The organism is Priestia sp. J2 (assembly GCF_020790095.1).
In the GTDB taxonomy this organism is placed as follows: Bacteria; Bacillota; Bacilli; order Bacillales; family Bacillaceae_H; genus Priestia; species Priestia zanthoxyli.
Genome location: NZ_CP086208.1, coordinates 452501 through 510171, shown reverse-complemented (window position 1 = coordinate 510171; position 57671 = coordinate 452501). Strand labels below are relative to the sequence as shown.

General features: G+C 37.1%; 58 protein-coding genes and 2 riboswitches (1 of these 60 cut by a window edge). Of the genes, 17 read left to right on the top strand and 41 right to left on the bottom strand.

Translation table 11 applies throughout. The features are described from left to right. From LJY09_RS02705 to LJY09_RS02680, 6 genes are all read right to left on the bottom strand, one after another. Positions 1 to 1493 carry the 5' portion of a carbon-nitrogen hydrolase family protein gene (locus LJY09_RS02705; RefSeq protein WP_013055260.1) on the bottom strand. Its footprint begins 46 nt before the window's first position, so the window shows 1493 of its 1539 coding nt (coding positions 1-1493); its start codon is at positions 1491 to 1493; the stop codon falls past the left edge of the window. Between the two features lie 360 nt (positions 1494 to 1853). Next, entirely contained in the window at positions 1854 to 2624 is a 771-nt protein-coding gene (locus LJY09_RS02700; RefSeq protein ID WP_154974273.1) for a L,D-transpeptidase, read from the bottom strand. Between the two features lie 189 nt (positions 2625 to 2813). Then, positions 2814 to 3608, bottom strand: a complete 795-nt coding sequence (locus tag LJY09_RS02695) for a SurA N-terminal domain-containing protein (protein WP_033580669.1) — start codon at positions 3606 to 3608, stop codon at positions 2814 to 2816. Between the two features lie 259 nt (positions 3609 to 3867). Continuing rightward, on the bottom strand, positions 3868 to 4860 hold the full coding sequence (locus LJY09_RS02690; RefSeq protein WP_154974271.1) for a Gfo/Idh/MocA family protein: 993 nt from the start codon (positions 4858 to 4860) through the stop codon (positions 3868 to 3870). A 168-nt stretch (positions 4861 to 5028) separates the two neighbouring features. Then, positions 5029 to 5193 carry a hypothetical protein gene (locus LJY09_RS02685; RefSeq protein ID WP_224980780.1) on the bottom strand — a complete coding sequence of 55 codons (165 nt, stop codon included), beginning with the start codon at positions 5191 to 5193 and terminating at the stop codon, positions 5029 to 5031. 30 nt (positions 5194 to 5223) lie between these two features. Further along, on the bottom strand, positions 5224 to 5616 hold the full coding sequence (locus tag LJY09_RS02680; RefSeq protein ID WP_013081630.1) for a YhcU family protein: 393 nt from the start codon (positions 5614 to 5616) through the stop codon (positions 5224 to 5226). Between the two features lie 155 nt (positions 5617 to 5771). Between LJY09_RS02680 and LJY09_RS02675 the strand changes: the two genes are divergently transcribed. Then, the gene (locus tag LJY09_RS02675) at positions 5772 to 6683 is read left to right on the top strand and encodes an RluA family pseudouridine synthase (RefSeq protein ID WP_154974269.1); all 912 of its coding nucleotides are present in this window, start codon (positions 5772 to 5774) and stop codon (positions 6681 to 6683) included. A gap of 37 nt (positions 6684 to 6720) precedes the next feature. Here LJY09_RS02675 and LJY09_RS02670 read toward each other — a convergent pair whose 3' ends face one another. Continuing rightward, positions 6721 to 8739 (bottom strand): methyl-accepting chemotaxis protein, encoded by a 2019-nt coding sequence (locus tag LJY09_RS02670; RefSeq protein ID WP_154974267.1) that lies wholly within the window; start codon positions 8737 to 8739, stop codon positions 6721 to 6723. Between the two features lie 141 nt (positions 8740 to 8880). Continuing rightward, complete coding sequence (locus LJY09_RS02665) at positions 8881 to 9756, bottom strand: cation diffusion facilitator family transporter (RefSeq protein WP_028414323.1); 876 nt, start codon at positions 9754 to 9756, stop codon at positions 8881 to 8883. A gap of 332 nt (positions 9757 to 10088) precedes the next feature. Here LJY09_RS02665 and LJY09_RS02660 point away from each other — a divergent pair, with 332 nt between their 5' ends. Together LJY09_RS02660 and LJY09_RS02655 are read left to right on the top strand one after the other, a co-directional pair. Beyond that, on the top strand, positions 10089 to 11045 hold the full coding sequence (locus tag LJY09_RS02660) for an L-lactate dehydrogenase (RefSeq protein WP_013081626.1): 957 nt from the start codon (positions 10089 to 10091) through the stop codon (positions 11043 to 11045). Positions 11046 to 11107: 62 nt separating this feature from the next. Beyond that, positions 11108 to 12688, top strand: coding sequence for a lactate permease LctP family transporter (locus LJY09_RS02655; RefSeq protein WP_028414325.1), 1581 nt, complete (start codon positions 11108 to 11110; stop codon positions 12686 to 12688). Between the two features lie 97 nt (positions 12689 to 12785). On the opposite strand, the gene LJY09_RS02650 is transcribed toward LJY09_RS02655, so the two are convergent. Continuing rightward, positions 12786 to 13778: a zinc-binding dehydrogenase gene (locus LJY09_RS02650; protein WP_154974264.1), complete on the bottom strand. Its 993-nt coding sequence runs from the start codon at positions 13776 to 13778 to the stop codon at positions 12786 to 12788. A 413-nt stretch (positions 13779 to 14191) separates the two neighbouring features. Between LJY09_RS02650 and LJY09_RS02645 the strand changes: the two genes are divergently transcribed. Continuing rightward, a complete protein-coding gene (locus tag LJY09_RS02645; protein ID WP_033580675.1) occupies positions 14192 to 14722 on the top strand; it encodes an IseA DL-endopeptidase inhibitor family protein in 531 nt (176 codons plus the stop codon). 340 nt (positions 14723 to 15062) lie between these two features. On the opposite strand, the gene LJY09_RS02640 is transcribed toward LJY09_RS02645, so the two are convergent. Next, positions 15063 to 15332, bottom strand: a complete 270-nt coding sequence (locus tag LJY09_RS02640) for a hypothetical protein (protein WP_028414328.1) — start codon at positions 15330 to 15332, stop codon at positions 15063 to 15065. Positions 15333 to 15459: 127 nt separating this feature from the next. Here LJY09_RS02640 and LJY09_RS02635 point away from each other — a divergent pair, with 127 nt between their 5' ends. After that, on the top strand, positions 15460 to 16602 hold the full coding sequence (locus LJY09_RS02635) for an AI-2E family transporter (RefSeq protein WP_013081622.1): 1143 nt from the start codon (positions 15460 to 15462) through the stop codon (positions 16600 to 16602). Positions 16603 to 16637: 35 nt separating this feature from the next. Here the strand turns inward: LJY09_RS02635 and LJY09_RS02630 are convergent, their stop codons facing one another. After that, the gene (locus tag LJY09_RS02630) at positions 16638 to 17033 is read right to left on the bottom strand and encodes an SET domain-containing protein (RefSeq protein WP_028414329.1); all 396 of its coding nucleotides are present in this window, start codon (positions 17031 to 17033) and stop codon (positions 16638 to 16640) included. Between the two features lie 335 nt (positions 17034 to 17368). On the opposite strand from LJY09_RS02630, the gene rarD reads away from it, so the two are divergent. Both rarD and LJY09_RS02620 read left to right on the top strand, forming a co-directional pair. After that, positions 17369 to 18289, top strand: coding sequence for an EamA family transporter RarD (gene rarD, locus LJY09_RS02625; protein WP_028414330.1), 921 nt, complete (start codon positions 17369 to 17371; stop codon positions 18287 to 18289). A gap of 62 nt (positions 18290 to 18351) precedes the next feature. Then, the gene (locus LJY09_RS02620) at positions 18352 to 19122 is read left to right on the top strand and encodes a TatD family hydrolase (protein WP_028414331.1); all 771 of its coding nucleotides are present in this window, start codon (positions 18352 to 18354) and stop codon (positions 19120 to 19122) included. Positions 19123 to 19154: 32 nt separating this feature from the next. Here the strand turns inward: LJY09_RS02620 and LJY09_RS02615 are convergent, their stop codons facing one another. Then, positions 19155 to 19292 carry a lmo0937 family membrane protein gene (locus LJY09_RS02615; RefSeq protein WP_013055244.1) on the bottom strand — a complete coding sequence of 46 codons (138 nt, stop codon included), beginning with the start codon at positions 19290 to 19292 and terminating at the stop codon, positions 19155 to 19157. A 187-nt stretch (positions 19293 to 19479) separates the two neighbouring features. Here LJY09_RS02615 and LJY09_RS02610 point away from each other — a divergent pair, with 187 nt between their 5' ends. Then, the gene (locus tag LJY09_RS02610; RefSeq protein WP_028414332.1) at positions 19480 to 19923 is read left to right on the top strand and encodes a YfmQ family protein; all 444 of its coding nucleotides are present in this window, start codon (positions 19480 to 19482) and stop codon (positions 19921 to 19923) included. A gap of 575 nt (positions 19924 to 20498) precedes the next feature. On the opposite strand, the gene LJY09_RS02605 is transcribed toward LJY09_RS02610, so the two are convergent. The 5 genes from LJY09_RS02605 to LJY09_RS02585 form a co-directional block, all read right to left on the bottom strand. After that, positions 20499 to 21026: a GNAT family N-acetyltransferase gene (locus tag LJY09_RS02605; protein ID WP_028414333.1), complete on the bottom strand. Its 528-nt coding sequence runs from the start codon at positions 21024 to 21026 to the stop codon at positions 20499 to 20501. A 69-nt stretch (positions 21027 to 21095) separates the two neighbouring features. Then, complete coding sequence (nikA, locus tag LJY09_RS02600; protein WP_028414334.1) at positions 21096 to 22637, bottom strand: nickel ABC transporter substrate-binding protein; 1542 nt, start codon at positions 22635 to 22637, stop codon at positions 21096 to 21098. Between the two features lie 143 nt (positions 22638 to 22780). Beyond that, a riboswitch (cobalamin riboswitch) is annotated at positions 22781 to 22971 on the bottom strand. A gap of 2 nt (positions 22972 to 22973) precedes the next feature. Continuing rightward, complete coding sequence (ftsZ, locus tag LJY09_RS02595; protein WP_028414335.1) at positions 22974 to 23978, bottom strand: cell division protein FtsZ; 1005 nt, start codon at positions 23976 to 23978, stop codon at positions 22974 to 22976. A gap of 359 nt (positions 23979 to 24337) precedes the next feature. Next, complete coding sequence (locus tag LJY09_RS02590) at positions 24338 to 24727, bottom strand: tautomerase family protein (protein WP_028414336.1); 390 nt, start codon at positions 24725 to 24727, stop codon at positions 24338 to 24340. 167 nt (positions 24728 to 24894) lie between these two features. Further along, positions 24895 to 25053 (bottom strand): hypothetical protein, encoded by a 159-nt coding sequence (locus LJY09_RS02585; RefSeq protein ID WP_165635927.1) that lies wholly within the window; start codon positions 25051 to 25053, stop codon positions 24895 to 24897. Positions 25054 to 25313: 260 nt separating this feature from the next. Between LJY09_RS02585 and LJY09_RS02580 the strand changes: the two genes are divergently transcribed. After that, positions 25314 to 26267, top strand: coding sequence for a TRM11 family SAM-dependent methyltransferase (locus LJY09_RS02580; protein WP_028414337.1), 954 nt, complete (start codon positions 25314 to 25316; stop codon positions 26265 to 26267). A gap of 37 nt (positions 26268 to 26304) precedes the next feature. Here the strand turns inward: LJY09_RS02580 and rluF are convergent, their stop codons facing one another. Next, positions 26305 to 27021 (bottom strand): 23S rRNA pseudouridine(2604) synthase RluF, encoded by a 717-nt coding sequence (gene rluF / locus LJY09_RS02575; RefSeq protein WP_014461744.1) that lies wholly within the window; start codon positions 27019 to 27021, stop codon positions 26305 to 26307. A 276-nt stretch (positions 27022 to 27297) separates the two neighbouring features. Here rluF and LJY09_RS02570 point away from each other — a divergent pair, with 276 nt between their 5' ends. Then, positions 27298 to 27831 (top strand): MFS transporter, encoded by a 534-nt coding sequence (locus LJY09_RS02570; RefSeq protein WP_223546309.1) that lies wholly within the window; start codon positions 27298 to 27300, stop codon positions 27829 to 27831. A 56-nt stretch (positions 27832 to 27887) separates the two neighbouring features. On the opposite strand, the gene LJY09_RS02565 is transcribed toward LJY09_RS02570, so the two are convergent. The 4 genes from LJY09_RS02565 to LJY09_RS02550 form a co-directional block, all read right to left on the bottom strand. After that, a complete protein-coding gene (locus tag LJY09_RS02565) occupies positions 27888 to 28235 on the bottom strand; it encodes a hypothetical protein (protein ID WP_099330600.1) in 348 nt (115 codons plus the stop codon). 27 nt (positions 28236 to 28262) lie between these two features. Further along, positions 28263 to 28508, bottom strand: coding sequence for a hypothetical protein (locus LJY09_RS02560; RefSeq protein ID WP_028414340.1), 246 nt, complete (start codon positions 28506 to 28508; stop codon positions 28263 to 28265). 69 nt (positions 28509 to 28577) lie between these two features. Further along, entirely contained in the window at positions 28578 to 29027 is a 450-nt protein-coding gene (locus LJY09_RS02555) for a hypothetical protein (RefSeq protein WP_028414341.1), read from the bottom strand. A gap of 435 nt (positions 29028 to 29462) precedes the next feature. Beyond that, complete coding sequence (locus LJY09_RS02550) at positions 29463 to 29951, bottom strand: QueT transporter family protein (protein WP_028414342.1); 489 nt, start codon at positions 29949 to 29951, stop codon at positions 29463 to 29465. Between the two features lie 9 nt (positions 29952 to 29960). Further along, a riboswitch (PreQ1 riboswitch) is annotated at positions 29961 to 30005 on the bottom strand. Positions 30006 to 30200: 195 nt separating this feature from the next. Here LJY09_RS02550 and LJY09_RS02545 point away from each other — a divergent pair. From LJY09_RS02545 to LJY09_RS02535, 3 genes are all read left to right on the top strand, one after another. After that, positions 30201 to 30611, top strand: coding sequence for an Lrp/AsnC family transcriptional regulator (locus LJY09_RS02545; protein WP_028414343.1), 411 nt, complete (start codon positions 30201 to 30203; stop codon positions 30609 to 30611). A gap of 383 nt (positions 30612 to 30994) precedes the next feature. Beyond that, entirely contained in the window at positions 30995 to 31861 is an 867-nt protein-coding gene (locus tag LJY09_RS02540; protein WP_028414344.1) for a YitT family protein, read from the top strand. Between the two features lie 349 nt (positions 31862 to 32210). After that, entirely contained in the window at positions 32211 to 32429 is a 219-nt protein-coding gene (locus LJY09_RS02535) for a hypothetical protein (RefSeq protein ID WP_013055227.1), read from the top strand. Between the two features lie 244 nt (positions 32430 to 32673). On the opposite strand, the gene LJY09_RS02530 is transcribed toward LJY09_RS02535, so the two are convergent. The 7 genes from LJY09_RS02530 to iolG all read right to left on the bottom strand — a co-directional run bounded on the left by LJY09_RS02530 (position 32674) and on the right by iolG (position 41352). Continuing rightward, positions 32674 to 33462 carry a 5-deoxy-glucuronate isomerase gene (locus tag LJY09_RS02530; protein ID WP_028414345.1) on the bottom strand — a complete coding sequence of 263 codons (789 nt, stop codon included), beginning with the start codon at positions 33460 to 33462 and terminating at the stop codon, positions 32674 to 32676. A 134-nt stretch (positions 33463 to 33596) separates the two neighbouring features. Further along, the gene (locus LJY09_RS02525) at positions 33597 to 34622 is read right to left on the bottom strand and encodes a LacI family DNA-binding transcriptional regulator (protein ID WP_028414346.1); all 1026 of its coding nucleotides are present in this window, start codon (positions 34620 to 34622) and stop codon (positions 33597 to 33599) included. A gap of 60 nt (positions 34623 to 34682) precedes the next feature. Then, on the bottom strand, positions 34683 to 35579 hold the full coding sequence (iolE, locus tag LJY09_RS02520; protein WP_028414347.1) for a myo-inosose-2 dehydratase: 897 nt from the start codon (positions 35577 to 35579) through the stop codon (positions 34683 to 34685). A gap of 85 nt (positions 35580 to 35664) precedes the next feature. Beyond that, positions 35665 to 37599, bottom strand: a complete 1935-nt coding sequence (iolD, locus tag LJY09_RS02515; protein ID WP_028414348.1) for a 3D-(3,5/4)-trihydroxycyclohexane-1,2-dione acylhydrolase (decyclizing) — start codon at positions 37597 to 37599, stop codon at positions 35665 to 35667. Positions 37600 to 37711: 112 nt separating this feature from the next. Continuing rightward, entirely contained in the window at positions 37712 to 39169 is a 1458-nt protein-coding gene (locus LJY09_RS02510; protein WP_028414349.1) for a CoA-acylating methylmalonate-semialdehyde dehydrogenase, read from the bottom strand. 73 nt (positions 39170 to 39242) lie between these two features. Then, positions 39243 to 40250: a 5-dehydro-2-deoxygluconokinase gene (iolC, locus tag LJY09_RS02505; protein ID WP_033580687.1), complete on the bottom strand. Its 1008-nt coding sequence runs from the start codon at positions 40248 to 40250 to the stop codon at positions 39243 to 39245. Positions 40251 to 40329: 79 nt separating this feature from the next. After that, positions 40330 to 41352 carry an inositol 2-dehydrogenase gene (gene iolG / locus LJY09_RS02500; RefSeq protein WP_155010638.1) on the bottom strand — a complete coding sequence of 341 codons (1023 nt, stop codon included), beginning with the start codon at positions 41350 to 41352 and terminating at the stop codon, positions 40330 to 40332. Positions 41353 to 41776: 424 nt separating this feature from the next. Here iolG and LJY09_RS02495 point away from each other — a divergent pair, with 424 nt between their 5' ends. Then, the gene (locus tag LJY09_RS02495; protein ID WP_033580688.1) at positions 41777 to 43057 is read left to right on the top strand and encodes an MFS transporter; all 1281 of its coding nucleotides are present in this window, start codon (positions 41777 to 41779) and stop codon (positions 43055 to 43057) included. A gap of 61 nt (positions 43058 to 43118) precedes the next feature. Here the strand turns inward: LJY09_RS02495 and LJY09_RS02490 are convergent, their stop codons facing one another. Then, on the bottom strand, positions 43119 to 44117 hold the full coding sequence (locus LJY09_RS02490) for a LacI family DNA-binding transcriptional regulator (RefSeq protein ID WP_028414353.1): 999 nt from the start codon (positions 44115 to 44117) through the stop codon (positions 43119 to 43121). Between the two features lie 137 nt (positions 44118 to 44254). Beyond that, positions 44255 to 45589 carry a prolyl oligopeptidase family serine peptidase gene (locus LJY09_RS02485; RefSeq protein WP_155010637.1) on the bottom strand — a complete coding sequence of 445 codons (1335 nt, stop codon included), beginning with the start codon at positions 45587 to 45589 and terminating at the stop codon, positions 44255 to 44257. 269 nt (positions 45590 to 45858) lie between these two features. On the opposite strand from LJY09_RS02485, the gene LJY09_RS02480 reads away from it, so the two are divergent. Further along, the gene (locus LJY09_RS02480; RefSeq protein ID WP_016762907.1) at positions 45859 to 46068 is read left to right on the top strand and encodes an alpha/beta-type small acid-soluble spore protein; all 210 of its coding nucleotides are present in this window, start codon (positions 45859 to 45861) and stop codon (positions 46066 to 46068) included. 232 nt (positions 46069 to 46300) lie between these two features. On the opposite strand, the gene LJY09_RS02475 is transcribed toward LJY09_RS02480, so the two are convergent. The 4 genes from LJY09_RS02475 to LJY09_RS02460 all read right to left on the bottom strand — a co-directional run bounded on the left by LJY09_RS02475 (position 46301) and on the right by LJY09_RS02460 (position 50029). Then, positions 46301 to 46528 (bottom strand): hypothetical protein, encoded by a 228-nt coding sequence (locus LJY09_RS02475; protein WP_155010636.1) that lies wholly within the window; start codon positions 46526 to 46528, stop codon positions 46301 to 46303. Between the two features lie 75 nt (positions 46529 to 46603). Next, positions 46604 to 47095 carry a YflT domain-containing protein gene (locus LJY09_RS02470; protein ID WP_047751706.1) on the bottom strand — a complete coding sequence of 164 codons (492 nt, stop codon included), beginning with the start codon at positions 47093 to 47095 and terminating at the stop codon, positions 46604 to 46606. 174 nt (positions 47096 to 47269) lie between these two features. Then, positions 47270 to 48721, bottom strand: a complete 1452-nt coding sequence (cls, locus tag LJY09_RS02465; protein ID WP_155010635.1) for a cardiolipin synthase — start codon at positions 48719 to 48721, stop codon at positions 47270 to 47272. A 477-nt stretch (positions 48722 to 49198) separates the two neighbouring features. Then, positions 49199 to 50029: a GNAT family N-acetyltransferase gene (locus LJY09_RS02460; protein WP_228307473.1), complete on the bottom strand. Its 831-nt coding sequence runs from the start codon at positions 50027 to 50029 to the stop codon at positions 49199 to 49201. Between the two features lie 147 nt (positions 50030 to 50176). Here LJY09_RS02460 and LJY09_RS02455 point away from each other — a divergent pair, with 147 nt between their 5' ends. Together LJY09_RS02455 and LJY09_RS02450 are read left to right on the top strand one after the other, a co-directional pair. Then, positions 50177 to 50350: a hypothetical protein gene (locus LJY09_RS02455; RefSeq protein ID WP_165573906.1), complete on the top strand. Its 174-nt coding sequence runs from the start codon at positions 50177 to 50179 to the stop codon at positions 50348 to 50350. 161 nt (positions 50351 to 50511) lie between these two features. Further along, a complete protein-coding gene (locus LJY09_RS02450; protein ID WP_028414359.1) occupies positions 50512 to 51048 on the top strand; it encodes an SH3 domain-containing protein in 537 nt (178 codons plus the stop codon). A 53-nt stretch (positions 51049 to 51101) separates the two neighbouring features. Here the strand turns inward: LJY09_RS02450 and LJY09_RS02445 are convergent, their stop codons facing one another. The 6 genes from LJY09_RS02445 to LJY09_RS02415 all read right to left on the bottom strand — a co-directional run bounded on the left by LJY09_RS02445 (position 51102) and on the right by LJY09_RS02415 (position 57609). After that, positions 51102 to 51218, bottom strand: a complete 117-nt coding sequence (locus LJY09_RS02445; protein ID WP_155010634.1) for a YjcZ family sporulation protein — start codon at positions 51216 to 51218, stop codon at positions 51102 to 51104. A gap of 229 nt (positions 51219 to 51447) precedes the next feature. After that, a complete protein-coding gene (locus LJY09_RS02440) occupies positions 51448 to 52209 on the bottom strand; it encodes a M15 family metallopeptidase (protein WP_028414360.1) in 762 nt (253 codons plus the stop codon). A 208-nt stretch (positions 52210 to 52417) separates the two neighbouring features. Next, the gene (locus LJY09_RS27765) at positions 52418 to 53620 is read right to left on the bottom strand and encodes a 3D domain-containing protein (RefSeq protein ID WP_275953741.1); all 1203 of its coding nucleotides are present in this window, start codon (positions 53618 to 53620) and stop codon (positions 52418 to 52420) included. Positions 53621 to 53900: 280 nt separating this feature from the next. Then, positions 53901 to 55673, bottom strand: a complete 1773-nt coding sequence (locus LJY09_RS02425) for an extracellular catalytic domain type 1 short-chain-length polyhydroxyalkanoate depolymerase (protein ID WP_028412729.1) — start codon at positions 55671 to 55673, stop codon at positions 53901 to 53903. Positions 55674 to 55921: 248 nt separating this feature from the next. Continuing rightward, positions 55922 to 56419, bottom strand: a complete 498-nt coding sequence (locus LJY09_RS02420; RefSeq protein ID WP_013055206.1) for a GNAT family N-acetyltransferase — start codon at positions 56417 to 56419, stop codon at positions 55922 to 55924. 584 nt (positions 56420 to 57003) lie between these two features. After that, a complete protein-coding gene (locus LJY09_RS02415) occupies positions 57004 to 57609 on the bottom strand; it encodes a hypothetical protein (protein WP_028412728.1) in 606 nt (201 codons plus the stop codon). Between the last annotated feature and the right edge of the window lie 62 nt (positions 57610 to 57671).

Below are 57671 nucleotides of genomic sequence, written 5' to 3'. Positions count from 1 at the left end.
AATTGACGAACCGTTCCTGATTGACGCTGGCGACGAAGAATTTCTAAATCTACATCTCCAATAACCACCATTTCAATATTAGGGTTACATTCTCCTACAATACCGTCTCGTGCAAATTCAAAGTCAGACGGTGCAAAAATAGCAGACTGAGCGTACTGAATATCCATATTTTCTGTTTCAGGCAGGTTTCCAACCGTACCTGCGATAACCGTATAAATTTGGTTTTCGATCGCACGAGCCTGAGAGCAGTATCTTACGCGCAGATAGCCTTGACGATCTTCCGTACAGAATGGTGTAAAAATAATATTTGCACCTTTATCTGTAGCAATACGAGCAAGCTCCGGAAATTCAATGTCATAGCAAATTTGGATCGCAATTTTCCCGCAATCTGTATCAAACACTTCAACTTTATCTCCTGGGCTAATTCCCCACCATTTTCTTTCATTAGGTGTAATATGCACTTTGTACTGCTTTTCAATTGTTCCATCTCGGCGGAATAGATAGGCAATATTAAAGATATCTCCATTATCTTCTTCGACGAAGTGGGATCCTCCAATAATATTTACGTTATATTTAACCGCTAAGTTAGTAAATAACTCAATGTACTCTTCCGTATATTCTGCTACGCGCTGAACCGCTTTGCTTGGAATTTTTTCATTCAAGAAAGACATGAGCTGAGTTGTGAAAATTTCCGGGAATACGCAGAAGTCGGCTTTTGCATCATAAGCAACATCTGTATAATATTCTACCTGTGTTGCAAACTCTTCAAATGAATTGATCTGTTTCATCATATACTGAACAACACAAATACGCACTGGGAATGATGTTTTAAAATGGCGTTTTGAACGGCGAACATAATCTACGTTGTTCCATTCCATCAGCGTTGCATACTTATTAGAAGCTAGGTCATCAGGAAGATAACCAGGGTTTATACGCATAAGCGTAAATCCGTTCATTAGCTGAAAAGATAGTACTGGATCATAAATTTTATGATGAATAACTTGCTCTACATACTCTCTAGGCGACATTTCAGCTGAATGCTTATGGTAATTAGGAATTCTTCCTCCGATGATGATACTTTTAAGGTTCAATTCACGTGCTAAATCTTTACGCGCTTCATATAAGCGGCGTCCTATTTTCATGCCGCGATACTTTGGATGAACCATTACTTCAATTCCATACAGATTGTAGCCTTCTGGGTTATGATTTGTAATGTATCCTTCGTCTGTAATATCGTCCCACGTATGCTGATCATCGTACTCATCAAAGTTCACAATCAAGCTGGAACAAGATCCGATAATTTCCCCGTCGTACTCTGCACATATTTGTCCTTCTGGAAAAATGGCCAGATGACTTTCAAGCTGTTCTTTTTTCCACGGATCCATTCCGGGGAATGATAGCTTTTGAAGTGCTAAAATTTCATCTATATCGTCCGGTTTGATGTTACGAATAATCATTTTTTTCTCGAATTTTGATAAGTCTATTGTAGACATACGCTCAAACAACCCTTTCTCTCTCTTCATTAGGCAATTAGTTTCCCTGTTTTTTATTATAATAAACATTATTAAAAATTCAAAAAATGAGGGTGAGACATAACGAAATAAATCCAATCGAAAGACGCACAAATGGATTAGCTCGTATGGATAGCTTGTGACACCGCTGTTGACTTCCGTGCAAGACTTCGCTTTCCGCGGGCGGCCGCAGGAGTCTTCACCCTCCCATCAACTGCTAGAAGGAACGAAACAGATGAAATCTGCGTTCACCATAATAAAAAAAACGAACCAAGAATCAAAATTCTGATCAATGGTTCGTTTTTCACTTAGGCTAAAATACTTTTGTCCCAGCCTCATTTTCTATTTGCAAATATCTAATTTTATGGATGTTTTTTTATTAGGATAATTTTCAATAAATCCTGGTCCTAAAGAGACTTTAATGCCATTTATTTTATATACATTATAGCGTTCACCGCGATTTAACGTGCGAATCTTTACCCATTTTCCTTTTTCTTCTTTTAACAAAACCATCGGTGATTGAATCGTTACAAAACCAATTTGGCCTTTTGAGAGCTTTTTCGTTTTACAAAGATTCTGGGCAACTGGAGTACTGCTTATTTTGTATTTGTTTTTAATAGCGATTGAATCAAAACTTTGAGAATGAAATTGACCAATAACCACTTTTGTACCGGTTTGAACGCGGTCAAACAGCCAGCGTACCTCTTCATCATACATACGAATGCACCCTGAACTTGCGTAGGTTCCGATAGAACTTGGATTATTATTTCCATGAATAGCGTACGTGGTACCATACGTTCCGCGCGCATTTAATCCTAGCCAGCGATCACCTAGTGGATTCCTAGGATCTCCTCCGCGAATGTTGTCTTTATAATAAGGCCGGTTTTTAATTTTATTCACAATGCTAAAAGTACCCTCTGGTGTATAACTCATCTGCCTCCCTGTCGCAACTTTGAACGTCTTTACTAATTTTCCTCCATTATAAAAAGCAAGGGTGTTAGTAGATTTATTAATGATAATAAGTTGATTTGACGCCGCAGAAGCATTGCCTGTCAGACCCATCCCTGCGAGTAAAAAAACAAGCCCAACAAAAAAAACAGCCACCTTTTTCATTTATCGACTCCCCCAATTTCTCTTATATCTATATAAGAAAAGTATAGGATGAAAGGCAAACTATCAGAACACTTTTTACCTTATAAGTCAAAATACATTAAAATCTTTCACGCACCCCTTTTTACTGACAAGAAGCAATAAATGTACATAACAAAAAAACGGCCCTTTAAAGGGCCGTTTCATTTGTATTTAAAGCTTCACTTCAACTTTTGCATTTTTCTTAAGTTCTTCAACTTTTTTCTGTAATGCTTCTTGTTTCTTTTGTTGTTCAAGCTGCTGCTTAATTTGAGGCTTTACGTCTTCAAGCTTTGGCATTTGAGATTGTTCTTTACTGCCGCTTGCTTGACTTTGGCTTTGTTTTGCAAATTGATCGTAATAATCTTGAATTTCCTTATCTGTTACTTCAGGTGTTTGGATATCTTTATCTACGTACTGCTGATATTTAATGCTGTCAGCCAGCTCAGACTTTAATTGTGATTGAGTGATTCCTGCATCTTTTAAAGCCGCTTTGAACTGTTTATCTGTTTTGAACTGCTTTTTCGTTTCTTTTAACTTTTTATTTACTTCTTCATCAGTTGCTTTATAGCCTTTGTTTTCAGCTTCTTGCAATAGCAGCGTTTGACCTACTAAATTGTCAATTGTTTGCTGCTTTACTTGTTTAGCTGCTTCTTTAGAAGTTGGGTCTTGTCCCATTTGTTGGTACTGATTTTGTGATGTAGCCAGGGCTGCATTATATTCTTCACCCGAAACTTTTTTACCGTTTACAACTGCTACGGTTTTCTTTTCATCTACTTTTTGTTTATCTAATTTCTTCTGCATTTCTTTTGCTTGCTTTTCCTGCTTTTCCTGAGCCTCTTTTTGCTTCTCAGTTTGTGCAGTTTTTTGATCATCGTTCTTTGATTGCTTTGCATCATCGTTTGAACCACAAGCTGTTAAAGCTGCAGCAATTAACCCAATGAGCAATGTATACATCAGTTTTCTCATGATTAATCTCCTTTCATAATCCCAAACGATTATTAGCTATTCGAAAAAATCATCTAGGGGGCATTGTATATGATATAGGCGTAAAAAGAAACCATTTAGGCTAATTTTAAACATATGTAATAAGATTGAAACGTTTTGTAATCTTATGAAAGGTAAATGCTTTCGTTTATACGACCTGTCTAATCATAACATTATTTAGTATTATTTACATAATTTACAGTAAGCTATTCATCGTACATTCTTTTCTTTAAAGCTTTCTTTACATTAAAGATGACAGTATTTGATCACATAATCTCATCGTTTTTACATTGTCGCTCCCACTGGAAAGAGGTTCTTGGTCATTTGTACAACACTCAATAAAATGAGCCATCTCTCCAACAAAACCACGAAGGTAAAGATCTCGGTAAGCTCCCGACATCGGTGAAGCAGAAGGTGTAAACACACGATCGTTTTCTTTTAATGATTTCCACGGTAATTCATCAAAAGTCTGGGATTCGTGAATAGTTAATGAATTTATTTCGTCAACAAAAGCAAAGCCATCGTCAAATGTCACTAATAAGTTTTCACTTTCTCGAGACCATGCTGTCATGCCAGTAAAATACAGGCTCCCTACAGTGCCATTGTCAAACTTCAGCGAAATACTATTTGAAATATATTCACCATGATTATTTCTGAACCCTGTCACGTGAACGACTTCGCCGAACAAGTGACGGACGAGATCAACAATATGTATGGCAGCAAGCTTCATAAACTGCTCTTCATCTTTACAAAAAGGGGTACTGTCTACAGCAAATCTTGCTTGAAATGAACGGACACTTCCTAGGCTACCTTCTTCAATTAATTCTTTTAACTTCATATAACAAGGCGCATAGCGCTTCATAAAACCTACCATAACTTTTACGCCAGCTTGCTTAGCAGCATCTGAAATCTCTTTTGCTTCTCTTTTATTCATCCCCAAAGGCTTGTCCACATAAACATTTTGTCCTGCTCGAATGCAATCCAGCACCAAAGCAGGATGATCTTCAGGCTGTGCCACAACCACTACTCCATCGCACTTTTCTTGCTTTAGCATTTTCTTATAATCATCGTACGGCGTACCGCTGCTCCCAAATCGTTGAAGAGCAGTTTTTGATCTTTCGATACTGCGTGTGGAAATTGCTTTAATTTCTGCTCCCGCTTCAATAACAGAGGGGTAAATGTTCGTTGATGCGTGAAAGCCTGCACCAATAAAACATAATTTTGCTTTTGTCATGTTTTCGCTCCTATTTATTTTTTGATGGATTTATACAAGTTTGACCATATCACAAGCTCTTTTTGAATGTCCAATAGAAGTCTGAAATATATGATTAAAAAGAGGCCGGTACAGAACTAAATGAATCCAACCTAAAGACGAACAAATGAGATACATGAACTGAACCGCTTATGACACCGCCGTTGATTTCCATGCAAGGCTTCGCTTTCCGCGGGAGTCTTCGCCTTGCCCTTCAATCAACTGCTGGAAGGACGAAACAGATGAAGTTGTATTCACCATAAAAAAAAAAACGAACCACTCATCAAACTTGCTGATCAATAGTTCGTTTTTCACTTAGGCTAAAATACTTTTCTCCCAGCCTCTTTAATTTATGTATGAATTATAAAACGATTCATACGAATACGTAATCAAATTGTTTTCTTTTGCAAAACACTCAATGGAAACAGGAAATAAAAACCCGTATTTTTTTAAAATTGCAATATTTTTTTCGAATTGCTCGCAGTCGCTTTCTTCAATCGGCCGATGTTGAATCGCTTCAATTACGGCAATTATTGTCTGAAGGCTACTAATGACTTGCAATGCTTCATCGAGTAAGCCATTATATAAATGGTCTGTACAATAATCTGGATTTAATAATTCATCAGGATTAAGCTTATCTACAGATACATACCGAGGTAACAAGTCATAGCGAAGCTGTTCAGTCAACTCTTCTATGTAATTCTCCATTTCTGGCGGAGCTGCTTGGGCAATTTTCATGGTTACCCCCCCTTTTTTCTCTTAACTTATGTCTCTTTATTTAGCATAACATAAACATAAAACGAGAACTTCAGGTAGTTATTTCCTCCTAATTATTTACAAGTTCTTTTTAAAGATTAAAGGATATTTACTAGTATGTAAGGAAGGGATTAAATATGAGTATACACGGCCAATGGCTAGAAGATAAAATCGCAAAAAATGATGCAGGGCAAACAATTGAAGATTATTTAAAAACGAAATGGCGTATTCCTAAAAAAACGCTGCATCAGTTTCGGATGAATAAAAATGTGCTTATAAACGGTGAACCTTTACCATGGAGGAACACTCTTAAGGAAAATGATAGAGTGTCACTCCCTTTTTTTGAAGCAGAACCTGATGAAATAACACCTTACAATGTTAATATAGAGATTTTGTTTGAAGATGAACACGTGCTAATTGTAAACAAACCAATAAACCTAAATACTCATCCTTCATCAGAGCAGGACCAAAAAACTCTTTTAAATGCTGTAGCTGCTTATTTTCAAAAAATAGGCCTCAAAACAAAGCCTAGACACGTTCACCGTTTGGACAGCGATACATCAGGTGCTATCTTATTCACGAAGCATTTTGTAGCAAGCTCTGTGTTTGACCAGCTGCTGGCTGAACGTAAAATTAACCGGACTTATGTTGCTCTTGTCCAAGGACTCATGAAACAAGAGCAAGGAATCGTTAATGAACCTATTGGACGCGATCGCCATCACGCTACGAGAAGAAGAGTATCTAGAACGGGACAAGCTGCCAAAACATCTTATCGCGTGTTAAAGCGCAATATGGCAAAAAATGAAACGCTTATTGAACTTTCGCTCGAGACCGGACGCACTCACCAAATACGTGTTCATATGAGTCACATCGGCCATCCATTACTTGGTGATACGCTTTATGGCGGAAAGAGATTAAAAGATCAGCAGCAAGCTTTACATGCCATTAAGCTTTCTTTTATACACCCGTTTACACATCAGCGCGTGTCAGCTGTTGCACCTCTAGATCAGCAGGTTTTTTTACCGTACAGCAACTTGTTTTCCTATTAAATAAAAAAGAGCGCCAATATGTTATTGGCGCTCTTTTTTATTTAATTTTAAATTGACGAATCAAGTTCGCCAATTCTTCACTAATCTCTTGCAAATGTTCAGCCGATTGAGAAACAGTAGAAATAGCTCTAATTTGTTCTTCTGTAGAAGCCGTAATTTCTTCCGTTCCTGCTGCTGATTGCTGTGCAATAGCTGCTATACTTTGAATGGCCGCTACCACGTCTTCCTTATGCTCATCAATGCTGTCCATGCTGCTTGTTACATGTTCGACAGCCGCTGCCACCTGCTCAATGGTAGTAGCAATTTCACGAAAAGCTTGTTCTGTGTCTCCTACCACAAAGTCTTGAGATTTTGAAAGTTCTTCTGTCCGGTTGCATTCTTCACGAGCAGCCGCGACTTCCCCTTGAATCGCTGCAATCGTGTGGCGAACTTGTTCAGTAGCCTGAGAGGACTGTTCAGCAAGTTTTCGTACCTCTTCAGCTACTACCGCAAATCCTTTGCCATGTTCTCCTGCACGAGCTGCTTCAATACTAGCATTTAGTGCAAGTAAATTTGTCTGATCTGAAATGCTATTAATTGTAAAAATAATAGATTCAATTTCTTTCATCTTACTTGTTAACTCTTCCATTACCGTTTGAACACCGTGAATCGTCTGAGATGATTCGGTAGTTTGGTTGCGAAGCAGCTGCATTTGTTTTAAGCCTTTTTCATTGATGGTTACAGCTTCAATCGTCATTTTATTAATCTGGGCGTTTTGTTCAATGACTTCTTCAATTTGTGAAGATAAACTCATCGTTTTGTGATTAGTAGAGTCAGCGTCAGAAGCCTGCTGCGTGGCGCCGCTGGCAATCTCATGGATAGCCCGGCCAATTTCTTCACTGGATGCAGTTGCTTCTTCAGATACAGCACTCAAGTCTTCAACAGACGTTTTTACTGTCTCAACAGACGTCTGAACCGTGCCAATCAATGTTTTCATTTTAGCTACCATATCGTTAAATAAATGAGTAAGTTCACCAATTTCATCTTTTGACTTCGTCTGAACCTGAACTGTTAAATCGCCAGCTGTTACTTTGGCTACTTCGTTTTTCAAGCGGCGAAGTGGATTCGTAATGATTCTTGAGAAAAAGATGGTTAACACCACTGATAATAAGATGCCAATTAACGCAATCCAGACAATCACATTCAGTAAATGATGAGCGCTTGAGAGCATTTCATTATAAATAAAGGCGTTTCCTATCTTCCAATTCGTTCCTTCGAGAGTATCATATGCCATCACTCTCTCTTCACCTTGAAAGGTATACTTCATGAAATCTTTATTCCGGTCTGCTTCGTACATTTTTTTCATAAATGGCTGATTCATTAAATTTTTTCCAGCTTCTGTTGGATGAACGAGCGCTGTGCCATTTTGATCAAATAAAAATGCATATCCACCGTGATTTACTTCTGCTTTACCTACAATGTTTTTTAATGCATCTAAGTCTAAATCAGTAGCTATAACGCCCAGCACATTTTTAGTATCTGGATCTAAAATAGCCTTTGCAATCGTCACAACCGTCTTTTTCGTTGCTGCATCTTCATATGGATCCGTGTAAACAACCTCATCAGGTGATTCTACTGCTTGTTTGTACCACACCCTGGAAGTCGGATCATAGTTTGAACCAAACTCTTGCTTAGGAACAGAATACATTCCTTTATTTTTTGTGCCTATGTATTCAAGTACTAAGTTAGGATACTTTTCTTTAAACTGTGTAAACTCTTTTTGAACTGTGTTCCATGTAAAATACGGATTTTTCTCTTGGTTTGTTTGATTTCCTTCCTGCTTAACAAAATTAACGATTACATCATTTTCACTATACGTCAGCAAAGAACGACTATACATGTCTAAGTACGTATGAATCGTTTCTTTTAACTCTTTCACTTGACTTTGAGACTGAATCTCTACATCTTTTTCTATTTGTGTTTTGGTAAATTGATAAACAGCCCCTGAAACAACTAATAATAAAATAGCTATAAAAATACTAAAAAATACTACGAGCTTTGCACTTAACCTCTTCATTCCCTCACCCTTCTACAAAAATCTTTATATTACTAATAACGGCTTTTCATTTTCATTTTTGAAGAAGTTTTTGTGATTTATTTCAAATTTCTCCAAAAATAAAACCAGCCCATCCTTTCATAACGAAAGAACGTGCTGGTTTTATTTTTGCTTTTCGTATGCATCAGGTTCAATATGAACAAGCGTATCTTTAATCTGATGCTCATCGTTCATCATATGTTCAATTTGATCAGCAATTTCATGGCTTTTAATAACATTTAAATGGGGATCTACTTTAACAGTTACATCAATCACGACTTGATTACCAAGCTTGCGCGCTTTCACATCTTCTACTTCTTTTACACCTTCTACAAGCCCAATGCTTTCTTTGTAGTGCCCTAACTTTTCTTCATCAAATCCGTCCGTTAAGGAGTGAGCCGCTTCTTTAAAAATCTCGATGGCTGTTTTACAAATAATAATTCCCACAGCAAAAGCAGCTACCACGTCCAGCCAGGGCAGGCCGAATTGTGAGCCGAAAATTCCCACAACAGCCCCTATACTCACAAGTGCATCAGACAAATTATCTTTAGCAACCGCATATAAAGACTGGCTATCAAGTTTTTTAGCAAGCTTAATATTATACCGGTAGACACCACCCATAACAGCAGCCGCTCCAAGACCTACCCAAGCAGCCAGTAAATTAGGCGCTTCAGATTTGTCCATAAATAATGACTGACCCGCGTCGACCAATACTTCTAGTCCGATGACCATCATGATAAAAGAAGCAATAAGTGAAGAGATATGTTCCGCTCTGGAATGTCCATAGGGATGATCATTATCGCGAGGTTTTTTAGAGATTTTTAAGCCGACTAAGACGGCAATTGATGCAATAATATCTGTAACATTATTAAGACCGTCGGCTTTTAAAGCAGAGGAAGCGGTGACACCCGCAATAATAAGTTTACATGCTGATAAAAAGATATATGATAAGATACTAACCCAAGCGCCTTTTTGGGCTTGCTCATAGTAGTTCTCCATCCCTTCCACTCCTTTATTCAAAATAAGCAAACTTAGTGTAACAAATGGATTTCGTGTGGGTCTATAGAAACATTATTGGCTGTTAACATACAAATAGAGAATGTTAAACTCTTTAGCTTTCTGCAAAACAAGTTGCCTTTACTCAACACTTTAAACGTTTAAGATCTTTCTAAATGTGGCACTTCATGTAGAAGAACCCTTTTTTAAATCGCCCTGTAAAATTGTTTACTATTTTTTTAAGGGTGTGATTTTTATCACAGCCGAGGGTATTTATTCTTGTTACACTAACATTGTGAAAAACATCACAAAATAAAATTCAAAGGATGATACAAATGAAAACACAATTTACACCAAAGACACGAAAAGTTGCCGTTATCGGAACTGGTTTTGTTGGCTCAAGCTACGCTTTTTCAATGGTCAATCAAGGTATTGCCAATGAATTAGTGTTAATCGATATGAACAAAGAAAAAGCAGAAGGCGAAGCACGCGATATCAATCATGGAATGCCATTTGCCACACCGATGAAAATCTGGGCTGGAGATTATAAAGACTGCGCTGATGCTGATTTAGTAGTTATTACAGCGGGCGCTAATCAAGCTCCAGGGGAAACGCGCTTAGATCTAGTTGAAAAAAACGTTAAAATTTTTGAATGCATTGTAAAAGATATTATGAACAGCGGATTTGACGGCATCATTTTAGTGGCAACAAATCCAGTTGATATTCTCGCACACGTTACACAAAAAGTATCAGGATTACCAAACGAACGAGTAATTGGTTCAGGAACGATTCTTGACACAGCTCGCTTCCGCTACTTGTTAAGCGACTATTTCGAAGTAGATTCTCGCAACGTCCACGCTTATATTATGGGGGAACATGGAGATACGGAATTTCCTGTTTGGAGCCACGCGCAAATTGGCGGTGTGAAGCTCGAACATTTTATCAATACTGCTGCTATTGAAAAAGAGCCGGATATGCAGCATCTATTTGAACAAACACGCGATGCGGCTTACCATATTATTAATCGAAAAGGAGCGACTTATTACGGAATTGCGATGGGACTTGTACGCATCACCAAGGCTATTTTAGATGATGAAAATTCTATTTTAACGGTATCTGCTTTATTAGAAGGACAATACGGTATTTCTGATGTGTATATCGGCGTGCCGGCTATCATTAATAAAAACGGCGTGCGCCAAATTATTGAATTGAATTTAACTCCTCACGAACAGCAGCAGCTCGAGCACTCTGCTAGCATTCTTAAGCAAACTCGCGACAGAGCTTTTGTGTAACATCAAAAGATTTTTGCGGGGGACTCCCCCGCTCCCTTGTTTTAAATATGTAGTAGAGGTGTATGAATATGACGTGGACTCAAGTATATAATCCGTTAAATAATATTTGGCTTTCTGCACTAATTGCACTCATCCCCATCATCTTTTTCTTTATTGCTTTAACTCTTTTGAAATTAAAAGGACACATTGCTGCTGGTATTACGGTACTTCTTTCTATGATTATTGCTATTTATTTTTATGATATGCCTGCCTCAATGGTCTTAGGAGCCACAGGCTATGGGTTTTTGTATGCACTTTGGCCCATCAGCTATATTATTATCGGCGCGGTGTTCTTATACAAGCTAACTGTCAAAAGCGGACAGTTTACTACCATTAGGCAATCTATTATTTCAATAACCGATGACCCCCGCTTGCAAATGCTGCTTGTTGCTTTTTCCTTTAATGCTTTTTTAGAAGGAGCAGCAGGATTTGGAGCTCCAATTGCCATTACAGCAGCGCTTCTAGTTGGACTTGGATTCAAACCGTTAAAAGCAGCGGCGCTATGCTTAATTGCTAATACAGCTTCAGGAGCTTTTGGCGCCATGGGGATTCCTGTCATTGTCGCAGGACAAGTATCTGGCATTGATCCAAAAGAAATTGCTCATTTTCTTGGCACGCAGCTTCCGATTATTTCTTTTCTTATCCCTTTTTTACTTGTCTTTATTATGGATGGGATAAAAGGATTAAAAGACGTATGGAAAGCAACGAGCATCACAGCCATTTCCTATGCACTGACGCAGTATTTAACTGTTACATACATCGGCCCTGAACTTCCAAATATCACATCTTCTATTGTGAGTTTGCTTGCTCTTGCTTTTTATATTAAAAGAACAAGCTCGGCAGCAGCTAAAAGCTTCAGCCTGTCACCAAAACAAATTTTAAAGGCTTGGTCTCCTTTTATTCTATTAACGATACTCGTTACGGCTTGGAGCATTTCTTTTGTCAAAACGGCGCTTGAACATCTGAACCTGCTTATTAACGTCCCATTTTTACACAATCACGTAATTAAAGCAGCGCCTTTAGTAAAAGATCCTACGCCTTACGCTGCTGTCTTAAAAATAGACTTATTTGCAGCAACAGGTACGGCAATTCTTATCGCTTGTATCCTTTCAGTTTTCTTGCTTAACGTATCGGCAAAAGTGGCATGGACCACTCTTTTGGAAACCGTAAAAGAACTATCAAGACCTATTATGACGATTATGATGGTCATTGCTTTTGCTTTTATTTCAAATTATTCAGGACAGTCCTCTACACTTGGATTGGCACTCGCTACATCAGCTGCTTATTTTCCATTTTTATCTCCATTTCTTGGCTGGATTGGCGTATTTCTAACGGGGTCTGTCGTATCGAATAATGCGCTGTTCGGCAACTTGCAGCTAACTACTGCTCAGCAAATTAATGTCTTGCCAATTATTCTCGTAGCGGCTAATACTGCCGGCGGCGTGATGGCTAAAATGCTTTCTCCTCAATCAATTGCTGTCGCTGCTGGAGCAGTAGGTTTAGCCGGAAAAGAGGGTGAACTGTTTAAATACACGCTCAAATACAGCATGGGATTTTTGATACTAGGAGGATTTGTTACCTTTTTATTGGCTTGGTGGTTATGATAAAAAACTGCTAAAAATCCTGTTATTACCTTGTTTCTTTCATTTAAACAAACGTTTGATTATATAAAAAAGTCCCCAGTTAGCGCCGGGGATTTTTTTATTCTGAAATAAGTAAACCTATATTGCCAAATTGTTTTCCTTTATCTAATCGTTCGCAAGCTGCAGCTGCCTCTGACAGCGGATAGAATCTATCGACGATTGGTTTAATTTGATGTTTCTCTATAAAATCCATCATGTCCACAAATTCTTCCTGACTTCCCATAGATGTGCCAAGTATATTGAATTGAGGATAAAAAATAGTTCTTAGAGGCAATTCAACTTCATTTCCAGAACTCGCACCAAAATTAACAATTCTTCCATTTGGCTTTAGTATTTCAAAATACGTCGGAAATAAAGCTGCCCCCACACTATCAAGTATGATATCTACTTTTCTATCGTTGATTTCTTCTTTTAGGTTACTTCCACTGTCTAATGCATAATCAGCTCCGTACTCTAGGGCTTGCTTTCTTTTTTCATCACTTCTAGAAGTAACCGTTACGTCAGCTCCGATAGCTTTTGCGAATAACAAGCCATAAGTCGCGACTCCGCTCCCTATACCAGGAATAAGTAGATGTTCTCCTTTTTTTAACTGCCCTTTTGTAAAGAGAGCTCTATACGCAGTTAAAGCTGATAATGAAAGAACTCCCGCTTGTTTCCAAGATAGATAAGGCGGCTTTTGCACAACATTATCCGCTTTTATGATTACATACTCTGCAAACGTTCCATTCGATGGACCACCTAAAATTTTAGGCGTAAACGGAATGTCCTCTATACGATCCCACTCCAGACTTGGATTAATGATCACTTCTATTCCAATTTTTAAACCTTTTACGCCTTCTCCCACTTCTTCTATAATACCTGCACCGTCTGAACCGGGAATAAACGGCTTATCTCCTTTGCCTCGATTATTCATAACAAATAAATCTCTCCGGTTTAAACCTGCTGTTTTTAACCTTACTTTTACTTCTCCTCTTTCAGGGGGCATCTCCTGAAGATCTCTGTAATTCATGCCTGCTATACCGCTTTTCTCACTATGTATAATGACTTTCATGATTTCGCCTCCTCTTAATCTACTCTACTAAAAAGCTCAAAACCGCAAAAGAAATATGCCCAAAAAAAGGAAAAAAACTTTTAAAATCGCTTTTTCACCGTTTTATCTTTATTTTTCTGTATCCTAAAAGTATTCAGCTTCTTTTATTACAGTTTTGTTACAAAAAAGATTATTTGTAACAAAACGAATATAAAATAGAAAAATCGGTTTAAAAATCCTGATAAATCAACATTTATCCGCAATTTATTTACTATATCTACTTCAGAAACTAGTAAAAATCTAAAAAAATTTAAGAAAAAAAGACAAAACACTTTCTTTTATTACAGATTTATTGTAATATAAATGTAACAAAAGAAATATAAAACACATAATCGTTACATAAATAAGGTTAATTAATTAGGAGTGAGTTAGAAATGAAAAAAATTGGACTAGTTTTATCATCAATCGCTATTTTCTTTACACTAAGCACTGGAGTTACAGCACAAACAACATCTTCAACACTAACGGATGCAAATGCTGTCAAAATTGCAGCTAGTGCCAGCAATCATTTCTGGAGTGCTCTGCACGGTTATAAAAACAAACCATGTACAGAACGTACATTTGAATATAAAGGAACTGAGTACGTGTACCTTTGCCCTGAATTTGATACAAAAGCTGAGCTATCAAGCTACTTATCTGAGACATTTACAAATAGTGCAGTAGAAAAAGGATTAACAAATTACGGCTATATCACATATAACGGCAAACTTGCACATCCAATCGGCGACGGATTCAGCATGTTAGAGTGGTCAAAAGCAAAAACAAAGCTTGTGTATCAAACAGCAACAGTTCGCTCTTATGAATTCACAGTTCCAACTGTAGATGGCGGCAGTGTAAAACGAACTGTCACATTCTATAAATCTAATTCTCAGTGGAAAGTAAATAAATTTGACGCTGTTCAATAATAAAAAAAGCAGGCCTGCTTGAGCAGACCTGCTTTTTTCTTTTTGATCGATAACATAAATAAAACTTCTACTTACAGCGCTCTAATAGCTGTAAATAGAAGTTGAGATCACAAGTTTAAGTAAATCAAATTTTGTCGAATCCTGTAGAAACATTGATAAGTTACGTTTTATATTACAGGCTAAATTGCTTGTTGTCAACATGATTTAACAAAAAGATAAATCGACATATACTAAACATATCAAAGACTTTTTGATATCGCAGTTGGCAGACATTATTCTATACATATATCAATGCAAGCAAGAAAGAAGCGCTCTTCATTTCCCATTAAAAATAAAAACATTAGCTTGGATTTTGTTCATGTTCCTTTGGGTTATCATGTACAGGGTGCGCCCCTGGGAATAACCTTTGAGCTTTTTCATGAAGGTTTTTGTTTTCATAATTAAATGCGCTATACGTTCGCTGCCCTTCTTCCCATGAAGTAGATTTCCCCAGTTTTTGATTAACCGGAGAGCCGAAGGGACCGTCTGGAAATTCTTCAGCGGTTATATACTCGTGGCTTTTTTCTACTGTAGAGAAATCACGATACGAGGGCTGTTTGTCTTCTTTCAATGATTTCACCCCTTCTTTCTAGAAGATTTTCTACTAGTATGCACACTTCTTTGTAAAAAACCCTCTTAAATTAGTCTAAATCAGGGTATGATAACTATACATTTACTTTTTAAAGGAGTTGAACAGCTTGGAACCTAGACCTCAGAAAGGAACTTTTTTCCGAGAAAAAATCTTAAATAATAAATTTGTTGTATATACAATTATTATTTTTATTCTCAGCATGACTATTTTTTCGTTATCAAAAATCGGATTTATTTTAATTCCTATCTCTATTTTTATTAAAACAATCGCACTGCCGATTATCTTAGCAGGAATTTGCTTTTATTTATTTAATCCGCTTGTTGACTTTTTAGAACGAAAAGGTGTAAAACGAATTATTTCCATTCTTGTTTTATACATAGTGATTATCGGCGCATTAGCCATTATTATTTCATCGGTTATTCCGCCTCTAAAAAATCAAGTTGACCGTCTTATTGATAATATCCCAGAGCTGACGCATGACGTTCAGCATGCGGTGACGAACCTTTCGAATAACCGATATGTCGAACAAGGTCTTCAGTCGGCTAACACGGACCTAGATAAGATTTCAAAAGATGCATCAAAACACTTGAGTAAATATGTTTCTGGATTTTCAAGCGGTATTGTGAACTTTGTCGGCACCATTACAGAAATTATATTATCGGTTGCCGTTTTACCCTTTATTCTTTTCTACTTATTAAAAGATGGGAAAAACTTACCTAATTACATTGTAAAACTGCTTCCAAACCGCTCTCGTTCTGAAGCTAAATTCATTTTAGCCGACATGAACCACGCATTAAGCGCATATATTCGCGGGCAAATTTTTGTTGCGATTTGTATAGGTGTACTGCTTTTCATTGGCTATCTGATTATTGGGTTAGATTATGCATTACTTCTAGCGATTATCGCCATGGTAACCAATGTTGTCCCTTACCTTGGTCCTATTATCGCCATTATTCCAGCCATTATTATTGCGTTTATTACGTCTCCTTTCATGCTTGTAAAACTGGCCATTGTCTGGGCAGTTGTTCAATTACTTGAAGGCAAAGTAATCTCTCCGCAAATTATGGGAAGAAGCCTGGATATTCACCCGATTACGGTCATTTTTGTCATTCTAACCGCCGGAAACTTATTCGGAATCATCGGTATTATTTTAGCCGTTCCTGGATATGCCGTTTTAAAAGTTATTATTACGCATATTTACCAATTCATCCGTTTGAACTCTACTATGTATCCAGATAAAAAAGCATAATAAAAAGCCCATCGATTTTCGATGGGCTTAACTTTTTACTTTTGTTCTTCTTCATCTTCACGATCAAACCAAAGGAGCTCTTGATCATCTTCATCTCCATTATAGTTGATGAGAATTTCTTCTCCTGCTTGGATATCCGTATATGCATAAAAATCAAAGGTATGATTGTCAAAATTAATTTCATACGTAGCATTGGGTGTATACGAGTGATTAAACAGCATACCGTATCCCAAAAGAATAGCCGTATGATTCACTCCATATTCAAAAGCATAATCCGCTAGTGTTGTTTTCTCAATAAAATCATGCTCTTTATTAGGATAAGCGATAACAGGAGCTTCGTGAATAAGCGTTCCTTTTTTAATATCTTGCTTAGCAAATACACCTCTGTTAAATTCTCCGTCGCTTATCGTAGACATTTTTATTTCGATCATATTCGTCACCTATATATTCTTTCCTCTAAGATTTTCTTCTTCCCTAAGCTTGACAGTTTATAATGGGGAAATCAACTGTTTTTCATAACCACTTGAATATAAGCTGAAGGAACACTTATCATACGCACTTGTGTAAGCACTTACCTTGTTAGAAACACGCAATTTGATTTTATTTTAGACATAGAAAAGCAATGACCTGGGGCATAGCGCTTTTTTGAGCCATTCAACATGTGAAGAATCGTTTTTCTCTGTGATATAATCGTTTATGCTGCTTTTTTATGTTAATCTATGACTTTTATTACTGATTTTATCTTATGTTAGAAAGAAGGTTTCACATGAACTTAAATCACGACAGAGATGGTGTGATATATGCGGTCCTTTCTTATCTTATGTGGGGGCTCACGCCAATTTATTGGAAGCTGGTTCACCACGTAGCACCAGGTGAGATTTTAGCTCAGCGCGTTTTTTGGTCTTTTATTTTTATGCTTATTCTTTTATTAATGACAAAGAAATGGCGTACATACATTACGTTTATAAAAGAAATAGTGAAAAAACCATCCTTATTCTGGTCCCTTTTTACTGCGTCTGTACTTATTAGTGCAAATTGGGGCATTTTTATGTGGGCTGTCATTAATGGAAAAATAGTAGAAGCGAGCCTTGGACAATATATTAATCCCCTAACAAGTGTTTTATTAGGTGTTATTTTCTTAAAAGAGAGATTAAGCGGGGCTCAAATTTTTGCATTTATACTAGCAGGAATCGGCGTCTTAACGCTTAGTCTTCATTATGGTGTGGTTCCTTGGATTTCGCTTAGCTTAGCTGTTACCTTCGGATTATATGGTTTGGCAAAGAAAAAGATTAAAGCTGATTCAACGATTGGATTAACTCTTGAAACGATGGTCATCTCCCCTATTGCATTAGCATACATAGGCTACCTTACGTTTCAATCACACTTGCAGTTTTTTGATTCTTTTTCAACAAGTCTTTTATTAATGGGCAGTGGAGTAGTTACAGCTTTACCACTCCTATTATTCACAAAAAGTGCTAAAAAAGTATCATTATCAATGCTTGGTATTCTTCAATATATTTCACCAACCTTGTCTTTGCTAGCAGGAGTCATTCTATACCATGAAGCGCTAACAAAAGCTCATGTTATTGCTTTTAGTTTTATTTGGTTAGCTCTTATTGTTTATACGTTCTCATCTATTACTAAATGGGGGAACAGAAAACAAATAAGAAATAAAGTGGAGGCTTAACAGAATCATACACTCTCTTACGTATTATTTTTAAACAAAATAGGCTGGGAGGAGCATTATTTATGAAACGAATTATTGACTCGCATATTCATCTAGATCAATATGAACAGAAAAGCTGGAAAGACATAGTTGAGCAGGATCCTTCGTTACAAGCGCTTATTTCTGTATCTTCTACATTACACTCTTGCCAACTTAATCAAAAAATCAGCAAGTTATATTCCTGCGTGAAACCTGCCTACGGATTTCACCCTGAACAAATGCTGCCTTCTTCAAATGAATTAGCGGAGCTGTTTGCTTGGATTGATCAAAACAATGAAGAAATGATCGCTGTTGGGGAGGTTGGTCTACCTTATTACTTAAGTCAGACCTATACTCTTTCTCTAGAGCCCTATTTGGAGCTGCTTGAAGCTTTTATTATTCATTCAAAAAAATGGGGGAAACCGCTAATTCTTCACGCTGTATATGAAGATGCTGAGATCGTGTGCGACTTACTAGAAAAACATTCTGTGCCTAAAGCTCACTTCCACTGGTTCAAAGGAGCTAAAAAAACCGTTGAACGAATGAAAAACAACGGCTACTATATTTCCGTTACACCTGATATTGTATATAAACCTAAAATCCAAGCGCTTGCCACAGATTACCCTCTTGACTACTTGATGGTCGAAACAGATGGTCCGTGGCCATTTGAAGGACCTTTTCAAAACCAGACAACGGTTCCATCAATGATGCATCAGTCCGTTCAGGAAATAGCACGTCTCAAAAGGGTTTCTGTAACGGAGACATATGATTTTTTATATCGAAATACAGCTCATTTTTATAATCTCTCCACATAAAAAGCCTTTCCCTAAGGAAAGGCTTTTTATATCTAAATTCGTTTCACAAGTTTTACGATCAGCACAATCACTGCAATGACAAGAAGAATGTGAATGATGCCGCCGCCAATATGAAAAACTAATCCTAATAACCAAAAAATAAATAAAAGTCCAATAATCGTCCACAACATAATTTTTTCTCCTTTTTTATATGTAGTATTTGTTATAATTTTATATTTCCCTAAATGTGCATAAATAAACGCATTTCATATACATCTTTTCACTAAAGAAGATTCACATAATGTACAAAAAGCAATCATGTTCTCTGTGGTAAAATAAGTATGTAATCTTATTTAATTTAAGCGGAGATGATTAACTATGACATGGATTGTATTACTTTCCATCATTCTTGTAAGTGCACTCAAAATATTAATAACGTGTCTTCCAACTCCAGTGGTCAAATGGCTTATGACTAAATTTCAATTACACCCAACACTTGATGATCAAAACGCTACTGTCACAGTTGATGGGAAACATTTAGAAGGCAAAGACAAAATGCAAGTGATTGATTATTTTAATAAAGCAACATTTTTAAAACAATATTATGTCCATGAAGGAAATAAGGACTATTATAAACACCTAGAAGACAGTGAAACTCCACTTGTTATCGATACGAAAAAAGGGAAAAACGATGTTCGACTATGCGTATACAGCTATCATGATCATGTCGACGTCGTGAAACAATACAAAAAGAAGATTATCGCCTACAGCCTGCTGTCTGATCACCTTCAAAAGCAGTCCATAACAGCTGACCTAGCTTAAACCAGTCGCCTACAAGGCGGCTTTTTTAGTTTTTAGTTTTAGTTTGAAGTTACCTTACTTAAAAATACCAAACTTTAACATTAAATCTAATGCTATAACATAAATTAATAGAATTTTCTAACTTTTTTAAGAGGTGATGGATAATGCTTTCTTTGTTAGGGTTTGGCATGATTGCTACTTTTCTTTCTTTTCAAGTGGGCCTTTGGGACAACTATTATCATGACAATTACAGCCATTTTAACGAACGCTGTTTCCCTTTAGACTCCTACTATAAAAAAAGGAAGCCGACTACCATAAGGCAATCGGCTCACACATGTAGGATATTGATTTAACACTAACAAAGTACAACACAACACTAGTAATTATATAATATATTTCATTATTTTGAAAGCGATTTCATATATATTTTTAAAAATATTTTGTTACTTGTTTTTTACAGAAAAGAACCACGTTTCAGCCAATTCGAAACGTGGTTCTTTTCTGTAAGGACTTGCCCTACAGGCTATAAATGTAAGTTACGTTCATTATAGCATGAGCCCATATACAGATTCCATGGTAATTACTGTATGATCTCGTTACGTTACGACTCGTTGTATTTTTCTGTCCATGTGCAGCGTATTCCATGGTTCATCCTGTTCAGCTAGCCTTTTGATAAAGCCTTGTGAAGCCCAAAAAGGAATAGCGCCAGGTAAAAAAGGATGAGTATGCAGATACAGCGTGTCATAAAAATGACTTTGGGCAAATTGTTCAACTGCTTTTAACAGCTGCTGTCCAATGCCTAGACGCCGGTACGCTGGATCGACATAGCATTTTACAATCTCAGCTGCAGTTCTATGTTCATATCGCTCTTTTAATGCATGAAACCGTCCATCGTAAGCGTATAAACCAATGGTTCCAATTACTTGTTGATTTTCCGTAACAGCTGCAAAAAAAGCAGCGTCTTTCGCTTGAACGTAATGTTCATTAAAATGAAGCAAATCCACAGGAAGCCGATTTTTTTCCAGCATAGGAAATAGCTCATTCCGCATATTCATGACAAACTGAATCACTTCAGCATCCTTTTCTTTTACTTCTTTAATTTGATACATTTGTACTTCTTGCACGTTTACTGTCACATCCTTTTAGCGATCATTGTATACTTTTTCTTTTCTCTGCTTATGCTGCAATGTTAACTACGGCGTTACGTCTAAATGCTGAGTCAGCATATAATACTCGCTTGGATTTGTTGTCCAGTTTTTCACTTTTTGATTATAAGCAACAACAATGTTTGGATGTACAATCGATGACGTCAGCATTTTTCTATTAATCAAAGCGGTTGCTTGTTTGGCTAACTGATCTCGTTTTGCGTCATCTACTGTTGAATTTAACTGTTCTATCATTTTTGTTAGCGTATCATCATTAATCCGGCTGGCATTTAAACCACCGCCGGGCAAATAGTTCGTACTTAAATAATAGCTGGCATCTCCTCTAGGTGCTGTGATAAGGCTGTACAATGCTAAATCCCAATCATCTTTTGCCATTACATATTCATCGCTATCTTCAACTAGGTGAATCTTAATAGTAATTCCTAACTCTTTGGCATTAGACTGTATAAGCTGAGCAATTAAAGGCAGTTCTGGCAAAGAACTATATGTGACAAGAGAGAGCGATAGTGGCTTTCCATTTTTGATTGCTTTGTCATTTTTGATTTGATAGCCTGCTTTCTCTAAATATTTTTTAGCAGATGTCATACCTCTTTGCTCATTAGCAGTACTATCAGCAAAAGGAAATTGGGGTAAAAATGGACCTCGAGCCGCTGCCGCTTGATTGTTCATGATGCTGCTAACAATTTCTTTTCGGTTCAATAAGGTATCGATAGCTTTTCTTACATTTTCGTCTTTTAATGCGTCATTAGTTTGATTGTAAAGCAATAAATGGGTGCGCACACTAGGTACTCCACTTACTTTAAAAGACGGATCTGTTTGTAAAGTGCCCAAGCTTTCTAAAGGCGGGCGATAAATAATATCGGCTGTTCCAGATTGAAGAGCAGCAACTCGCGCATTAGCATCTTCGTTAAATCCAAAGATCGCACTTTTCAATTTCACTTTTCCACCCCAATAATTTTCATATCTTTCTAATTTTACTTGATTTCCTTGATCAAAAGACAAGACGCGAAATGGACCCGTACCAATGGGCTTCTTAGCTATATTAGAAGCATTAACATCTATAATAGCTGTATTTGGATGCACTAATTCAGAAGGAAATTTAGGCATTGGTTCTTTTAATGTAATTGTCAGCGCATGACTGTTCGCTTTCATTTCTTTAATATTTAAAGCGTTTTTCATCGCATAACTTTGGTCTATCGTTCTTTGAAGAGAAGACTTAACGGCATTTGCATCCAGCGCTTTTCCGTTTTGAAACGTGATGTTCTTTCTTATCATAAATGTCCATGTAAGGCCGTTATCTTTCGTTTCCCACTTTTCAGCAAGCCAAGGCTTTATTTTTAAATCGTCGTTGATTTTAACAAGCGTCTCCCCTACTCCCCCACGAACTGCTGTATAATTATCGTCCGTATGAGGATCAAGCGTTGCAGATGTAAAATTAAATAAAAACGTCACACTTTTATCCGTTTTCTTTCTTTCTTTTATACTTACGCTCTCTTCATTAGGAGCGCAAGCAGTGAGGCAAAGTAACATGAGAAATATCATAGATACAAGTTTTTTATTATTTATCATTCATTTTTCCACCTTCTATTTTAATACACAAAAAAAGCACTTCTAAAAAGAAGTGCTTGCCTTCACAACAAATTCAGATAAACGTATCCCTTGTTTATCGTATTTTTGATTCTGCCAAAACACCTCCCTATCCTCGTAGGTTATTGTGTGCTGCGATTTATGGCAGGTCTCCTGGCTTCAAGTCACTGCCTTATACCGCCTTCCCGTCTCTAAATAGACAGTGGCTTTTTGACATAAGGCTCCTTGTTACAGTGGCGGGACCGCTCCGGATTTTCACCGGATTCCCTTTTAAGGCAATTGAAAAACAATTGCCACCATAAAAGCTGGTTATTTAATTTAGTAGCGTGCTCTTGAAACTCTAGAAGTGGAAGCTGATGGTGAAATATCTTCATCATCAAATCCAGTGGCAATAACGGTTACCATCATTTCGTCCTTTAAATCTTCATTAATCACAGATCCAAAAATCATATTTAAGTCCTGATCAGAAGCGGACGTGACAATATCTGCTGCTTCCTGTACTTCGTAAAGACTCAGGCTGCTGCCGCTCGTAATGTTCAGCAGCACGCCTCTTGCTCCATCAATCGATGCATCTAGCAGCGGACTAGAAATCGCTTTTTTCGCTGCTTCAATTGCTCGATCTGATCCCGAAGCTCGTCCGATACCCATAAGCGCAAATCCTTGATTAGACATAATTGTTTTTACATCAGCAAAGTCAAGGTTAATCAGCCCTGGAACAGCGATTAAATCTGAAATACCTTGAATACCTTGGCGAAGAACATTATCTGCTTCACGGAATGCTTCAAGCATAGGTGTCTTTTTATCAACGATTTCAAGCAAACGGTCGTTTGGAATGACAATAAGGGTATCTACCGATTCATTCATCGCAGTAATACCGCCTACTGCTTGCTTGGTACGTTTATTTCCTTCAAACTTGAAAGGACGAGTAACTACTCCAATTGTTAAAGCATTTAGTTCACGGGCAATTTGGGCAATAACCGGAGCTGCTCCAGTACCAGTGCCTCCCCCCATGCCAGCTGTTACGAATACCATATCTGCGCCTTGCAGTACTTCTTGAATTTGCTCTCTGCTTTCTTCTGCAGCTTCTCTTCCTACTTCTGGATTAGCTCCTGCACCTAATCCTCGCGTTAATGCCGCACCAATCTGCATTTTCACATCTGCTTTAGATAAATTAAGCGCCTGAGCATCCGTATTAACGGCGATAAATTCTACCCCTTGTACACCATGTTCAATCATACGGTTAACGGTGTTATTTCCTCCACCGCCGACTCCAATTACTTTAATTCGCACTAATGGCGATACATCTCCATCAAATCCAAACATTCTAAGTTCCTCCTCAATGATCAAAATTACTTTCTCTTATTATCCGAAAAAACACGTGAAGAACCTTTTACTCCTATGTTTAACGCGTAACTGTTCTTTTGTTTTACAGATTTTATACATTTCTCTTTTAACCTTTAAATCTTTACATCTTTATGTAAAATTATTGTTGTTCCGAAGTTAGTACGCCGAACTCTTTTTTGGTTTTCCCACTCAAAACGGCATATAAGCTTATTGTATCATTCATTTGACAGATGTCTGTATTTAATTTTGAGTAAGATGTGACTAAGAGAATAATATTTTTATAGACAAAATGAGAAAAAGCCCTTAGAAATAAGGGCTTCTCTAGATAATAAACCATTTTATAATTTCCCAGTTAAGAATTGAGCTTCTCCCATACCAAAGCTCCAGTCAGCATTACCGTTTTCAACAATTGAAATCATAATGTCGCTTGGCTGAATTCCGCAGCTTTCTCCCAGCTCTTTTACAATTAATTTGTAAAGAGCTTGTTTTTGCTCTTCTGTTCGCTGTTTGCTCGTCACACTTATAATAACCAAATCCTTGCTTCTCTCAAAGCCAAGACCTGTATCTTCAATAATCATTTCATGAGCAGGATGCTGATGTACAATTTGATAACGATCGCGTTCTGGGACGCCAAAGGCTTCTAGCATCGCTCGATGAGTAGCGTCTAGTAATGTTTTTAACTCTTTTTCGTCTCTTCCTTCTATTACATCAAATCTAAGTAATGGCATACTAAGTAACCTCCAGCTTTTTGTCTAATGTATTATTGCTTTATCATATCACAACTATCATTTGTAAAAAAAAGATACGCTATTCACAATGTGCTCTCTAGTGAAAGAGACCTCAAACTCTTCAATAAAAGCTGAACCTAATAAAAAGAAATGAGCAGCATAACGGCTCATTTCATTAGTACAAAAATATTTATAATAAGAGCTAAAATACATGCAGATACAATGGCAATGAGTACGTTCATCACAAGGTTTTGCGAGGATGTTTTAGCTTGTTTTTTCATATCAGCCCGACTCATCTGTTGCTTTTCATGATCACTTTTAGACATCACGTAGCCTCTCCTATTCATCAAAATGTCAGCAGTGTATAAATGATTTTTGAGAAACCTTGATCCAGTTCTTTTGTATAAACAGCAGCACATGCAGGTTATCATCAGTTATTTTAGCATGTTTTGTCAAATAAGTGGACTATGTAGCGCTTCAATTTAGTATTCACAGCCAAATATATTTAAATTCGTTGCTTTTCTCTTCTTTTCTCGCTATTGTTTGAGAAGAAGGATAATTAGATACGATAAAGGATGATACGATATTGAATAACCATACGCAGCTGCCTCAGTATATCTACACATACGCATGCAGCGAAGAGGAACTCTCACTATGTCAATTAGAGAGACGCTCTCTTTTTGAAATTGAAACTGAGAAACCTATCATAAAAAGCGCCGTTAAACTTGATCCAAGCAGAAGCCCTTTTATCAAAGAGCGATTAGATATTATGTATGAATCAGATGACCTTGCAGATATTTGCAAACAAGTAGAAGATATTGACCTTGGAGATCAAACATTTAAACTCATTTTTATGAAAATTAATGACTTAGAAAAAGATCAAAAAATAAGCTATAAAGGTCAGCGTGCGATTGAACGTGATGTGGGTTGGCATTTTGTAGCAGAAGCAGACTTGCATAACCCTGACCATTTGTTTGGAATTGTTCCATTTGAAGGACGCTGGTATTTTGGAAAATATCAAAAAAGCGAAGCTGTATGGCTGCATCATTTGAAGAAACCGCGTGAATACTCTACGGCACTCAGTACCCGCCTTGCAAGAGCTGTAGCTAACATTGCCGTTCCAAAGCCTGAAGGAATCAAAGCGATTGATCCATGCTGTGGTATTGGTACAGTCCTCGTAGAAGCTCTTTCAATGGGCATTGATATTGTAGGACGCGATATCAACCCACTTGTGACCGACGGATCTCGTGAAAATATTGCGCATTTCGGCTTAAAGGGTGATGTCAAAACCGGACCGATTTCGGATGTTACCACTCACTATGACGTAGCGATCATCGACATGCCTTACAATCTCTACACCCACGCGACGCCTGAAGATCAGCTTTCTATTTTAAAACACGCTCGCCGCTTTGCGGATAAAGTAGTCGTAATTACAGTAGACACGATTGACCATATGATTCATGAAGCTGGCTTTTCTATTTCAGATCGCTGCGTAGCGCGCAAAAGCGTATTTTCTAGACAAGTAGTTGTATGCGAATAAAAAAAGACACCAGTCTAACAGGCTGGTGTCTTTTGATTTACCACTCTTTAGGTTCATAGTCTAATTCTTTGAATAGCTGCGTACGCTCTTTTTTCGTTAAATCTCTCCATTGCCCAACAGGCAAGTTGTTTAAGTGAATATTCATAATACGCGTACGCTGAAGTCGGTATACTTCATATCCGAGCACTTCACACATACGGCGAATTTGACGATTTAAGCCCTGTGTTAAAATAATTTGAAACTCGTACTTAGACAGCTGTGTCACTTTACAAGGAAGCGTTTTTGTACCTAAAATTTTTACTCCCTCAGACATGTTTTTGATAAACTCGGGTGTAATCGGCTTATCTACTGCAACAATATATTCTTTTTCATGCTTGTTTTCTGCACGTAAAATTTCGTTAATAATATCGCCGTCATTTGTAAGTAAAATTAAGCCGTCTGAATCCTTATCTAGTCGTCCGACATGATGAATACGCAAAGGGTGATTGACTAAGTCAATGATGTTTCCCTTTACTTTTTTCTCACTCGTACTTGTAATGCCGACTGGTTTATTAAGTGCAATATATACATTATTTCGAGCAATCCGAAGCTGTTGGCCGCTTACTCGAATATCATCGCCAGGCTTAACTTGATCTCCGATTTTTGCAACCTTTCCATTAACGGTTACTCTTCCTTCACTAATTAACTTATCTGCCCCGCGTCTTGACGCTTTGCCAGATTCACTAATAAATTTATTCAGTCTCAGGTGAATCACAACCTTACATTTAAAAATTTTAAAATTTGTCTCTTCTATTAGAAACCGATATGTGTCAATTTCTATACCGTCCCTATCGTAACATGCTATACGCTTCTCGTCTTCTTTTAATTTCATTACTTGACTATATTTTTTTAACAGAAATAAAAGGATAGCCTCAAAATACTTTGTAAACTTATTCTTAACATTTCAAGCAATGCTTACACCTGTCAAACCAACGTCAATCTTCACTCCTATACAAGACCTAAACGTCTGGATTGACTGATCAGTATAGAGTTGCTACCATCAGGTTTTCTTATGCTTCCAGGAGGAGTAACGCTGGCTCTAACAGCTATGGTCGGAGGAAGTTTGTTTGATAAAATTGGATTTAAACCGCTGCTTTTAACAAGTTTAATTCTGTTAACGTTTATTTTAAGTTTGTTCACTACCATTTCAAGAGAAACAACCACGATGACCGCAGCTATTTTATACGCTGCCTTTACAATTGGCGTAGGTTTAAGCATAGGACCCGTAATGACGCTTGCTTTAAATCAAGTACCTAAACCGCTTCACGCTCACGGTTCAGCCATTTCAAATACGATTAACCAAGTTTCAGGCGCAATTGGACCCGCTTTGTATACAAGTATTATGACTATGGCTTCTCAGCACTTTATTCAACAATCAAATGAAACGAATAAAACGCTGTTACAAATAAAAAGTATGACAAGCGGAGTTCATACCGTCTATTATGTAGCCATCGCTTTCGCTATCATTTCGTTCCTGCTCGCTCTTACATTAAAGAAAAAAGATCAGCAGCTTGAAACGCAATAAGTGAGAAACTAACAAGAGCTGCTCATGGTTTGAGCAGCTCTTGTTACATGCAGAATTTATATTACAAATGTAAAAGCAATCATAGATACTATGAAAACAAGGATAATAATACCTCTCTTTTTTTCTGTTTTCCATGCTTCAATAGCGCCCGCGATACCACCAATGACTAAAATAAAAGTGCCTATAATGTGGAGAGGCAGCAGCGATAATACTCTACCTAAACTCGCCATCACTCCCCCAATCAATATAAAGCCTGTTGTTATAATCGATTTTAATGATGTTAAGTCTCGTATAGCTTCTTGTTTTTCAGTCTTACTCAGTTTAAAGTACTCTATTATACTAAAAGCAGCGGGTGTTCCCCATAAAATAAAGAAGCTAACTAATCTATCCGTGTCTACATTCACTGTTTATTCACCACCGCTATTAGTTTCTTATACACTTTTCCTAACCCATTTTTTAGAGATAAAAAAAGCGGCTGTAGCTGCTACAGCGGGAATCATAAAAGCAAAGCTACCAGAATAACTGCCAAACGTTACTTTACTTGATAATCCTTCGATTGAGCTCCACATAGTCGAACTTTCTGGAACATATAAGAGCGTAAGAATCATTCCTGATAGCAGTTGAAAGCTACCCAAGAAAACGATGAAACTAATGATAAATAGTCCATATCTCTTCAATAAAATCTCTCCCTTGATTTATATACGATTTCACGCTTCATAAGTTCCATCATTTAACAAATCCATGTATTATTCTCGCTTCAAAGATCCTCCAAAAGAAAATTGATGGTAGTCATCGATCTTATTCCAATATCCTATGCACTTTACGTCAGGCTCATCAATAGCTAACGCTTCTTTATTAATTCCTTTATAAGGAAGAAATGCAGTCAACTTTACCTTTTGTTTTGGCTTAATATTTAACTTATTGCCTTCTGCTAACACCTTAAATTTATTTTCAGAATAACCGTTTTTTATTTTTAGTGGATACGATAAAAATACGTCGTTTTGTTTGATGGTCAAATCGCTCTTGTTTACGAATTCCAATTCATACGAAATCCCTTGCTTCATCTTTTGTTCTTTGATGACGTTAATATGGATTTTTTCTAGTTCTCTTAAAGGAACGTTGTCTTCTTCTTTTGAACACCCGGCAAATAAGATAGCTAACACTAATAAAACAAGAATTCCTAACTTTCTATTCAAAAAATAATCCCCTCTCTCGTAACAAAGATTATTTTACAATTATAACTCAAAAAAGTTATTTAATGGTAAAAATACACAATTAAAAAAGCAAACCTTGTCGGTCTGCTTTTTTAATTGCTACGCATAGGTAATGTGTTGTTGTGCGAAAAACTTTTCGATAAGGAGTTTGCCAACTATATGTATATCGTAACAAAAGAAAAAAGAACGCGCTGTGAGATTTGTCACGTCTTCTTTCAAAATAATCTAATTGAATACTCGCTATTGCGTTACGCAAAAAGAGCAGAACGCAATAGCGACCTGCTCTTTTCACATGCTAGATATGGGTAATTTGTCCATGCGTGAAAAGCTCTTCAATAATAAGGGGTTTATCACTACACTTATAGAATAACAAAGAAAAAAAGATGCGGCTGTGAGATTTATCACAGCCGCATCTTTTTATCCAACTAGCTTATTAAATTGTACACGTTTATTAATGGCCGCCATAATTGGTGCTCCAACAAGCATAACCACAAACTCACCAACAGCTGTTGTTAACCATGTAAAGAAAAATGGTAAATCAAATGCTAGGTGCAGTTCAAACGCAATAATAAACATCGTAAACGTAAACACAAGTGTATTAATAAGCATACGAGCCCACATATTTTTAATGTAGCGCATAGAAAAAATGGTAATGAGTAATGATAGTACAGATTGTCCTACCCCAAACACCAGATCATAAGCGACCATTGGTGAAAAAAACAAATTCGTCAGAAATACCCCTAGTACAATGCCGTACACGTACTTTTTATTAAATACAATCAAATGATTGAACATTTCTGATATACGAAATTGGATATTGGTGAAGCCAAACGGCTGAATTAACATGCTAACAGCAATATACATAGCTGCTAAAAGACCGTTGACGCAAAGTGTTCTTATATTCATCTTACTATTCTCTCCTTAGTTTTTTAACGTGGGATGGTTACGAACCACGTAAACACTCAAAGAATCATACAGCAAGCTTAAGCTTTCGTCAATCTAGCTGTTTGCAAACTACTGCTGCTTTCATGTCTTCCATATTGACTGCTCTTTTTTCTTACTTTTCTTTAGTATAAAATAGAAGACGTATCCGTATACATAGGTGACATAAAGTAGTTAACCCTTTTGATTTGAAATACGAAAGGATTTGTAGCGATGTTAGATAATACAGATAAGCGCATACTAGAAGAGCTATCAAAAAATGGACGTATGAAGATGAAAGAATTAGGAGAAAAAGTGCATTTAACCGGACAAGCCGCTTCTGCTAGAGTATTAAAGTTAGAAGATGAAGGCATTATCAAAGGCTATACAATTAACATTGATGAACGAAAACTTGGCTACACCGTCCATGCATTTTTAAATATCTATACGCAGAGCATTCATCACCACCCCTACCTTACATTTGTAGAAAGTCAGAAGAAGTACGTCATCAACAACTTTAAAATCAGCGGCGATGGCTGCTACTTACTAGAATGTAAATTTCATTCGAATGAAGAATTAAATGATTTTTTGACAGAGCTAAATCAGCATGTGAATTACAAACTTTCAATCGTCATTAACAAATAAATTTTTTTAAAAAATAAAGGTATATTAATTTATGAAAATGGTAATCCTAATAACGTATTCCCCCTATTCCAATAAATTTGAAAATCCTTTGCGCCGTCGCAAAGGATTCTTTTTTTATGTAGGAAACCGCCTTCTATTTTTTGAAAAGTTGAACATCTCTCATAGCGTTGACATAGCGGTCAGAGGTTTATATAATCGGTGACATCGAAGCATAGAAAAGCAGACTCAAGACATTATACACGTATCGTAATTCTTCGTCTTAGAAGTTGATCAGTTTTATAACTAGACAATTTCTAAGACGTTTTTTATTTTATCATTTGTGAAACACTACTAAAAACAAGATTCCACGTGAAAATATCCTAATGATCAGGGAGGTTTGCATATTGAAAACAATCTATAAAGACATCATTTTAATTATTGCCGGAGCGCTTTTAGTTGCTGCATCCATTGACTTTTTTGTCATTCCAAATAAATTAGGTGACGGAAGTACGGTTGGTATTGCTCTTGTTTTATATTATTTATTTCATATCCCTACAAGTATCAGCACATTTCTTGTGAACCTTGTATTCATTGCCTTAGCTTATAAATTTCTAACTAAAAAAACGATTCTCTATACGATTCTAGGAGCTGTCATGACGTCCGTTTTCTTAGGTCTGGTCAGCTATATTCCTTTTCACGTTCACGACATGATTTTAGGAATTGTATTCGGGGCTTTACTAATGGGAACAGGACTGGCACTCATTTTTATCGCGGATGGATCTACCGGCGGCACAACTCTTTTAGCTTATTTATTAAACTACACAAAAGGCTACAATATCTCGAAAAGCATGTTCTACATGGACAGCGTCATTATTTTAGCATCGGTTTTTGCTATTGGCGTCAACAATACCCTCTATACTTTTATATTCGTCTATCTTTGTGCTAAAATCGTCGATGTTGTTATCGAAGGTTTCCACAACAAAAAAGCAATGACGATTATGTCTGATCAGTACAAAGACATTGCGCAAGTGATCACCAGTGAATTTGGAAATGCAGCTACCATCTTTTATGGATATGGCTACTACGCCAACAAAGATAAACGCATTATCTACGTTGTTATTAAAAAGAACGAGTTATTAAAAATTAAAAAGAAAATCCAGCAAATTGATCCGAATTCTTTTATTGTCATCCACGAAGTAAAAGAAGTTGTCGGCGGAAAATTTGGATTTATCGGCAATTCGCCTCATGAAACAAAAGCCGCTGCTAAATAAAAAAATCCACCTCTTGGTGGATTTTTTTATGAAAAAACCGTTAAGAAAAACGAAAAGATCCCTGCTAAAAAGTAAACTGACCCTAACGCAATTGCTCCTGTAAAGACCGTAAATACACTTAATCCGATAGCCACCTTCATTTTCATCCACATCCCTTTTTAGATTAGTAGTATAAGTATGTCCAAGAATAGAAGATTTATAACTATGCCACCCTATTTATTTCATATATCGATGCAACAATTGTCTATTCAACGTGTTCTAAAACCACCCCTGACGACATAACGTATAGGAAGGATTTCATATACACATCTTTGTATCACACATATCATATGAAATTAGGTGAGATAAAATGGTGGCTGTCCACTTTTTTGAAAACAGAAAGCTTCTATTAAGCCAGCTGAGGGAAAACATTCCTTCTACGGGTGATGATTTAAAGATTAAAGGACGAAAAGGAACCGTCGTGCTTGTGAATGACATCGATGAAAAAAATGTTCACGTGGAAGTTGCTTTAGAAAAAGTAGTGAAAAAGAACTTAGCGTTAGATAATGCTAAAAAGAAAAGGAGATAAGCGGCTACGCTTATCTCCTTTTTTTTGATTGACATACGATCTCTTGCTTCTGTTTAGAAAAAAAAGAGACTCCTAAAAAAGGAATCTGCCAAAAAGAGCGATATCATCGCCTGAATATTAATACAAGCTATACTTTAACATATAAAAACAAATTTTACAAAAATAAACTATTATTTTACGCATAATTATTTTTTTATTCGAGGTTTTTCAACATTTGAAACTCATTTTGTATAAAGAGTTTTATTTATTTTTCAGGCCAAATTTTTGCATCCGGCTCTAATAACCACTTATGCTCTTCTTCCATAATACGGTCTGTCCATGGATTATTGTCAAGATGGCGAATCATCCAGCAGAAGTACATCGCATAGCCGGGAGCCGTTGCTTGAGGATGATCTAATTCACCTGGAATTGTAATAAAACTATTATCAACTACACGGTATGCATCTTCTCCAACCATTGCACAGCCAAATCCTTGCGGCTTGTCAAAACGATAGTAATATACTTCAGGCTGATCATGATGATGAGGCGGATAGCTCGACCATCTTCCTGGATAAGAAATAACTTCTCCAATAACAAGGTTAGAATAAGGAGCGTTATTATAATCAAAGATTGTCCGAATGACACGCTGAGCGGTACCTTCCCATACTCCTTCACCAGCTACTGTATTTTGACAGTCTTCAGGCGTATATAATTTTGATGAAAATTCTTTTTCATTATCCGTTTTTTGAACTAGTACTTCACTATTGGCAAGCGCGGTAATTTTAACCTCCACATTTTTCGAAACGTGCAAACACCAAGGCTCTTCTTCAAAAAGAGACTCACGCTGAATTTCTTTCGAATGTCCTTCCCACTCTAGCTTTACCTTTCCTTCTAGTAAAAGAATAGCCGTTTCATTGTTGCTGTCTAGCAAGGTTTCCTCTTTTCCTTGAGACATATTATAAATCCCAATATCCATCAACATATCTTTGTGCTGACCGGCCATTTCTGTAAGTACGTTGTATCCTTTATTTAATTCACCTAATTTACCTAGCATGTTTAACTTCCTCCTTTATGTAGTAGCGCAATCAGAATTTACTAATCACTCATTTTTTCTTCATAGACTTTATACATTCTTTTGAATATGTGACTGTGAAGAGTTTTTATTAACAGCAATACTCTTGATTGTATTCAATTATTTGCAGATGCTGTGGCGTTTCTTCGTAACGGAGCCGTCGATTTCCGGACAATCAATTTCGGCTCAAGAAGTAAATGTTCTTTATGCATCGTTGAGTATTCCATTTCTCTAACCAGCAAATCCACTACGTTTACAGCCATTTCTTTTGTCGGTTGTGCTACCGTCGTCAACATGGGCGTGATGGTAGTAGAAAGAACGGTATTATCAAAGCCAATCACTGATAAGTCCTTCGGCACATCAATGTTGAATTCTTTTGCCGCTTGTATGACGCCAATAGCCAGTAAATCGTTACAAGCAAAAATAGCCGTCACTTTCTCCTTCATTAAAAAAATTTGCTTAGCACTTTCATATCCTTTTTGAATACTTGCTTCGGTCGTAATAACGTGCTGAGGTAACACAGTGATTCCATTTTCTTGCATGGCATCTCGAAAAGCATCTAAACGGGCGTGATTACTTTTTGCATTTTCTGTAATAATCGCAATTTTTTTATGATGCAAAGATAGCAAATAATCAGTCGCCAAATAGCTTCCCTTATAGTCATCCACTGTCACTGTATTAACAGATATGTGAGGGATTTCTGAAGCAATAACGCTAATGGGTATATCTTGCTTCAGCATATTTTTTAAAAGATTAGCATTGCGAAAAGCAGATGCTACAATTAAACCGTCGATTCTCTGACGAATTAACAGCGATAGATATTTTTTCTCTTTTTCCGCATCGTTATCGGTATTACACATTACAACATGGAAACCTCGCTCATGACTTCGGTCTTCTATGCTTCTTGCCAAATCGGCAAAAAAAGGGTTGGAGATGTCGGGTACGAGAAGCCCAATCGTTTTAGTAGGCTTTCCTGTTAAAGCAGATGCTACGACGCTTGGATGGTAATTCAACTGCCCCATAACCTCAATTACTTTTTGTCTTGTTCTTTCACTAATGTGACCGGTTTGATTGATAACTTTTGATACGGTGGAAATTGATACACCTGCTTCTTCAGCCACACTATAGATGGTTGGCTTCATTTCATCTCCTCCTTTCCTTTCATAAACATATAAAAGGCGTAAAACCTTTTACAATAGAAATTAAAGACCGCTTTTTTCTTTAATAAAGTTTCTTGCTTTTAACGCATATTCAAAAGGATTAGCAAGCGCTGGATCCTGTTCTGCTTCTACGACAAACCAGCCGTTATAATCAGAAGCGGCAAGCGTAGTAAATACTTCATCAAATTCAATAACTCCGTCGCCTGGAACAGTAAAGGCTCCTTCTTTTACCGCTTGCAAGAAGCTCAGGTCTTGTTGTTTGACTCGATCAACTACTTCTTGGCGAATATCTTTTAAATGAACATGTTTAATACGATGAAGATATTTTTTTAAGATATAAAGAGGTTCTTCGCCTGAAAAAACAAGATGACCGGTATCAAATAGGAGCGAAACAAGTTCTGGATTGGTAAGCTCCATTAGCTGCTCAATTTCTTCTGTTGTTTGGACGCCTGTTCCCATGTGATGATGATAGACAATATGCATATCTTTCTCTCTTGCTAGTTTCCCAAGATAGTGCAGGCCTTCTATAAGGCTGCTCCACTCTGTTGGCGTGAACACGGGCTTTTCTTTGAATAAAGGTACATCCATCATCCCTTGAATGCTGTGTCCTTGTTCAGATACAACAATTACTTTTGCTCCCATTTCGTATAAAAAATCGCGATGTTCAATAAATGGCGTCACCGTTTCTTCCAGCGGCTTTGTCGTTAAAAATGTACTAAACCATGCGCTTGCAATTTCTAAATTCCGAAGTGATAATGCCTTCCTTAAGATCGAAACATTTCGCGGATATTTGTTTCCTACCTCACTTCCTTTAAAACCGGTTAAAGCCATCTCACTGATACACTGTTCAAATGTATTTTCAGCTCCTAGTTCAGGCATGTCATCATTTGTCCAAGCGATTGGAGCAATCCCCAGTTTGACCGTGTTTTCCTTGAACATGTCTTCCTCTCCCCTATATCAAATTGAAAATGCTATTATATTCACCGAATGTTTCCCCCTCAACATCGGCCATTTCTCTTGCTTGTTAATAACCTCTGGCCATTTCAAGATTTTTCACTTTATCCTTATAGGCTTCTTGTACATGGTGATTTTCAGATACCTCTGCTACTCCTACATGCCACCACGATTCATAACCGTTTGTCATAGTTTTGGGTAGCACTTTAATATCAATTAATGTAGAAGTCTCTTGTTTTTGTGCATCTTCCATTGCCGTTTTTAGTTCTTCAAGAGAGCTTACACGATAGGTTTTTACACCGTAGCCTGCGGCGCTGGCTGCAAAATCAATTTTCATCACGTTTCCGTTTAATTTTCCTGTTTCATCGTTTCGATAGCGAAACTCTGTTCCAAAACTCCCCATTCCATTTGACATTTGAAGATTATTAATACATCCAAATCCGGAGTTATCAAACAGTAAAATATTTATCTTTTTTCTTTCTTGAAGGCTTGTAATGAGCTCTGAATGCAGCATTTGATAGCTTCCATCTCCAACCATCGCATACACTTCTTTAGCTGGTTCAGCTAGCTTAACTCCAAGTGCACCTGATACTTCATATCCCATACATGAATATCCATATTCCATATGATAGGTATTGGGTTTATTAGACTTCCACATTCTCTGTAAGTCACCTGGAAGACTTCCAGCTGCACCAACAATGACGGAGTTGTCATCAAGGAGCTTATTCACCTCTCCAATTACTTCTGTTTGCGTTAATTGAGTACCAAGTGATTCTGCATATTCAGCTAAGCTTTCATCTAAATGACCTTTTATTTCTGGAATAAAATCTGCCCCTGTAAAACGTATGCTATGTAGACGCTCTAATTCTGCTTCCCATGCGTCTTTTGCACTTGCAATTTCTGTCGTGTAACCAGACTGATAGCCAATTGACATGAGCTCTTTCCTAAGAGCAAACAACCCTTCTTTTGCATCAGCTACAAGCTTCACGGCATCCAGTTTATTTGCATGAAATTCAGACGTGTTAACAGTAAGAAATTGCACGTCGGGATGTTGAAAAAGCTGTTTAGATGCTGTTGTAAAATCAGTAAATCGAGTGCCTACTCCAATTACTAAATCCGCATCTTTAGCGATTGTATTAGCAGCTGAGTTTCCTGTTACACCTATTCCGCCAAGATTATAGCGATAGTCGCTTTCAACGGCACTTTTCCCAGCTTGAGTTTCTCCAAATGGAATATGGAACTCACTAGCAAATTGTTTTAACTCTTTTGCAGCTTCTGAATACCGAACGCCTCCTCCGCAAATGATGATTGGCTTTTTCTTTGTTTTTATTGCTTGAATTGCATCTGCTAGACTGTCCCTAGTCGGAAGGCGACGCTCAATGCGGTGAACGCGCTTTTGGAAGAAATAAGCTGGAAAGTCCCATGCTTCTCCCTGCACATCTTGAGGCAAACAAATAGTTACAGCTCCCGTATCTGCAGGATTCGTTAACACACGTATCGCATTAATCATAGCTGTCATCAATTGTTCAGGGCGGCTTACGCGATCCCAGTACTTACTCACTGGACGGAAAGCATCGTTTGTAGAAATAGATAAATCATATGACTGTTCAATTTGCTGCAAAACGGGATCAGGCTGTCTAGTTGCAAATACATCGCCGGGAAGCAACAAAACTGGAATGTTATTAGCTGAAGCTGTTGCTGCCGTTGTAACCATATTTGCCGAACCTGGTCCTACTGAAGATGTGCAAGCCATAATCTGCTTTCGATGTTTTTGTTTTGCAAAAGCCATCGCTGCATTGGCCATTCCTTGTTCATTACGTCCTTGATATACATCTAGATTTCCTGGGTCTTCTTCCAAAGCTTGCCCAAGACCTACTACATTTCCGTGCCCGAAAATTGTAAAAATCCCTTTAATAAACTGATGCTGCTTTCCATCAAATTCAACATACTGCTGATTTAAAAACTTCACTAATGCTTGTGCCGTCGTCATTCTAACTGTTTCCATGCTTCTTTCTCCCTTCTAATACTAGATTGCGATTTTAAAAAAGGAAGCATAAGGAATATCTTTAATTCCTGATACCTCCTTTTAAAATGGAATGCGATTTTTAATGAATCACTTACCAGCGCGTTGTTACCATTTTCTTTCTTGTATAAAACTCCACGCCGTCCGTACCATTTGCATGAAGATCACCGTAAAAAGAATCTTTCCAGCCAGAGAATGGGAAGAATGCCATAGGTGCCGGTACCCCTACATTTACTCCTAACATACCAGATTCAATATTTTCACGGAACTCACGTACGCTGGCGCCGCTATCTGTATAAATACAAGCACCGTTTGCAAATCGAGAGTTATTAGCTACTTCAATAGCTTCTTCTAATGTTTTCACACGTACAATAGACAGCACAGGTGCAAAAATTTCATCTTGCCAAATTTTCATTTCTTGCGTAACATGATCAAAAATCGTTGGTCCGACAAAGTAGCCCTTGCCATTTACTGCTGCATCTGTGCGACCGTCACGAATAAGCTCCGCTCCTTCTTGCACGCCTGATTCAATATAGCTGAGCGTACGCTCTTTATGATTTTCACGAATGACTGGTCCTAAGAAGACGTTTTCTTCTAAGCCGTCGCCAATTACAATATCATTTGCTTCCTCTACTAATCTTTCAATTAGCTGATCCGCAATTTCTTCTTGTACAGTAACAACAGATGCTGCCATACAGCGTTCACCTGCTGAACCAAAAGCGGCTCCGATAATTTGTTTTGTTGCTACGTTCAAATCTGCATCATTTAATACAATTGAATGGTTTTTAGCACCGGCTAAAGCTTGAACACGCTTTAAGTTTTCCGTACCTTTTTTGTACACGTACTCAGCTACAGGCTGGGAACCTACAAACGAAATAGCTTTCACTAATTTATGTTCAAGAAGACCGTTTACCACATCATGCGCGCCGTTTACAATATTTAATACACCTTTTGGCAAACCAGCTTCTTCAAACAGCTCAGCTAATCTTGCAGCTAACAGCGGCGTACGCTCAGAAGGCTTTAACACAAATGTATTGCCGCAAGCGATCGCAAGCGGGAACATCCAGCAAGGAACCATCATTGGAAAATTGAACGGTGTAATTCCTCCAATGACGCCAATTGGATAGCGGTACATGCCAGACTCAATATCTGTTGCAATATCAGGAAGCTGTTTCCCCATCATTAACGTAGGAGCTCCTGCCGCGAATTCTACGCATTCAATTCCACGCTGTACTTCACCTCGCGCTTCGTTAAAGCTTTTTCCGTTTTCAACTGTCACTAACTTTGCTAATTCATCCCAGTTATCTACTAATAGCTGCTGATACTTGAATAAAATTCGTGCACGTTTAGGCACAGCTGTTTTTGCCCACCCTTTGAACGCTTCATTTGCTGCTTGCACCGCTTGATCTACGTCTTCTTTTGTAGAAAGAGGTACCTGTGCGATTAATTCACCTGTTGCTGGGTTATACACAGGTTCCGTTTTTGATGCAGCTGATTCAATCCATTGTCCACCAATATAGTTTTTTACTGTTTTTACTGCTGTTTGCGTCATAGAATATCTCTCCCTTTATCTGATTTTAATAAGCTTCTATTCCTTTAATCTCTCAAGATTTTCCCTTTGTTTATTAGGCTTCCTGCAAAACTTCAGTTGCTGTCTCCATAAAGTTGAAGAGCTCAACGCTTGTCGGCATAGCATCTGAACAGCTGTGTCTTGAAATGACAATCGAAGCGGAGGCACCCCCCAATCGCATTGCCTGTGGAATTTCCAGTCCTTGCATCAATCCATAAATAAAGGCTGAAGCATAGGAATCACCAGCACCAAACGTTTTCAGAACTTTTGTTTTAAATATTCCTCCACGGTGAGACTTACCATCTCTTGTATAGGCAATAGAGCCTTCTCCACCATGCTTAATCACGACGATTTGAGCATGGTGAGAAAACCAGCGCTCTGCTGTTACTTGATCATTAGATTCTTCATAATTTAAAAGTTTTTCCATCATGTCAAACTCTTCTCGCGTACCAATAATCACATCTGATTTTTCAGCAGCTAAATTAAAATAGACTGCCGTTTCAGCTTCCGATTCCCATGTATATGGACGATAGTCAATATCAAAAAACACTACAACTTCATGCTTGCGTGCGTATTCTAATGCTAGAAATACAGCTTCACGAGAAGGACTTTGTGCAAGAGCGGTTCCAGATATTAAAAGAGCCTTTGACTTCTTAATATATTCTTCTGATACTTCTGTAGGATCTAGTTTTAAATCCGCTACGTTATCTCGATACATTAAGATGCTGCAATCTGTAGGGCTCTTGATTTCCGTAAAAGCAAGCCCCGTTACAGCCCCTGTTTTATCGACAGCAATACTATCTGTATTAATCTTATTTTTTTGAAGATACCCAGTAATGAAGCGGCCCATTTGATCATCTGATACTTTTCCGATAAAACCGGTTTTTAAGCCTAGCCTTGCTGCTCCAATCGCAATATTAGCTGGAGAGCCTCCTACATATTTAGTGAATGTTTTAGTCTCTTCCATTGGACGCTGTGTTTCATTTGCATTTAAATCAATACATAAGCGACCGATAGCGATAAAATCTAACTCACGATTTTCTTTAAAAACAAGCGGATTCATCTTTACTCCTCCTTAGTTAAGCGCTTTCCTAAAAAGGCGAAAAGAGCAAGATATTCTCTTTCAGCCCACATTTCTATCATTAATTCACTGCGTATTTTTTATGTTCAATCTTCACTGGCTGCCCTGATAGTAAAGATTTTTTTGCTGCTTTAGCAATTCGTTCTGCCTGTAATCCATCGTTACCTGTACAAATTACGCTTTGATTTTCCATAATTGCACTTGCAAACTGTGTTACTTCATCTATATATGCTTGTGTATAGCGTTCAAGGAAGAAATATAGCGGCTTCTCTTTCACTACACTTTCGCCTGTTGATATTTCTACTGTAGTTGGACGGCAATTATCAGCAGTAGCGGAACCTTTTTCACCAAAAACTTCAAGGCGCTGGTCGTAACCGTAGACAGCTTGACGACTGTTATCAATCACGCCTAAAGCTCCGTTTGCAAATTTTAATGACACAATTGCCGTATCTATATCCCCTGCTTCTTCAATAGCAGGATCGATGAGCGTCGTCCCGTAAGCCGATACTTCAATTACTTCACTGTCCATTACATAACGAGCCATATCAAAATCATGAATCATCATATCCATGAACAATCCTCCTGAAGCGCGGACGTATTCTGGACTCGGAGGCTGAGGATCTCTGGAGGTGATTTTTAAAATGTGCGGCTGCCCTACTTCTCCCTGCTGTACAAGATCATGCACTTTTTTAAAGTTGGGATCAAATCGTCGGTTAAAGCCAACTTGAAGCTGTACGCCGTGTTCTTTTACTACTTCTAACGCTTGGATTGTTTCTTCTACTGAAAAACTAACGGGCTTTTCACAGAAAATATGCTTTTTCGCTCGAGCAGCTTCTTCAATAATCGATGCGTGCGTATTCGTTGGCGAACAAATGAAAACGGCATCAATTTCTGAATCTGCTAATAAATCTTGATAATTTGTTGTTAACGTTGAAATTCCTTTACTTGCAGCCCACTCGTGCAAATGATCTACCACTACGTCTGAAACCGCTTTAATTTTTATTTGCGGCATTAATTTTAAATTATCAACATGTAATTTACCTATTCGTCCAGCACCAATTATTCCAATTGTAAGAATCCCCATCTTATTTTCCCCTTTAATTAAAAGTTAAGAAAACATTCGCTCAAACCTATTTTTAGGTTAAGCGCTTTCCTATTTCCAATTATACATACTGTTTTTTGAAATGCAACATTTTTTATAGATTATTTAGAATATTTGTTTTTTATTCATCTGATTGTACAGTATGAAAAACCTTATTTTTATCTATTTATGCTTAAAATTAAGGGAATTCTCTATATTTAAGTATTCTTATAATAAGGGCAAGTTATTATAATCTTATCTACTACTATTTCCACTGTTGAAATAATTTAATTGAAAATTAGATATATTTAAAATTTTAATTGACGTTTAAAAAATGTAAGCGTATACTTTTTATCAAATAGATTAAGCGCTTAACCAAATTAGTTTGATGTTTTCAACAAAATAATCGATCTGGTGGTGTGGAAAAATGAATGAATTTATTTCCAGAAAAACAGCTCTTGACAGGATTGGGATCCCTTCTCATTTAACGTGGGGATACATAGGTATTATTGTTTTTATGATTGGCGATGGCTTAGAACAAGGATGGTTATCTCCTTATCTTGTAGAAAGAGGTTTAACCATTGAACATGCTGCTTTACTTTTTACCGTTTACGGTATTACGGTCTCTATTTCTTCCTGGTTCTCCGGCGTACTGGTTCAGCTGTGGGGTCCTAGAAAAGCAATGGCATTCGGCTTGATATCCTTTATTATTGGTTCAATTGGATTTATAGGTATAGGACTTCATATTATGAATTACACAATTATATTAATTTGTTATGCTCTTAGAGGATTTGGCTACCCTTTATTTGCTTACTCATTCTTGGTCTGGGTGTCTTACCGCACGCCCCAGGAAATGCTTTCAAAAGCAGTAGGCTGGTTTTGGTTTGTCTTCCAGCTTGGTTTAAGCGTAATCGGAGCTTTTTATTCCAGTTACATGGTTCCTAAAATCGGCGAAATTGCTACCTTGTGGAGTGGTTTACTTTTTGTTTTGATCGGCGGAATCTTTTCAATTATCATGAATAAAGACAGATTTACCGTTCAAAAAGTAAGCGATAACAAAACAAAAGAATTAATGAAAGGGATTACAATTGCATTTGAGAACCCTAAAGTAGGGATCGGTGGAGTTGTAAAGATTATTAACTCCGCTGCTCAATTTGGATTTGTTGTCTTCTTGCCAACCTATATGATGAAACACGATTTCACAATGAGCGAATGGCTTCAAATCTGGGGCACTCTGTTTTTTGTGAATATGGCTTTTAATATTATTTTTGGTATTGTTGGAGATAAATTTGGCTGGGTAAATACAATCAAATGGTTTGGTGGAGTAGGATGCGGAATTGTAACACTCGCTCTTTACTATGTACCTCAATTCGTAGGACATAATTATTGGGTAATGATGATTGTCGCATGCTGTTACGGTGCAACACTAGCAGGATATGTCCCTCTTACAGCATTAGTGCCTTCCTTAGCTCCGGAGAATAAAGGAGCTGCGATGTCCGTATTGAATTTAGGATCTGGACTTTCTGCTTTTGTAGGCCCTTTAATTGTAACTATTTTCATAGGTCTTTTAGGCACGGGCGGCGTAATCTGGATCTTTGCTTGCCTATATTTCTTTGGAGCTTTTTTAACGGGTTTCCTTACAATTCCAACAGAAACAACAGTCAAAGGCGAAACAATAAACGAAGTCAAAAATCCGGTCTCTCTATAAATATTATTAAGTAAAAAAGCTGCATGTGCCTGGGCACATGCAGCTTTTTCTTTTCTCTGTTTTATAGCTTTTTTACCGACGCACGTTCTACTAGTTCTGGAATAATTGTTATTCGCTGCTTTGCATGCTCTTCTTTTTTCATAGACTTTAACAGCTGTTCGAACGTACTAGTTGCCATCTGCGAAATAGGTTGTTCAATCGTTGTCAAACCAGGCTCAGCAATATCCGCATAAATTGTATTATCAAATCCAATTACCGACAGATCTCCTGGAATTGAAAGCCCCTGCTTTCTTGCCTCATTTATGAGGGATATTCCAATTAAGTCCGTACATGCAAAGACTGCTGTCGGCCTATTAGGCAAAGAAAGCAGCTGTTTACTTGCTCTTCTGCTATCTTCTACTGTTGAATAACAGCTGATAATGGACTGATTTTCTAGTGATAAATTTGCCTCTGTGAGCGCTTGTTTAAATCCTGCTAATCGCCCCTCACTGCTTTTTCTATCTTTTTCAGTGATAATCGTTACCGATTGATGACCTTTTTCTATTAAATACGTACCTGCGATATATCCTCCGCGAACGTTATCAATTGTCACTACATGCGTTGAGATAGAAGGATGATCAACTGAAAACAATACAAGTGGTACATCATGCTTCACAATTTTCTTTACTAGCTTCGTATCATTTAGTTCGGTTGCGATAATAATTCCATCTACTTGCTTTTTGAATAAAAGATCTATGTATTCATGCTCACGTTCTGTTTGATGATCCGTACTGCATAAAAAAAGCGTGTATCCCGCTGCTCTGGCACTATTCTCAAAAGCTCTTGCTACCTCTGCGAAAAAAGGATTAGAGATGTCAGGAACTAGCACGCCAATTGTGTATGTCTTTTTCCCAGTTAACGCAGCTGCAACACTGCTAGGCTGATAATCTAATTCCATCATTACTTCATTTACTTTTTTTATCGTTTTTTCACTAATACGGCCTGTCTGATTGATTACTTTGGATACAGTGGCTATCGATACCCCTGCTTTTTTCGCAACATCGTAAATGGTTGGTTTCACTTTCACTGTTCCTTTCTTCGTGATCTCTTTCCTTATTTTATCACGAAAGTATTCAATCGTTTATTTTAGATATATGCTTTAGCTTTAAAAGAGACATAAAAAAGCTGCTCTACTTGAAACAGCTTTTTTATAAATGATTAATTGTTGTTCAACGATTGCTTGCTCATCCATTCCATTATGGTTGTTGTAGCTCCATTTATTTTAGCGTTGGGTTCATTATTATACAGATATATCCAAGATGAATGCCCGTTATACTGATAGGGCGAACCATCATTATTTTTGTATAAACCCGTGGTGTCATGCACATCTTCAAATAGTGATAAATAAGCATTATTTGCATGGCTTTTCACCAAACGTTCATAAGTTGGAAGAGTGTTAATCGTTGGTGGAAGAACCGTATCATTTTTAGCGGCTACGAACCAAATAGGCGTTTCTTTCATCTTTTCAAGATCTTGATCCGTAATTAATCTATCATTTAGTCCTTCACATACTGGAAATGCTGCTGCAAAATAGTTTGGATAATCACGAATCATAAGCATAGTCATATATCCGCCGTTAGATGCTCCTCCGATATAGATTCTATTGGGATCAATATCAGGATTTTTAGCAACATATTCTTGAATTAGTGCCATCAGTGATTCTTTATAAATAGAAGTTCCATCCGCTTCACCGATATAACCATCCATCCATTTTGTTGGCGCTTGCGGTACTAAAACGTAGGCACCTTCAAAATAAGCCTGAGTTTCTTTTGTGATAAAACTAACAGCTTTATTGGCAGATAAGGGAATTGTTGCATCTGTTCCTCCTTCTCCTCCACCATGTAGCCAAATGATTAATGGATTCTTTTTCTTATCCTTTGCCGGAGCATGACTTGCGTATGCTAATTCTATATTATGATATATACCTTTTTTAATTGTAAAATCATCTACGAGTTCTTTTTCCTCTCCCGCAAACTGTTTCACTACAAGCCCTGACAATTTTCCTTTATTTGTTATCATGTCTTTTTGCTGAGTAATGGTGTATTGACTGTCTATCCATGCATTTAACCCTGTACCATATTCATCATAATTTAGTGGTGCTCCTAATGAAACAGCTGGTCCAACTTCCATTTCTAAAACTGCATATTTTCCAGTGTGTACGGCTGGTTGTCCATCTTTATCGGATATATAGGCTTTTTTTATTGTACGATCTCCTTGTTCCAATAAAGACGGTTTTAATCGACTATCACTTCGAGCCACATGCACCTTAAACGTTTCTTTTGTAAGTGAATTAGTTGGAACAGGTTCACCTAAGTCAATAATAATTTTTGTGATCGCCGCTCCCCAATCATAAATCTCTGTCACTGTACGATAGGATGTAGCTTTTTCGTGCGTCTGCTTCGCTAGCGCTTCTTTCTCATAAGAGAGTACAATGCCAATTGCTAAACTCAATGTAATAGCCAATAGTACAGAATTTTTTAACCTTTGATACATAGAAAATCTCCCCTTTTAAATAGAATAGGAATATTAAAATTCTCTTTCTATCTCGATCATTATGTAACCGCTTACTTACTTGTGTTCTATTTTACGTGACCTCTCTCTCTTTCTACACATAATTATTTTCCGTTACCTAGTGGAAAACTTTGTAACTATATTCCAATAAGCATATTCTATAAGTCCTTGAAAAAATTTTTTTATTTTATGTATAAAAACTATCTATTAATCAAATCATAATCTTAACCTTATAAAAGGAGTTGATTATGATGGCAAACAGCAGAAATAAGAGCAGCAACGAATTAGCAGTACACGGTGCTCAACAAGCAATCGATCAAATGAAGTATGAGATCGCTAGCGAATTTGGCGTAACTCTTGGTCCTGACACAACTGCACGCGCAAACGGCTCAGTAGGCGGAGAAATCACAAAACGCCTTGTGCAAATGGCTGAACAGCAACTTGGCGGCGGACGTTTCTAAATCACTATCATAAGCAATACGGCTGGAGGAAGAGCGAATGACCGTTCTTCCTTTTTCCCATTTTTATATAATGTCTTATCGCGTTCCTTCTCATCTATACGTATCTAAAACAAAATCACTACCCCCATAACGTTCACATCCGGTTATATAAGATTCTCTTTCTCTCACAATAGACTGTGTATAATAAAACATAAAAAGAAGTTCCTTTTATAGGAACTTCTTTTATCTCACTTTATAAATGTGCAAGCTCTTCAGATATCTTTTCGGTCTTTGCTTTGAGCTGTTCTTGCTGACCTTCTAAATCAGCGATTACAGCTAACACTTCTGTATTGGCCGGTTCTTCTTCATACTGTTTTAACGTAGCGACAAGAGACTGTGAAACTTTGATGAGCTCTTGATTAACTTCTTGCTGCTGTTTCAAATAGTCAAGTTCATATTCCGTTTTTTCTAGATTTCTCATTGGTCCCCTTCCTTTCGTTAACTAGCTTTTATTTAAGAACGCAGTCTTTTATTATCTTATTTAGTTCCTTCAACATTACCTTATTTTATTTTCGTGATTGCCGTATAACATTTTTTCATTCATTGGGTCAGCTGATTTTTCAGCAGGTGTCACGGTTTGTCCTAGAGCTGAATTGTGTTTATCATGCTCAACTGCATCTACCATCAGCAAAACTTTTCCGTTTTTAAGATCAGATACATACGAGGAAGCTTCCGCAGCAGGTACACCATATTCGGTTAATTGATTTTCGATTCGATTAACATCTTGATCCATTTTTTCTTCAGACGAAGTAAAAGCATTTTTTATTTTCTCCATAAAGGATTGATGGTGCTTTGAGTGTTGATCTGTATCAACTGTTTGCACATCGATTCCTGCAGAACGCTCAATCACTTCTGTATTTTCATGATGCGGACCACTGTTTGTCAAAACAGAAAGTGCACTGTCCGGATATCCCTGTGTTTTTAAATTTCGAATCGCTGTAATAACGGCCTCTTCTGAATCATACGTACCTACTACATTTTTTGTCATTTTCTATTCCTCCTAGGTATTATCATTTTTTAGCTTGTTATAGTATTAATACCCTTGGATTTTTTGGTAAAACTTTTTAACTTTATCTCTAGCTCTCCTTACAAGGAGAAACCAATAAAACAACAGACCTGAATCTAAAAATTCAAGTCTGTTTCATGATATCAATGATTTTTATTATAAAATTGGTGACAGTAAGCGAGATACCGCTTCTTTAAATTTTATAAGAAGAGAGCGCTCTTTATATCGTTCAAACGTTAATTTTGAACTGCATTGCACATCTTCAAGAAACAGGTTCTGCAACTTTTTGGAAATAGTCTGGTCATATACAACTGCATTCACTTCAAAATTAAGGCTGAAACTTCGCGGATCGATATTCGTCGTTCCTACAGAAGACACTTCATTATCTACTACAATCGTTTTAGCATGCAAAAAGCCTTTTTCATAGAGATAAATATTCGCACCGTATGCCAGCAGTTCCCCTACATGAGACCACGTAGCCCAATAAACAAAAGGATGATCAGGTTTGTTTGGAATCATAATATGAATCTCTACTCCAGATAATAAAGCAATTTTACAAGCATCCATAAAGCTTGCGTCAGGAATAAAGTAAGGCGTTTGAAGGTATACACTTTCTTTGGCCGACATAATCAATGAGATATACATGTTTTTCAGGTGCTGGGTAGTCGAATTGGGACCGCTTGCTACAATTTGTACAGGAACTGTTCCAGAATGAGTTTCTGTACGATGCAAAAATTGTTCCAGTTCAATTGGCTGCTTTGTTGCTTGATGCCAATCTAAAATGAATCGCCCTTGAATATCGTTCACTGACTCTCCTTTAATGCGAAAATGAGTGTCTCTCCAATAACCCATTTTTGGATCTAACCCTAAATATTCATCTCCTACGTTAAATCCTCCTATGTATGCTACTTCACCATCGATAATACAAAGCTTTCGATGATTTCGATTGTTAATCCGAAAATTAATTAAGCGAAGAATTGAAGGGAAAAATGCCTGTGCTTCGCCGCCATATGAAATAAGCTCCTTAAAGAATGATGGCGTCATTTTTCTAGATCCTACTTCATCATAAAGAACGCGAACCTTTATGCCTTCTTTTGCTTTTTTTGTTAGCTCATCTCTTAATTTTTTCCCAAGATTATCTCGTTGAATAATATAATATTGAATATTAATTTCTTTTTTAGCATTTCGAATATCCTCAAACAATGCCTCAAATTTTTGATTACCGTCACTAAAGATATCAATTTCGTTGTCGATGCGCACAAGTGACTTAGAAGAATTTAAATTAGTGAACAGCAGTTTATTATGTTGGATTAATAAATCATTTCGATATTCATGGGTCGCTTTAAGCTCTTTTAATTGCTCTTCCACTGAAGATCTTAAATATTCCCGCTCATCAGATGACAATTTATAAAAGTTTTTCTGTTTTAGCTGTCTTCCAAAGAATAGATATACAATAAAACCGACAATTGGTATAAAAAATAAAATAAGAAGCCACGCCCATGTAGATCCTATATCTCTTCGTTCAATGAAAATAAGAATACCGGCTAATAAAATATTAATAGCTGTTACAACAGATACACTTAGTGTAAAGATATGGGCAAATTCCATCCTTTTACTCCTTTCTTTCTATTATATCGCTTTATTAACTCATTCCCTTTTTTAACGTTCTCATTCACTTTACTATACATAACACAGATGGCTTCCTTTTTCATCTTTAGGATCCAAATTTTATTGTTTTTTCTTTTTTGCTACACTAAACATGTGAAATATTTCTTTTTATTGTGTATTAAAAACAAGGGGGGAGATAATTTGTTTTTTTCGTTTATTTTTCTTAGCCTCATCAATGTATTTGTCAGTATTAGCCTGGGGTATATGGCTTATCAATTATTTAGAAAAGCATTTATTGGAGGTATTCTTACGTGTATCCTTGCTTGCAGTGCTCCGATCTTATTTGTATGGCCTTCCCTGTTTTTATCAACGGGCATATCACTTTTTCTCTACTTTCTCATTATTTACTCAAAAAATCACATATCATCTAATATGTAAATAAAAAACACGAAAATCTAAGATTTCCGTGTTTTTTATCTACAAGCTGTATACGTAATAATCCTGCACGTGATATGAATCGAAGCCGCATGTTTCGTAAAGTTGCAAAGCGCGTTTGTTTTTTGCTTCAACCTCAAGAAATACATCATATCCTAGCTGATGCTGCTGTAAAACGACTTGTTTTAAAGCAGCCTTTCCTATTCCTAATTTTTGATAGGAAGGTAAAATACCAAATCCATAAATCCATGCTTCGCTTTTATCATAAGATACCCTTAACTTTCCAACCGCCTGACTATTGTACTCTACGATAAAATGATTTTGCTGTTCTTCCGTTTTCATTTGCTCATAATAAGCAGCTGCTTCTGTTAAAGACATACCAAAGCATTCCATATTAACTTGCATTTCCATTTTCATATCGGTATCTAATCGGGAAGAGCGAAGTGTAACAAAGGGATTATCATCTTCTAATTCTTTTTTCACCCACTTCATTTGATATTCTGAAAAAGTAAATGAACATGGAATCTTCTTTAAGAACCCCCTGCCTGAAATCGAATCGCCAGGAGCATTTAATAAAATCTCTGTATACTCACGCTTCTTACACATATGTAAAGCTTGAGAAAACAGCTTTGAAAAAATCTTTTTTCGGCGATAGCTAGGATCGACCATTCCGCATATTTCTACTGTATTCCCAAACCCATAAAGACCAATAAATCCAACAAGCTGATTATTTTCATAATAAAAAAAATCGTTAACTTCATTTTGTTTTCGACTTCGTAACATGTCAAAATTCAGCTTCAGCTCTATTTTTTCTTCTTGTTGGCAAATAGACTGTAGCTTTTGTATATCTTCTAGTACATGTTGTTTTAACATACGTATCCTCCTGCATCTCTCTTTTTATTATAAGTTCGGCTTTGTTTAACTTTTTCCTTTCATCTTTAGCGCAATGACCGAATAATTATAGGGTAAAGCACGATCAAAAAGCGTATAGAGTAATTAAACTAAATAGGCGGGGTGCTTATGAAAAAGACCATTTTAATAAGTTTTATTGCACTAGTTGCTTTAACCATTATTTATTGCCTGCAGAAAGAATTTATTTTTGCTTTAGCTTTGTGGAGCATTTATGGGACAGTATTATCAATTTTTGTATATTTTTCTTTTCATAAATCAACGGAAGATCGCGAGGGTGAGTAACAATAGCGCTATTAAAAGGTCTGTGAAATAAACCTTTTTACAGACCTTTCGTAAATTTACAACTAGGATGCATGTTGGTAACAATTTAGAAACAAGTATTCTTTATTCTTAGTGTTATAGAAAAAGATATAACCTATTTCACTAAGGAGTTGGATATTCGCATGAAGACAATTACAAAATCTATATCGGTTTTTGCATTAGCAGCTGGCTTTACTTTTTCATCTCTATCTGGAACACTGCCATTCACTCACGAGCAAACAGCAAGTGCAGCAGAAAAAATAAACGCACCGTTCAGCGTATATGAAGTGACAGCAAACGTACTCAATATACGTTCAAAACCTAGCACTCAGGGAAAGATTCTTGATACATTAAGAAAAAAAGATCAAATTGAAGTAGTCAAGTTTGTAAATGCAGACTGGGCTGCCATTAAAATAATTGGCGGCACCGGATATATCAGTACTTCCTATTTAATGAAAGTCCCTACTATTGTTCATACAGCTGCTAACCTTAATTTACGCACAGGGCCTAGCACAAGCAACAAAGTTGTAACAACTGTTCCTAGAGGAAAAAGCGTCAGCTTCTTAGCTTGGGGCTACTCAAAAGATAACAAGCTTTCATTTGATTGGGCTTTTGTAGAATACAACGGCTTTAAAGGATATGTAAGCACTTCGTACTTACAGTTACCTAGTTATAGATAAAAATAGATAACTCCCTTGAATTATTTCAAGGGAGTTTATTTATGGACACCTTATTAATAGTGCCCTGCCCATGAAGCACCGATGATGATTAGTAAAATAAATAGCACAACGATTAACGCAAAGCTACTTCCGTGACCTGCTCCGTATCCATAACCTCCGTAAAAACTCATTTTCTTTCACCTCCCTTTTTTGTAGAATATGTGAAGGGAAATGAAAACGAACATGAGTATTCTTTATCACAAAATTCATTATAATTTATAAGCGATAACTCTTTTACTAGTAAGGCATAGGATATAGCATCCCGTGGTTCATCTCTACATCTTTCCCTCGTTCCAACTTTTAAAGTAAGGGTATATTCCAGCAATACAAAAAAAGAAGAGTTTATATAACTCTTCTTTTTTATTGAACTGGATTATCAACTTGCATGTAGTCATTATAATATTCTTCTAACGTAATTCCTTTTTTATACACTTTAGAGGCGAGTTCTTTTCCGACAAATCGTATATGCCACGGCTCATATTTATAACCTGTAATCTGCTGCTTTCCCTCTGGATAGCGAACAATGTATCCATATTTATATGAATTTCTTTCAATCCATTTGGCTTCAGGAGTATCTTTAAAACAATCTTGAGCCGCACACTTACCTGTGCTGCTTGATACATCTATACTTAAACCAGTCTGATGCTCACTGCTGCCTGGATGGGCGCTATAATGACTGGCTGCCGCTTCTCCATCTTGCTTTATGTACGCTTGATAAAGAGATTCCTGGCGAATTTGAGAACGATAAGCGGAAACACCGGCTAGGTAAATCCCTTCTCGTTCAGCAGCTGAAAACATTCTTTCTAACGCTTTTGCTGCTTCTGTACGCATTTGTCGCTTTTCAATTTTTTCTTTAAATATAAACCGAACGTCTGGGTATACAAGGTCAGCGGGTTCATAGTGATCAGGAAGAAGATTTTGCTTATTTACTAGCACGGCAATGGATTCGGGGTTCCCAACAACTTCTATGCTATTTTGCTTCTGTTTAGAAGAAGATAAAGGATTATGATCAGACGTGTTCAAATGATCGTCGTGCCGAAATAATCCCTGATAGCCTAGATACGAGAATCCTGCGATCACACCCAGCACTATTAGTAATGCTATTTTTTTATAAAATTTCATATTTCTATACTCCTGACATAATTTAAGCTTTTTAAGACACTCAAACATTGTATATAAATTAAGAAATAATTACTAATATAACAAACTAATTCCTACTATAAATTTCAGTATGCCCCGACCTATTTTTTTCAAACGTTTATTTTAAGCATAAAAAAAGAGATGTCTTCTAAAAGACATCTCTTCTTACTTCTATTCTATAAGACTAGTATTAGTCGATAACTGTAATTTTAACTGATCTTCTGCCCCAGTCTTGTGCAGCACTATCTGAAGAAACGAATACGTCAATTCGATTTCCTTTAATTGCGCCACCCGTATCTGCCGCTACAGCTTGACCATAACCTTCAACGTATACTTTTGAACCTAATGGAATAACGCTAGGATCAACCGCAATTACTCGTTGATTTGGATTTGATTTTAAATTTACTCCAGTAGCTGTCGTACCACTGCATCCAGCACAGTTAGCTGTATAAGCTGTTGCTTCAACAGTCATAGACTTGCCGCTAGCTTGCTGTTGAGACTGCTGTTGTTGCTGAGCTTGTTGTTGTTGCTGTTGAGCTGCTTGTTCTTTTTGTGCCTGCTCTTGGGCTGCCTGTGCTTGTGCTGCTGCTTGAGCTTGCTCTTGTTCTTTTTGCGCTTGCTCTTGGGCTGCCTGTGCTTGTGCTGCTGCTTGAGCTTGCTCTTGTTCTTTTTGCGCTTGCTCTTGGGCTGCCTGTGCTTGTGCTGCTGCTTGAGCTTGCTCTTGTTCTTTTTGTGCTTGTTCTTGTGCTGCTACTTGAGCTTGCTCTTGTTCTTTTTGTGCTTGTTCTTGTGCTGCTACTTGAGCTTGCTCTTGTTCTTTTTGTGCTTGCTCTTGGGCTGCTGCTTGAGCTTGCTCTTGTTCTTTTTGTGCTTGCTCTTGGGCTGCTACTTGAGCTTGCTCTTGTTCTTTTTGTGCTTGCTCTTGGGCTGCTTGTTCTTGCTGAGCTTGTGCCGTTTGAGACTGCTGCACTTGTGGAGCTGCCTTTGCTACTGGCGCACTAGCTGTTTGAGATTGAGCTGCTTGTGCCGCTTTAATTTTAAATTGTTCTCCAGGGAAAACTAAGTCTGATGTTAAACCGTTCCATTCTTTAATTTCTTCTACTGTTACGCCATAATGTTGACCGATTGACCACAAAGTGTCACCACGTTTTACAGTATGTACGATTTCTTTTATGCTAGATAAGTTTAGTGTCTGATTTGGATAAATTAGTGTTGATGTTAAGTTATTAGCATCTTTTAGCTCGTCTACGCTCACATTATGATTTTGAGCGATTTTCCATAAAGTGTCACCTTTTTGTACTTCATACGTTCCGCTTGTAGAGGCAGATGCTGCACCTACAAATCCTGCTGAAAGAATTGCCGTTGTCCCTAGAGTAAATACAAATTTCTTCATTTTCCGAATACCTCCTTATTTACTCAATGACTGAATGATACCACCTGTTCATTTCACTTCCATTACAGGAATATTTTACTTTTATTACGGATTTAATTAATTTTAAACATTTTCTTGTAATATTTCTGACAATTCATTTTTGAATAATGATTAAATTTCATCAAAATCATGTCAAAATTTGAAGAAAACTCTATAAAAAGTTGGAGTTGTATTCGGTGATAAAAGTAACTTATCAGCAAAAAAAAACCTTCTAAAAGCTAACTGCTTTTAGAAGGTTTTTTTACTTATATGAAACAGTTAAAGTTGGAGCATATGCAGGATTGTCGCCCCCATAAATTTCAACTACGTCACTTAAAAAGTCCGCTGAACCTGAGCTTGACAAGCGAAACTGAGTTTTGCCGTTCCTATTCATATATCCCAAAAGTGAGGAAGGAAGTTGAATAGTTGTATATCCATTATCGAGTGAAGGCACTGACATTTGGAAGGCCGCTGAAATAGATGGTGAGGCCTGGTAATCTATTTGTTCTAAAGCACTGCTAGTTCCAAATACACCGCTTTTAATATCGCCTTTCAAAGATGAAATATTACCAGTTGAAGATTTGCGATAAATTTTCAAAGATACATCCGTAATACTTGCATCATCAGGTAAAGAGCTTGTATCAAAAGATAAAATGGTTCGGTATGTGTCGGTATTGTACATTCCCTTATCCCCAATTTTATGAATAGAACTACTCATACCGTCAGCTGATAAATTTCCGATAAATCCATCTTCAGCAGCAAGCGAAGAAAATACTGAGGATTTCTCTGAAGTTCCAGAAATTTGATAAACTTCCGTCTTTACTCCCTCTTGATTACCCGCAGCGTCTACACTAAAAAATTTTATTGTTTTGCTAGAGTTGATGCTAATAGGCTCAGAATACTTTAGAGAATTAACAGTTGGTGTACTTCCATCTAATGTATAGTAAGTGGTGGCAGGTTCATTGGGTGATAATGTGACAGAAACAGAACTTCCATACGTTCCTCCCGCTGGTGAAGCAGCTGTAACCGGCGGGGATATATCTCCTGGATTAGAAGCGTCACCATTCTTCGGATGATTTTTAAAAAAGTTCCAACTTAATTTAGTTGCATTTGGCCCTTTAGGATCTGTATAAGAACCGGATGTACTTCCCCCTGACCAAGCATGTCCCATTCCTTCTATCATGTACTTTTCCATTACTGTTTTTCCTGCTGTATCTTTGTAAATATATTGCGTATAGCTTCTTCCACCAGATACTGTACCTGGTAAAGTTTGATCTGCCGTATCATCAATATTGTTATTATCCAGTCCATCAGACGCTCTATCATTTGTTTGAGCCCATTGCGATAGTATTTGATGCGCATTTATAGGGGCAACAGTGTAGTCAGCTGTCCCATGAAACAAAATAACCGGAACCACTCGCTTATGCTCTCCCATGGCTGAATAGGCTAAATCTCCTTGTTGGATAGGATTAGGACCTCCACTGCTCATTGCTGTATAAGCACCTGTTACACTAGTGGCTGCTTTATATTCTAAGCCCGCCCCAACGCTGATAGCCGCAAATATGTCTGGATAAGTAGCTCCCATAATAACACTCATAGCTGCACCAGCAGATAGCCCTCCAACAAAGACTTGGTCGGCATCTATTGAATAACTGCTTTTTATTTGATTGACCATTCCAGCAATTAACGCTGGTTCACCGCTTCCCCTTGATTGATGAGCAGTATCAAACCAGTTCCAACACTTATTTGAATTAGCAGAAGAGGGCTGTTCTGGATAGAGGACAAAGAACTTCTCTGTTTCTGCCAGTGCATTCATTTGTGTTCCTGCTGCAAATTGATCAGGGTCTTGAGTACAGCCATGTAGCATAACTACTAGAGGTAAGGCAGCACCTCCCTGATAACTGCTAGGTACGTACAGTTTGTATGTTCTTCCGTTATATGTTTTAGAGGTAAAACTTCCTGCGGCTGAAGAAGATACAGCACCTAAAGATAAAAAAAGCATAAAAATCATCCCTGCTATAAATAATCGTTTCATCTTCCTGCTTCCTCCTTATATTGATATGGTTATACTTAGCAGCAAACGTACATATCGGTATGGTATGGAAATGAATAAGAGTTACTAGTAAGATGATAGCAAGGTTTTATGTAATAAAATTTATATTGACTGCACGATTTGCCTACAGTTATGAGGACAAATAAAATCATTCATCTCCAAATAAAGAAAACGCTTACATAAAATTGTAAACGATTGTGTCGATAAATACTATAAAAAAGACATACCTTTTAAAAATAGGCCGGTATGTCTTCTATGGATTGCTTACTTAAGTATTCATATTGTGACTCGCTGCAATTTACCATAGCAATGGATTGAGGATAACGCTGTAAATGAGAAGGGAGCTCCTTAAACCCAAACTGATGATAATATTCAGGAAGAATATCGCTATAAAGCATAAAAATAGCGCTGCGCTTCTCTATCTTCATCTTTTTAAAAAAGTCTTCAAGCATATCTCGGCCATACCCCATTCGTTGATAAAGCTGATGAACAACAACGGACCCAATACCATGCAAAGCAAACTTTAATCGAGGAGTTTGTAAAAGAAGCAAAATAAATGAACCAATAATTTGATTCTCTTCATTTACATATACATACCGAATTCCATATGTTTCTTCTTTTTGATTATCTCTAACATACTCTTTGTACGTCCTGCCTTTAGGCCATGCCGCATATCCCATTTGATAGACTTCTGCCAATTCTTCAGACTTTATTTTTCTTAATAACATGAACATCCCCTCTTTATTTATAATCCCATACGTCAGCAGACATTTTTTATAGAGTTAAAAATTGTTCCTGTATGTATATATTATACTTCATCCTACGGAAGCTTTCTTGCTCGGAGTACTATTAACAGCTAATATGTAGGCTGCTTTCTCAAAAAACTAGAAAGATTCCTGATAGTTGTTCTTCACCCATATCAGTCATATATGTAAAGATACTCTTTATCATTCCATAAAAACATAGAGATGTAAATATATTTCCAGCTTCACTTAACATTCATTATGTATCACCTATCAAAAAAGAGATTGGGCCATAACGAAATGAATGCAATCTAAAGACGAACAACCCGGATAAATAACCTGGGATGCTTGTTCCGCCGCTGTTGCTTTACGTGCAAGGCTTCGCTTTCCGCGAGCGGACGATGGAGCCTTGCCCTCCAACCAACAGCTAGAAGCACCTCATACTGAAACCTACGTTCACCATGACCATTAAAAAACACGAACTATCTATTTTTGATAGATAGTTCGTGTTCAACGTTAACTAAACTGCTTTTGTCCCAGCATCTTTATAGTAAAAGTAATCATCATTTTTAAGCTTTTTCGTTCTCTACATACTCCACTAGATGAAAGAAAAAGCGATATGTAAGAACAAGAGCTTCACCTATTGACATTTTTTCATCAAACTCTTTTATAGCATCTAACTCAATATTCACATCCCATAATCCATCTTTATCATTAAATAAAAGCTGGACGCTTGTTGGGCTTTCATTAAGCTCTTTAGCAAAAAATTGTTTTAGTACAGAACCGAATTTTTTTTGCATATGTAACCCCGTTAATACTTTATATGTGCCAAACACATCATCCACTTCAAAAGAACATCCATCAAGCTTAATAAATTCAAACCATTTTGATTCTACATATAGAAATTCACTTCTGTGTTCTTTTAAGTAAGAAAGAGGAGTATCTAAAAACGAAAGAGGAGATTCTTCTGCGATCAGCTCGTCCGTTTCTTTATCTACTCTTTCGATATAAGAATCTTTAAAACGTGAAGATGCCTCTTTTTCTTCTATCATCAGGTTTTGCGGCACCAACTCTTTTTGCAACGCATATTCCTTTTCTTCTTGATATAGAGATAAAGATTGACCTTGAACGTTCATTTCTTTTTCAATATAAGTTTGAATATTACTTTGTAACATAAAAAACCTCCTGATTAATCTGCATCACTATCTTATATCATAACCTAAACAAGTGTTTATAA

Excerpts from the sequence above, each read along its gene's own strand:
- LJY09_RS02700 (WP_154974273.1), bottom strand. The coding sequence starts at position 2,624 with ATGAAAAAGGTGGCTGTTTTTTTTGTTGGGCTTGTTTTTTTACTCGCA.
- LJY09_RS02695 (WP_033580669.1), bottom strand. The coding sequence starts at position 3,608 with ATGAGAAAACTGATGTATACATTGCTCATTGGGTTAATTGCTGCAGCT.
- LJY09_RS02690 (WP_154974271.1), bottom strand. The coding sequence starts at position 4,860 with ATGACAAAAGCAAAATTATGTTTTATTGGTGCAGGCTTTCACGCATCA.
- LJY09_RS02680 (WP_013081630.1), bottom strand. The coding sequence starts at position 5,616 with ATGAAAATTGCCCAAGCAGCTCCGCCAGAAATGGAGAATTACATAGAA.
- LJY09_RS02675 (WP_154974269.1), top strand. The coding sequence starts at position 5,772 with ATGAGTATACACGGCCAATGGCTAGAAGATAAAATCGCAAAAAATGAT.
- LJY09_RS02670 (WP_154974267.1), bottom strand. The coding sequence starts at position 8,739 with ATGAAGAGGTTAAGTGCAAAGCTCGTAGTATTTTTTAGTATTTTTATA.
- LJY09_RS02665 (WP_028414323.1), bottom strand. The coding sequence starts at position 9,756 with ATGGAGAACTACTATGAGCAAGCCCAAAAAGGCGCTTGGGTTAGTATC.
- LJY09_RS02660 (WP_013081626.1), top strand. The coding sequence starts at position 10,089 with ATGAAAACACAATTTACACCAAAGACACGAAAAGTTGCCGTTATCGGA.
- LJY09_RS02655 (WP_028414325.1), top strand. The coding sequence starts at position 11,108 with ATGAATATGACGTGGACTCAAGTATATAATCCGTTAAATAATATTTGG.
- LJY09_RS02650 (WP_154974264.1), bottom strand. The coding sequence starts at position 13,778 with ATGAAAGTCATTATACATAGTGAGAAAAGCGGTATAGCAGGCATGAAT.
- LJY09_RS02645 (WP_033580675.1), top strand. The coding sequence starts at position 14,192 with ATGAAAAAAATTGGACTAGTTTTATCATCAATCGCTATTTTCTTTACA.
- LJY09_RS02630 (WP_028414329.1), bottom strand. The coding sequence starts at position 17,033 with ATGATCGAAATAAAAATGTCTACGATAAGCGACGGAGAATTTAACAGA.
- rarD (WP_028414330.1), top strand. The coding sequence starts at position 17,369 with ATGAACTTAAATCACGACAGAGATGGTGTGATATATGCGGTCCTTTCT.
- LJY09_RS02620 (WP_028414331.1), top strand. The coding sequence starts at position 18,352 with ATGAAACGAATTATTGACTCGCATATTCATCTAGATCAATATGAACAG.
- LJY09_RS02615 (WP_013055244.1), bottom strand. The coding sequence starts at position 19,292 with ATGTTGTGGACGATTATTGGACTTTTATTTATTTTTTGGTTATTAGGA.
- LJY09_RS02610 (WP_028414332.1), top strand. The coding sequence starts at position 19,480 with ATGACATGGATTGTATTACTTTCCATCATTCTTGTAAGTGCACTCAAA.
- nikA (WP_028414334.1), bottom strand. The coding sequence starts at position 22,637 with ATGATAAATAATAAAAAACTTGTATCTATGATATTTCTCATGTTACTT.
- ftsZ (WP_028414335.1), bottom strand. The coding sequence starts at position 23,978 with ATGTTTGGATTTGATGGAGATGTATCGCCATTAGTGCGAATTAAAGTA.
- LJY09_RS02590 (WP_028414336.1), bottom strand. The coding sequence starts at position 24,727 with ATGCCATTACTTAGATTTGATGTAATAGAAGGAAGAGACGAAAAAGAG.
- LJY09_RS02585 (WP_165635927.1), bottom strand. The coding sequence starts at position 25,053 with ATGTCTAAAAGTGATCATGAAAAGCAACAGATGAGTCGGGCTGATATG.
- LJY09_RS02550 (WP_028414342.1), bottom strand. The coding sequence starts at position 29,951 with ATGAATATAAGAACACTTTGCGTCAACGGTCTTTTAGCAGCTATGTAT.
- LJY09_RS02545 (WP_028414343.1), top strand. The coding sequence starts at position 30,201 with ATGTTAGATAATACAGATAAGCGCATACTAGAAGAGCTATCAAAAAAT.
- LJY09_RS02535 (WP_013055227.1), top strand. The coding sequence starts at position 32,211 with ATGGTGGCTGTCCACTTTTTTGAAAACAGAAAGCTTCTATTAAGCCAG.
- LJY09_RS02530 (WP_028414345.1), bottom strand. The coding sequence starts at position 33,462 with ATGCTAGGTAAATTAGGTGAATTAAATAAAGGATACAACGTACTTACA.
- LJY09_RS02525 (WP_028414346.1), bottom strand. The coding sequence starts at position 34,622 with ATGAAGCCAACCATCTATAGTGTGGCTGAAGAAGCAGGTGTATCAATT.
- iolE (WP_028414347.1), bottom strand. The coding sequence starts at position 35,579 with ATGTTCAAGGAAAACACGGTCAAACTGGGGATTGCTCCAATCGCTTGG.
- iolD (WP_028414348.1), bottom strand. The coding sequence starts at position 37,599 with ATGGAAACAGTTAGAATGACGACGGCACAAGCATTAGTGAAGTTTTTA.
- LJY09_RS02510 (WP_028414349.1), bottom strand. The coding sequence starts at position 39,169 with ATGACGCAAACAGCAGTAAAAACAGTAAAAAACTATATTGGTGGACAA.
- iolC (WP_033580687.1), bottom strand. The coding sequence starts at position 40,250 with ATGAATCCGCTTGTTTTTAAAGAAAATCGTGAGTTAGATTTTATCGCT.
- iolG (WP_155010638.1), bottom strand. The coding sequence starts at position 41,352 with ATGGGGATTCTTACAATTGGAATAATTGGTGCTGGACGAATAGGTAAA.
- LJY09_RS02495 (WP_033580688.1), top strand. The coding sequence starts at position 41,777 with ATGAATGAATTTATTTCCAGAAAAACAGCTCTTGACAGGATTGGGATC.
- LJY09_RS02485 (WP_155010637.1), bottom strand. The coding sequence starts at position 45,589 with ATGTATCAAAGGTTAAAAAATTCTGTACTATTGGCTATTACATTGAGT.
- LJY09_RS02480 (WP_016762907.1), top strand. The coding sequence starts at position 45,859 with ATGGCAAACAGCAGAAATAAGAGCAGCAACGAATTAGCAGTACACGGT.
- LJY09_RS02475 (WP_155010636.1), bottom strand. The coding sequence starts at position 46,528 with ATGAGAAATCTAGAAAAAACGGAATATGAACTTGACTATTTGAAACAG.
- LJY09_RS02470 (WP_047751706.1), bottom strand. The coding sequence starts at position 47,095 with ATGACAAAAAATGTAGTAGGTACGTATGATTCAGAAGAGGCCGTTATT.
- cls (WP_155010635.1), bottom strand. The coding sequence starts at position 48,721 with ATGGAATTTGCCCATATCTTTACACTAAGTGTATCTGTTGTAACAGCT.
- LJY09_RS02460 (WP_228307473.1), bottom strand. The coding sequence starts at position 50,029 with ATGTTAAAACAACATGTACTAGAAGATATACAAAAGCTACAGTCTATT.
- LJY09_RS02455 (WP_165573906.1), top strand. The coding sequence starts at position 50,177 with ATGAAAAAGACCATTTTAATAAGTTTTATTGCACTAGTTGCTTTAACC.
- LJY09_RS02450 (WP_028414359.1), top strand. The coding sequence starts at position 50,512 with ATGAAGACAATTACAAAATCTATATCGGTTTTTGCATTAGCAGCTGGC.
- LJY09_RS02445 (WP_155010634.1), bottom strand. The coding sequence starts at position 51,218 with ATGAGTTTTTACGGAGGTTATGGATACGGAGCAGGTCACGGAAGTAGC.
- LJY09_RS02440 (WP_028414360.1), bottom strand. The coding sequence starts at position 52,209 with ATGAAATTTTATAAAAAAATAGCATTACTAATAGTGCTGGGTGTGATC.
- LJY09_RS27765 (WP_275953741.1), bottom strand. The coding sequence starts at position 53,620 with ATGAAGAAATTTGTATTTACTCTAGGGACAACGGCAATTCTTTCAGCA.
- LJY09_RS02425 (WP_028412729.1), bottom strand. The coding sequence starts at position 55,673 with ATGAAACGATTATTTATAGCAGGGATGATTTTTATGCTTTTTTTATCT.
- LJY09_RS02420 (WP_013055206.1), bottom strand. The coding sequence starts at position 56,419 with ATGTTATTAAGAAAAATAAAGTCTGAAGAATTGGCAGAAGTCTATCAA.
- LJY09_RS02415 (WP_028412728.1), bottom strand. The coding sequence starts at position 57,609 with ATGTTACAAAGTAATATTCAAACTTATATTGAAAAAGAAATGAACGTT.